This window comes from Desulfolithobacter dissulfuricans, from assembly GCF_025998535.1.
Classification (GTDB): Bacteria; Desulfobacterota; Desulfobulbia; order Desulfobulbales; family Desulfobulbaceae; genus Desulfolithobacter; species Desulfolithobacter dissulfuricans.
The window spans coordinates 2,391,371-2,449,041 of sequence record NZ_AP024233.1; the positions used below are offsets into that span (position 1 = coordinate 2,391,371).

General features: G+C 57.2%; 46 protein-coding genes and 2 pseudogenes (2 of these 48 running past the window's edge). 11 read left to right on the forward strand and 37 right to left on the reverse strand.

All coding sequences use genetic code 11. The features are described 5' to 3' along the window. On the forward strand, positions 1–618 hold the 3' portion of the coding sequence (locus GF1_RS10580) for a plasma-membrane proton-efflux P-type ATPase (protein ID WP_267926522.1). It extends 1,986 nt beyond the left edge of the window; only the last 618 of its 2,604 coding nucleotides appear in the window; its start codon lies beyond the left edge, outside the window; it ends in the stop codon at positions 616–618. Between the two features lie 108 nt (positions 619–726). Here the strand turns inward: GF1_RS10580 and GF1_RS10585 are convergent, their stop codons facing one another. The 26 genes from GF1_RS10585 to GF1_RS10710 form a co-directional block, all read right to left on the reverse strand. Continuing rightward, positions 727–1,602 carry an NAD-dependent epimerase/dehydratase family protein gene (locus tag GF1_RS10585; RefSeq protein WP_267926523.1) on the reverse strand — a complete coding sequence of 292 codons (876 nt, stop codon included), beginning with the start codon at positions 1,600–1,602 and terminating at the stop codon, positions 727–729. Next, positions 1,595–2,524 carry a glycosyltransferase family 2 protein gene (locus GF1_RS10590; protein WP_267926524.1) on the reverse strand — a complete coding sequence of 310 codons (930 nt, stop codon included), beginning with the start codon at positions 2,522–2,524 and terminating at the stop codon, positions 1,595–1,597. The genes GF1_RS10585 and GF1_RS10590 overlap by 8 nt, the downstream gene beginning before the upstream one ends. Next, positions 2,521–3,645 carry a glycosyltransferase family protein gene (locus tag GF1_RS10595; RefSeq protein ID WP_267926525.1) on the reverse strand — a complete coding sequence of 375 codons (1,125 nt, stop codon included), beginning with the start codon at positions 3,643–3,645 and terminating at the stop codon, positions 2,521–2,523. The genes GF1_RS10590 and GF1_RS10595 overlap by 4 nt, the downstream gene beginning before the upstream one ends. A gap of 4 nt (positions 3,646–3,649) precedes the next feature. Continuing rightward, entirely contained in the window at positions 3,650–4,750 is a 1,101-nt protein-coding gene (gene wecB / locus GF1_RS10600; RefSeq protein WP_267926526.1) for a non-hydrolyzing UDP-N-acetylglucosamine 2-epimerase, read from the reverse strand. After that, positions 4,747–5,628 (reverse strand): sulfotransferase family 2 domain-containing protein, encoded by an 882-nt coding sequence (locus GF1_RS10605; protein ID WP_267926527.1) that lies wholly within the window; start codon positions 5,626–5,628, stop codon positions 4,747–4,749. The genes wecB and GF1_RS10605 overlap by 4 nt, the downstream gene beginning before the upstream one ends. A gap of 27 nt (positions 5,629–5,655) precedes the next feature. Then, entirely contained in the window at positions 5,656–8,991 is a 3,336-nt protein-coding gene (locus GF1_RS10610; RefSeq protein WP_267926528.1) for a glycosyltransferase, read from the reverse strand. A gap of 1 nt (position 8,992) precedes the next feature. Continuing rightward, entirely contained in the window at positions 8,993–9,739 is a 747-nt protein-coding gene (locus tag GF1_RS10615) for an ABC transporter ATP-binding protein (RefSeq protein WP_267926529.1), read from the reverse strand. Beyond that, on the reverse strand, positions 9,739–10,503 hold the full coding sequence (locus GF1_RS10620; RefSeq protein WP_267926530.1) for an ABC transporter permease: 765 nt from the start codon (positions 10,501–10,503) through the stop codon (positions 9,739–9,741). Before GF1_RS10620 ends, GF1_RS10615 begins: the two co-directional genes overlap by 1 nt. Positions 10,504–11,203: 700 nt before the next feature. After that, the gene (locus tag GF1_RS10625) at positions 11,204–11,524 is read right to left on the reverse strand and encodes a hypothetical protein (RefSeq protein ID WP_267926531.1); all 321 of its coding nucleotides are present in this window, start codon (positions 11,522–11,524) and stop codon (positions 11,204–11,206) included. A gap of 159 nt (positions 11,525–11,683) precedes the next feature. Next, positions 11,684–12,337: a hypothetical protein gene (locus GF1_RS10630; RefSeq protein ID WP_267926532.1), complete on the reverse strand. Its 654-nt coding sequence runs from the start codon at positions 12,335–12,337 to the stop codon at positions 11,684–11,686. A 142-nt stretch (positions 12,338–12,479) separates the two neighbouring features. Continuing rightward, positions 12,480–14,168 carry a type II secretion system ATPase GspE gene (gene gspE, locus GF1_RS10635; protein WP_492226175.1) on the reverse strand — a complete coding sequence of 563 codons (1,689 nt, stop codon included), beginning with the start codon at positions 14,166–14,168 and terminating at the stop codon, positions 12,480–12,482. A gap of 318 nt (positions 14,169–14,486) precedes the next feature. Beyond that, on the reverse strand, positions 14,487–14,732 hold the full coding sequence (locus GF1_RS10640) for a HepT-like ribonuclease domain-containing protein (RefSeq protein ID WP_435051698.1): 246 nt from the start codon (positions 14,730–14,732) through the stop codon (positions 14,487–14,489). Positions 14,733–14,811: 79 nt separating this feature from the next. Beyond that, entirely contained in the window at positions 14,812–15,102 is a 291-nt protein-coding gene (locus GF1_RS10645) for a nucleotidyltransferase family protein (RefSeq protein WP_267926534.1), read from the reverse strand. A gap of 285 nt (positions 15,103–15,387) precedes the next feature. Further along, positions 15,388–17,571 (reverse strand): type II secretion system secretin GspD, encoded by a 2,184-nt coding sequence (gene gspD / locus GF1_RS10650; RefSeq protein WP_267926535.1) that lies wholly within the window; start codon positions 17,569–17,571, stop codon positions 15,388–15,390. Positions 17,572–17,789: 218 nt separating this feature from the next. Further along, positions 17,790–18,533, reverse strand: a complete 744-nt coding sequence (locus tag GF1_RS10655) for a type II secretion system protein N (protein ID WP_267926536.1) — start codon at positions 18,531–18,533, stop codon at positions 17,790–17,792. A 2-nt stretch (positions 18,534–18,535) separates the two neighbouring features. Continuing rightward, complete coding sequence (gene gspN / locus GF1_RS10660) at positions 18,536–19,465, reverse strand: type II secretion system protein GspN (RefSeq protein ID WP_267926537.1); 930 nt, start codon at positions 19,463–19,465, stop codon at positions 18,536–18,538. Positions 19,466–19,470: 5 nt separating this feature from the next. Beyond that, complete coding sequence (locus GF1_RS10665; RefSeq protein WP_267926538.1) at positions 19,471–20,007, reverse strand: type 4a pilus biogenesis protein PilO; 537 nt, start codon at positions 20,005–20,007, stop codon at positions 19,471–19,473. After that, the gene (gspL, locus tag GF1_RS10670) at positions 20,007–21,566 is read right to left on the reverse strand and encodes a type II secretion system protein GspL (RefSeq protein ID WP_267926539.1); all 1,560 of its coding nucleotides are present in this window, start codon (positions 21,564–21,566) and stop codon (positions 20,007–20,009) included. Before gspL ends, GF1_RS10665 begins: the two co-directional genes overlap by 1 nt. Positions 21,567–21,855: 289 nt before the next feature. Further along, the gene (gene gspK / locus GF1_RS10675; protein WP_267926540.1) at positions 21,856–22,818 is read right to left on the reverse strand and encodes a type II secretion system minor pseudopilin GspK; all 963 of its coding nucleotides are present in this window, start codon (positions 22,816–22,818) and stop codon (positions 21,856–21,858) included. Beyond that, complete coding sequence (locus GF1_RS10680; RefSeq protein ID WP_267926541.1) at positions 22,815–23,534, reverse strand: PulJ/GspJ family protein; 720 nt, start codon at positions 23,532–23,534, stop codon at positions 22,815–22,817. Before GF1_RS10680 ends, gspK begins: the two co-directional genes overlap by 4 nt. Next, a complete protein-coding gene (locus tag GF1_RS10685; protein WP_267926542.1) occupies positions 23,531–23,965 on the reverse strand; it encodes a type IV pilus modification PilV family protein in 435 nt (144 codons plus the stop codon). Before GF1_RS10685 ends, GF1_RS10680 begins: the two co-directional genes overlap by 4 nt. Before the next feature lie 23 nt (positions 23,966–23,988). Next, positions 23,989–24,510, reverse strand: coding sequence for a prepilin-type N-terminal cleavage/methylation domain-containing protein (locus GF1_RS10690; protein ID WP_267926543.1), 522 nt, complete (start codon positions 24,508–24,510; stop codon positions 23,989–23,991). Between the two features lie 76 nt (positions 24,511–24,586). Further along, positions 24,587–25,048, reverse strand: coding sequence for a type II secretion system major pseudopilin GspG (gene gspG / locus GF1_RS10695; protein WP_267926544.1), 462 nt, complete (start codon positions 25,046–25,048; stop codon positions 24,587–24,589). A 678-nt stretch (positions 25,049–25,726) separates the two neighbouring features. Then, entirely contained in the window at positions 25,727–26,782 is a 1,056-nt protein-coding gene (locus tag GF1_RS10700) for an IS110 family RNA-guided transposase (RefSeq protein WP_267926464.1), read from the reverse strand. 1,012 nt (positions 26,783–27,794) lie between these two features. Continuing rightward, positions 27,795–29,603 (reverse strand): delta-60 repeat domain-containing protein, encoded by a 1,809-nt coding sequence (locus GF1_RS10705; RefSeq protein ID WP_267926545.1) that lies wholly within the window; start codon positions 29,601–29,603, stop codon positions 27,795–27,797. Positions 29,604–29,623: 20 nt separating this feature from the next. After that, complete coding sequence (locus tag GF1_RS10710) at positions 29,624–30,655, reverse strand: molybdopterin-binding protein (protein ID WP_267926546.1); 1,032 nt, start codon at positions 30,653–30,655, stop codon at positions 29,624–29,626. Between the two features lie 370 nt (positions 30,656–31,025). Between GF1_RS10710 and GF1_RS10715 the strand changes: the two genes are divergently transcribed. The 4 genes and pseudogenes from GF1_RS10715 to GF1_RS16235 all read left to right on the forward strand — a co-directional run bounded on the left by GF1_RS10715 (position 31,026) and on the right by GF1_RS16235 (position 32,325). After that, a complete protein-coding gene (locus GF1_RS10715; RefSeq protein ID WP_267926547.1) occupies positions 31,026–31,220 on the forward strand; it encodes a Trm112 family protein in 195 nt (64 codons plus the stop codon). A 584-nt stretch (positions 31,221–31,804) separates the two neighbouring features. Further along, positions 31,805–31,939: pseudogene (locus GF1_RS16510) on the forward strand (mechanosensitive ion channel domain-containing protein); the annotation flags it as partial. A gap of 125 nt (positions 31,940–32,064) precedes the next feature. After that, positions 32,065–32,151, forward strand: a pseudogene (locus GF1_RS16515) (hypothetical protein); the annotation flags it as partial. Positions 32,152–32,202: 51 nt separating this feature from the next. Next, positions 32,203–32,325 (forward strand): hypothetical protein, encoded by a 123-nt coding sequence (locus GF1_RS16235; RefSeq protein ID WP_326491549.1) that lies wholly within the window; start codon positions 32,203–32,205, stop codon positions 32,323–32,325. A gap of 752 nt (positions 32,326–33,077) precedes the next feature. On the opposite strand, the gene ppsA is transcribed toward GF1_RS16235, so the two are convergent. Then, the gene (gene ppsA / locus GF1_RS10725; protein WP_267926548.1) at positions 33,078–35,528 is read right to left on the reverse strand and encodes a phosphoenolpyruvate synthase; all 2,451 of its coding nucleotides are present in this window, start codon (positions 35,526–35,528) and stop codon (positions 33,078–33,080) included. Between the two features lie 378 nt (positions 35,529–35,906). Between ppsA and GF1_RS10730 the strand changes: the two genes are divergently transcribed. The 6 genes from GF1_RS10730 (at position 35,907) to pilB (ending at position 45,249) form a co-directional block, all read left to right on the forward strand. After that, positions 35,907–37,679, forward strand: coding sequence for a phosphohexomutase domain-containing protein (locus GF1_RS10730; protein ID WP_267926549.1), 1,773 nt, complete (start codon positions 35,907–35,909; stop codon positions 37,677–37,679). A gap of 155 nt (positions 37,680–37,834) precedes the next feature. Beyond that, entirely contained in the window at positions 37,835–38,671 is an 837-nt protein-coding gene (gene nifU, locus GF1_RS10735; protein ID WP_267926550.1) for a Fe-S cluster assembly protein NifU, read from the forward strand. Further along, on the forward strand, positions 38,671–39,861 hold the full coding sequence (nifS, locus tag GF1_RS10740; RefSeq protein WP_267926551.1) for a cysteine desulfurase NifS: 1,191 nt from the start codon (positions 38,671–38,673) through the stop codon (positions 39,859–39,861). The genes nifU and nifS overlap by 1 nt, the downstream gene beginning before the upstream one ends. 74 nt (positions 39,862–39,935) lie before the next feature. Continuing rightward, positions 39,936–40,877 (forward strand): FAD-dependent thymidylate synthase, encoded by a 942-nt coding sequence (locus tag GF1_RS10745; RefSeq protein WP_267926552.1) that lies wholly within the window; start codon positions 39,936–39,938, stop codon positions 40,875–40,877. A 216-nt stretch (positions 40,878–41,093) separates the two neighbouring features. After that, the gene (locus tag GF1_RS10750; RefSeq protein WP_267926553.1) at positions 41,094–42,857 is read left to right on the forward strand and encodes a formate--tetrahydrofolate ligase; all 1,764 of its coding nucleotides are present in this window, start codon (positions 41,094–41,096) and stop codon (positions 42,855–42,857) included. Between the two features lie 154 nt (positions 42,858–43,011). Next, the gene (gene pilB, locus GF1_RS10755; protein ID WP_267926554.1) at positions 43,012–45,249 is read left to right on the forward strand and encodes a type IV-A pilus assembly ATPase PilB; all 2,238 of its coding nucleotides are present in this window, start codon (positions 43,012–43,014) and stop codon (positions 45,247–45,249) included. Positions 45,250–45,546: 297 nt separating this feature from the next. Here the strand turns inward: pilB and GF1_RS10760 are convergent, their stop codons facing one another. The 10 genes from GF1_RS10760 to GF1_RS10805 form a co-directional block, all read right to left on the reverse strand. Next, positions 45,547–46,692, reverse strand: a complete 1,146-nt coding sequence (locus GF1_RS10760) for a glycosyltransferase family 4 protein (protein WP_267926555.1) — start codon at positions 46,690–46,692, stop codon at positions 45,547–45,549. Next, on the reverse strand, positions 46,668–47,642 hold the full coding sequence (locus GF1_RS10765; protein WP_267926556.1) for a mitochondrial fission ELM1 family protein: 975 nt from the start codon (positions 47,640–47,642) through the stop codon (positions 46,668–46,670). The genes GF1_RS10760 and GF1_RS10765 overlap by 25 nt, the downstream gene beginning before the upstream one ends. Before the next feature lie 31 nt (positions 47,643–47,673). Then, on the reverse strand, positions 47,674–48,726 hold the full coding sequence (locus tag GF1_RS10770; RefSeq protein ID WP_267926557.1) for a glycosyltransferase: 1,053 nt from the start codon (positions 48,724–48,726) through the stop codon (positions 47,674–47,676). After that, positions 48,723–49,964, reverse strand: a complete 1,242-nt coding sequence (locus tag GF1_RS10775; RefSeq protein ID WP_267926558.1) for an O-antigen ligase family protein — start codon at positions 49,962–49,964, stop codon at positions 48,723–48,725. Before GF1_RS10775 ends, GF1_RS10770 begins: the two co-directional genes overlap by 4 nt. 257 nt (positions 49,965–50,221) lie before the next feature. Then, entirely contained in the window at positions 50,222–50,980 is a 759-nt protein-coding gene (locus GF1_RS10780) for a hypothetical protein (RefSeq protein ID WP_267926559.1), read from the reverse strand. 88 nt (positions 50,981–51,068) lie between these two features. Next, entirely contained in the window at positions 51,069–52,796 is a 1,728-nt protein-coding gene (gene msbA, locus GF1_RS10785) for a lipid A export permease/ATP-binding protein MsbA (protein ID WP_267926560.1), read from the reverse strand. 42 nt (positions 52,797–52,838) lie between these two features. Continuing rightward, positions 52,839–55,061 (reverse strand): peptidase U32 family protein, encoded by a 2,223-nt coding sequence (locus GF1_RS10790; RefSeq protein WP_267926561.1) that lies wholly within the window; start codon positions 55,059–55,061, stop codon positions 52,839–52,841. A gap of 32 nt (positions 55,062–55,093) precedes the next feature. Then, complete coding sequence (locus tag GF1_RS10795; protein ID WP_267926562.1) at positions 55,094–56,578, reverse strand: sensor histidine kinase; 1,485 nt, start codon at positions 56,576–56,578, stop codon at positions 55,094–55,096. Between the two features lie 9 nt (positions 56,579–56,587). Next, a complete protein-coding gene (pyrR, locus tag GF1_RS10800) occupies positions 56,588–57,124 on the reverse strand; it encodes a bifunctional pyr operon transcriptional regulator/uracil phosphoribosyltransferase PyrR (protein WP_267926563.1) in 537 nt (178 codons plus the stop codon). Further along, positions 57,121–57,671: the 3' portion of a formyltransferase family protein gene (locus GF1_RS10805; protein ID WP_267926564.1), read on the reverse strand. It continues 31 nt past the right edge of the window; the window shows 551 of its 582 coding nt (coding positions 32–582); its start codon lies off the right edge, out of view — the gene reads right to left on this strand; it ends in the stop codon at positions 57,121–57,123. The genes pyrR and GF1_RS10805 overlap by 4 nt, the downstream gene beginning before the upstream one ends.

Sequence of the window (57,671 nt, forward strand, 5' to 3'; positions counted from 1 at the left end):
CAGGCGAGAATCACCTTCGAACGGATGAAAAGCTATTCCATATTCCGTATAGCTGAAACCATCCGCATTATCCTGTTCATGACACTATCCATCGTAGTATTCAACTTTTATCCGATCACGGCCCTGATGATTATTATCCTGGCCCTGCTCAACGATATCCCTATCCTGGCCATTGCCTACGACAGAACCAAAGTGCAGAAGCAGCCGGTCAAATGGAACATGTCCGAGCTCCTCACCGTGGCCTCGACCCTTGGAGTCTCCGGAGTACTGTCATCGTTTCTCCTCTTTTTCATCCTGGTCGAACTGAAATTCAGTAACGAGATGATCCAGTCGCTGATGTTCGCCAAGCTGGTCATTGCCGGCCACGGAACTATTTACAACACACGGATCGATGACTGGTTCTGGAAAAAACCTTATCCGTCATGGCTGCTCTTCTGGGCCACCTTTTCAACCCGGATCCTGGGAACTATCATTGCGGTTTACGGTCTGTTCATCCCGGCCATCGGCTGGAAATACGCCATGTACCTGTGGGGATACGCCCTTGCCTGGTTTGTCTTTAACGACGGCATCAAGATGCTCACCTACAGGATCTTGCGCAGCCGGGGTTTGTACGAATAGATTCAATTTCGGCACACCGCTTGCGGTGCAGGAGACAGGAGCCCCTGGAACGGAGGGGCGTGGCACCGTGGAACCGTGTCACGAGGAAAGCACAGGGTCGCCTGTTATTCAGGATGGCAGGTCCTGCTCCGCAAGATGAAAGGTTTCTGGAGAAAAGGACAGATCTCTTGCCGCTTCGCTGTAATCAAAGACCATGTCCCGGTTCATCCTCTCGGCCATGCCGATGGAAATTTGCCGGAAACGGGGCAGGAGGCGGACCACGCCGATAACTATACGAAAGACAGGGCCAGGAACAACCAGGTAACGCGGTCGCCGGCCCAGGGCGGCAAAGACCCGGCCGACCATTTCATCATATGCCAGGGTTTCACCACCTCCAATATTATAGGCCCGGTCAGCCACCTGTTGCTGATGCAGAGCCTGAACACAGGCCGCGGCAACGTCCGTGGCGTGGATGGGTTGACGTAGACCTTTTGCCGGCCCGAGAAGGGGAAAAAAACCGAACCGGCGGATAAAGCGGGCAATGGTCGAAATATTTTTATCGCGGCCCAGGCCGTAGATCAGGGTGGGTCGGAGAATAATCCAGGCGATACCCTGTTGTTCAGCCCATTCGACCAATTGTTTTTCGCCTGCGGCCAGGCTGGCGGCAATCTCCCGTTCGGCAGGGTCGCATGAATCTGTTTTTGTGAAAAGGCTGGTGGAACTCAGTGCGACGATACGGCGGGCTCCAGCCTGCTCCAGCAGGGGAAAATAATCCGGCAGGACCCGGATCGGGGCGAGGCAGATCCATTTTTCGACCTGCGGGAGCTGTGGCAGACTCTTCTGCGCCAGGCGCACCCACGAGATCCGGCGATCCGGCCCCGGATCATCCTGCACCGGACGCCTGGAAAAGGCAACAACATCGCCCCGACCGGCCGGCCACCGGGCCAGCAGACAGTCTCCGACCAGGCTTGTCGCCCCGAGAACCCCTGTTTTCCGCTCAGCCACAGATCTTTCCGGGCAACCGGAACAGCTGGCGACTCCCGTGATAAGCCGCCAGCAGAGCAAATCGTGTCCAGACGCCGGCCACAACCAGCCACATCAGTACACCGGGATACTGGTTCCGGAAGAATTTCCAGTAAAAGCGAATCATGCCCCTGTGCTTGTGAAACTCGACGAACACGGGACGTTCGCGGCTGCAGGTTCCTGCGTAATGGGTCACCCTGGCGTCGGGAACAAACATGACCCGCCAGCCCGAGGCCCGGAAGCGCATGCAGAGGTCCAGGTCCTCGCAGTGGAGAAAATACTTCTCGTCAAAGCTGCCCACCTCCTGCTGAGCCTCCCGGGAGACCAGCATACAGGCCCCGGATATGGCCTCAACCTCGATCGGGTGTTCAGGCAGGGGCTGTTTATGCAGATTAAAATCGGCAAAGAACCGGGAAAAAGGGCCTGAGAAAACATGAAGCCTGAAAACACGCACCAGGCTGCGCCACGGGGTGGGAATCAACCGCCGGCTGCCTGCCTGTTCCTGACCGTTCTCCCCGACAAGGAGGGGACCGACCATCCCCACGTCGGAGTGGCCGTTCAGACAGGCAAGCATTCGCTCAACCGCATCTTCATGGACCTCGCAGTCCGGGTTCAGGTAGAGCAGATGATACCCCCTGGCGAGTTTTGCACCGATATTACAGGCAGTGGCAAAACCAAGGTTGAAACTGTTGCGGCGTATCTGCAGGCGGGGCTCGTCGACATAGCTGGCTTTCAGGATATCGATACTGTTATCCATGGAAGCATTGTCGACAACAATAACCTCTGAGCTTGGAACGGTATCGAAGACGGACCGAACCGCCCCCTTGAGCCTTTCTCCGGAATTGTAATTGACAATAATCGCCGAAAGCGGCGGCTTGCCTTTTTCTAAAGGTGATGTTTTCATATACTGGCAACCCAGTCCTTTACCTTTAAAAACCGTGTGCTCCAGTCACATGTCTTGCGAAATGACTCCATGGGACTGTCTGAAGAGAATTTCTGCAGCATGATCTCAATACACTGCTGCAGATTGTCCTCCTCGAAGAATGCGACCCCTCCTTCACTGGCATGTTCCGGCATGGTCCCGAAACGGGTTGAAAGAACCGGCTTGCCCATTGCCCGGTATTCATAATATTTGATCGGGTCCACGCTCATGGTCAGTTCATTGCGCCTGAAGGGAATCAGGCAGATATCGAACCCGGCGATATGCTCCACAGCCTTTGCGTGGGGACACGCCGGGTAGAGGGTTATGTTTGCAGGCAGGTCCGGGACCTTTACGAAACATGGGCCAGCTATCCGAATGTCATAACAGGGATCGACTGCCGCAAGACGGAGGACCTGGTCCCAGTCGAACCAGGCGCCGACAGTGCCGACGTAGCCAAAAACCGGTGTTCCCTGCCTGCCCGAAACCCTCTGCCTGACCACGGGAAAACTGTGTTTGTCATAGCCATTGGGGAGATGAACCATATCCGGATTCAGGCCGTGCAGTTTTTCTCCGATCAGGGGTGAAGAATACCATACCCGGTCGACCATTCCGGCAATTTTCCGTTCCGTTGCCGCCATCCTTGTTCTCGAGAAACCACTGTCACTGTAGAAGGCAGGAAAATCGTCCATGGCATCATAGAAGGAGGCCCGATGGGGAATCCTGCGCAAAGCCCACGCCGCAAGCGCATGGGGCCGGCCGGTTCCCACGATCAGCTCTCCCCTGCTCCGCGAACCATACTCTTTTATCCGCCTGCGCACACCTTTCCAGCACAGGGCGTGGTTAAGCCATGAACCGCCAGGCACAGGTTCCACCGGCAGGGCCGCGGGTTTCAGGATATGGAGTCCCGACAGCGAAAAAGGCGGGGGCAGACGGTCCGGTGTCCCCGGGCGATGGAAATCTTTCCATGACGGCAGCCTGGTTGGATATGAATCGACCCAGAGGACACTGTCAACAATCCTGTTCTGCAGCAGGTAGCGGACAAGATAGTGCGGCCTCTGGGGATAGCTGTGCCAGGAAACAGGTGAAAAATAGAGCAGATGCATCCGGTTACCGGGGACAGCTCCCTAGTATGGAAACAATACGTTCAGCGGCCTTGCCGTCACCATAGGGTGAAACGCCGCGTGCCATCTTCTTGTACGCCTTTTCATCGTGGAGTAGCCGTTCCGCCTCCCTGAGGATGGATTCTTTCCGGGTTCCGACCAGCTTGACCACCCCGGCCTCCACGGCCTCGGGGCGCTCGGTTTCATCGCGGAGGACCAGAACGGGTTTGCCCAGTGCCGGAGCCTCCTCCTGAATCCCGCCCGAGTCCGAGATAATCATGTGGGCCATCTTCATCACCTGGACAAACGGTGCGTAGTCCAATGGCTCGACCAGTTGTATCCTGGGATGCTCTCCGAGAATTTCATGGGCGGGCTTTGTTACATTGGGATTTGGATGAACGGGATAGAGCAGCCAGATGTCGTCATTTCGCTCGACCAGGGTCCGGATGGCGGAAAAAGCCTCCTTCATCGGCTCGCCGAAATTCTCGCGCCGATGGGAGGTCATGACAACCAGGCGGCGAGAGGTATCCATGTCCACACCGGGATCCCGGTCTTTCTCCGCGGTCAGCAACAGGGCATCGATGACCGTGTTGCCGGTGACGTGGATATCTCCTGCCGGGATATTTTCCCGGAGCAGATTTTCTCTGGCACTACGGGTGGGGGCGAAATGGAGCACGGCGAGCCGACTGGCAACCACCCGGTTCATCTCTTCCGGGAAGGGATTGACCAGGTCACCGGTACGCAATCCCGCTTCCACATGGGCAAACGGAATTTTCCGGTAAAAACAGGCAAGGGCCACGGTCATGACGGTAGTGGTGTCTCCCTGGGCCAGGACAACATGGGGACTAGCCTTTCCGAAGGCATCATCAAGGGCCAGAAGCAGCCTGGAGGTCAGTTCAGTCAGTCCCTGGTCCTGCTGCATGATATCGAGGTCATAATCCGGAACGATATCAAAAAGCGACAGGACCTGGTCGAGCATCTGGCGATGCTGCGCCGTGGCCAGGACCCGGACCTCGGCCCACGGGCACTTGCGAAGGGCCAGGACCACGGGAGCCATCTTTATGGCTTCCGGTCGGGTACCGATCACACATAAAATACGCTTTTTCATGCGGCCACCAGTCGTGCGCACCGATTGCGGAAATCCTGCAATTTCGCCTCCAGGTCGTCTACTTTATTAATTCTTTCTCTCAGCAGGGATTTGCCCAACTCGTAGAGGGCGATATCTTCCCTGTTCTTCTCCTGCAACTCCTGGAACAGTTCCTCCCCGAGTTCCTGCCTGAGAAGTTCTCTTCTTTCCCCGGCGGATTGCCGTTTCTGACCGACATTCTGCGGGATATAGGAGAGATCTATCTCGGGAATATATTCCCTGAGAAACTCCTCCATCAGGACCATGGATTCATCAAACCGCTCGACCAGGCCAAGCAAGGGGACACTGCGCAGAAAGGCACAGGCACGCTCGAATTCCTCCGCAGTAAAAGGCTTTTTCTTGAACTTTCTCGGAGGGAGACACCTGCTTATGTAAAAATTCCGTATGGTATTGCCGACATCGGGATTCATCCGCCACTGTACATATTCTTTCAGATCATGTTGCGTGGCAAACAGGGCCCCCGGGGTGGTTGCCTCGGTCTGTCTGCGCTCGAAGTTATACACAGAGGTCACCCGCTCTATGGGATCCCTGAGCATGACAATCTGGGGAAGCAGAACCTTATCAAGAGAAGGGAGCGGCAAGGTCAGGTGGTGGGTGGACACTGACCTGATCCACGGGTTTTCGGACAGGTACGGTCCCAGGTACGCGGCCCCTTTCCTCATATTATCATCATCACGATGATCGACGAACCCCTCGCCGAAATTCCTGCGCAGGGCAAAGTCGATGGTTGTGCCTGCATTCTTGAACAGGTGATTGTGAATGATTACGATTCGCTCGGGCCTCGGTTCCTTTTTTTTTGAAAAAAAACCAAAGGAGTAAAACCAGTTCAGGTTAAACATCGAATACCAGCCAAACAAAAAATTCTATCACTGACGATACGTATGGGGCTTCCATTTTCCCCATTTTTTCTCGAAAACAGCCTTGTTTTTCTCAAACAGCAGTTTTCGCTCCTGCTCCTTGAGCTTGTTGAAAGAGGCCGAGAGATGATGATGGACAAACACATCTTCGGCAATGGCCACCTTGAAGCCGGCCTTCCTGGCCCGGATGCAGTAATCGTCGTCCTCGAAAAAACCCCGGCCGAAATCTTCGTCAAGATACCCTATGGCATCGATTACATCACGGCGTATGGCGGCACAGAAAAAGGCGACCGTATCCACGTAGAGACGCTGGCGTGCATGACGGCAGGTGTATTCCCGTGCTGCCCGGGCCATCTCTTCCATGTCATTGTAGGCTATTTCTATTCGCGCCTCATTTCCTATGTTATTGGTGACCGGCCCGACGAGACCAAGCGACGGGTCCTGCTGAAAATGACGGACCAGGTCCCGCATCCAGCCTTTTGTCAGGTAGGTGTCATTGTTGAGCAGGATAATATACTCGCCGGTCGCCTGCCGCATCCCGACGTTGTTACCGGCGGCAAAGCCGAGGTTCTCTTTGTTGAGGACCAGGTGGACATGGGGATTTTCTTTCCCGTAATCGGCCAGAAACTCAGGGGTTCCATCCGTAGAGGCGTTGTCGACGATGATCAGTTCCCAGTCCGGATAACGGGTCTGTTTTTCCAGGCTGTACAGGCAGGCGCGGGTGTACTCGAGGTTGTTGTACGTCAGGACGACAACACTCACTTTCGGGTACTGGTTGGCGATGGCCTTTTCCAGGGCCTCCACGCGGTTTGTCCACTGGTTTTCCAGGGCGAACTTTCTCCGGGCCTCAATGGCGTCCCGATCGTTCCCGGAATCCATTGCTTTTCTGATATTTGCTATAAAATCATCCAGATCCTTTGACAGGTACACGTGTTCCCGAACCAGCCTCAGTTCAGGCATATCGGTGGCCACCACCGGCTTGCCGGCGGCAAGATATTCGTAGAGCTTGACCGGGTTGGTGCACTGGATCAGCTCGATCAGCTTAAAGGGAATCATGCACACATCAAAGGCGTAGAGATAGCCTTTCAGGGAAGTATAGGGGACCTCGCCGATAAAATGGATATTTTCTATCTCCTCTGCTTCCCGGGTATCGCACATGAACGTGCTGCCGACCAGGACGAAATCAAACTCCGGACAGGCCCTGGCAGCCCGAATCACCAGTTCCATGTCGAACCATTCGGAAATAGCCCCGAAATAGCCGACAACAGGACGCTTAGAGCTATAGAGCAGGGCCGGTGGCGGCTCGGAGAACCATAACGAATCCGCGGCATTACGAATCAGGATGTTTTCCCGAATCCGGCTTATTTTTTCCGAGAGCGGCGCCGAAGTGGTGACGACCAGGTCAGCCTCCCGGAGCAGCTGTTTTTCCGCCTGGAGTATTTCCTCGGAGTTGTTTGAAAAACCTCCGTGATCATCCATACAGTCATAGACAACCACGGCATCAGGCAGGGCCATGGCCACGGGGCGCCAGAAAGGATGATCGACCAGGGCCACAACCTGGCCCAGACCCACACTCCACATCAGACGGTCCATGGCATCCAGGAGCCAACGCTTCTGGTGCTCATTGGGGACCTGTTCATAGATTACGGGATGGGGCCCGGGAATGGTCAGCTGACAGAGATAGATCCGTTCACCGACCTGCTCCAGCAAGGTTGCCCCCGGCTCACCGTCGCCAAAGGTTGTGGACAGGTAGAAAACCCGGTGGCCCATGTCGGCCAGCCCCCTGGCAAGGTGCTGGGGTCTCTGGACTCTGAAATGGTAGTCGATGACCGGAAAGACCACCACATCACGGCCATCACCGTCACAGGCCGCCTGAAAAGAGCTGTCATGCCTTCCGGCAGCAACAGGGGTGGTTCCTGGCCCTGGCCAGGGAGGCACCTGCAGGGTGAACGTGCCGGGAAGGATTCTCTGCTTGATCCGCCTGATATTTGCCTGAAGTCCTGGGGGCATGCGCTGGAGAACACCGGCGCCGGAACGGTACAGGCGGCGGGCCACCGGTTTGAGGACCGTATACCTTTCCCGGTCCAGCATGTCCTTGAGGCCTGACTGGTAAGAGAGGAGCGAGTTGTAGTGGTGCTGAAGCTCTTCTATTTCCCGGGAAAGGCTCTCCACCTGCTGCTCCTTTTGTTCGAGCTGCTGGCGCACTGTTTCCAGTTCCTGGCGAAGATCGTCCTTTTCAAGACCCAGGCGCGTTGCCTGCTTTTCTTTTTCAGCGAGCTGCCCGCGCACTCTCTCGAGTTCCTGATGAAGATCGTCCTTTTCAAGGGCCAGGCTCGTTGCCAGCGTCTCTTTTTCAGCGAGCTGCCCACGGGCTGCTTCCAGTTCCTGACAAAGATCCTCTCGTTGTTTGTGATGGACTTGAGATAACTCGCCCAGTTCGGTCTCCCGCTCGTGTATCGTCCTGTCAAGAATATCCACATAGGACAGCAGGGAATAATAGTTCTGAAATTCCTTATAAAGGGGTGCCCAGTCCAGTTTGCTCTCATCTTTCGGCGCGATGGAAAACTCCAGCAAGCGGGAATAGAGATCCATGGCCAGCCCGAAACATCCGCCCCTGTCCCTCCAGAGCTGGTTGTCTTTTTCAGAGGCCTGCGAGTGGCGAAGCGATCTGCTCAGAAATTCTTTCGAAAACCCGTCAAGTTCCTGGCGCAGGCCTGAAGAAAACCTGATCCCGAGATGGTCTGCAATACCGGTGAGGCATTGCTGTGGCGAATCCAACAGCCTGTCATAATCGACGATCACCAGGGAGTTCGTATCCCTGGACTGGAGAATGTCGAACCAGTGACCAAGACAGAGAAGGACGGATTTTTCCTCCATGAAGCTGTTCCTGGCTGCCAGGGAACGGGCGATACTGATCGGGTTTCTGAGGGCGAAAACCAGGCGGGGCTCGATGTCCAGTTCGCGAAGAACCGGAATCCAGAAAGGAAGCAGACGGGAAATCCGAGGGTCCTTTACGCCCCACAGGGGGGTATCAGCGAAATGTTCCTGAACGATGTTTTTGGCTTCGGTTCGCAGGGAGGCCAGGGCCTCATCCTGAAGAACCTCGGCTGGAACAGGCCGCACGCTGTCCCAACGATGGCCGATCTCTCGAAAGATCTTCCGATTGAGGGCCTGTATGGCCAGATCCTCCCAGAACCCTTTCGGGTTATCCTCGGCGGGACCAGCCAGGTCATTTCCCAACTCCACGCCAAGGGCCATCAGGCCACGGGTGAGCGCACTTGTGCCGGAGCGGTGCATACCGACCACGAGAACGGCCGTCCTGTCTGCAGAAAATGTTGATGACATATTATGACTGACTGTCCGAAGTTGCTGTAACGGCTGGTTTGAGAGACTGGAGGTACGTGTTCAACACGCTCTTGACGTCACCAATTCCCTGGACAACTCCTTTTTCGATCCAGACGATACGATCACACAGCTCCCTGAGCATTGCAGGCTGGTGCGAAACGATAATGACAGATTTTTGTGACCGGATGAGATTTTTAATTGATTTTGTAGATTTATCACGAAAAATTGAGTCACCGACCCCAAGCACTTCATCAAGCAAAATGACATCGGGATTGACATGAATCGCAACAGCAAACCCGAGCCTGGCTCGCATCCCGGTTGAATACTCCCTGACCGGATGATCAAAGAACTCACCGATATCAGCATACTCACGAATGGCATCCATGCGTTCCAGGACCTCTCTTTTCGACATGCCCAGCAACATGCCGCTCAGCACAGCGTTTTCCCGGCCGGTCAGATGCGGGACAAAACCTACCTGCAGGGTGAGGAGAGAGGCCGTCACCCCATAATTTTTTATCTCACCTTTGTCGGGCGCAATGATGCCGGCAAGCAGACGAAGCAGAGTGCTCTTGCCAACCCCGTTTCTCCCGATCACCCCCAGGGTCTCGCCATGGTAGAGATCAAAAGATACATCTTTCAGGGCCCAGTACTTCTGCCTGCGAAAAAAACCAAAACGGCGTTCATAGGCCACAGCGACATTCCGCAGGCGGAGAGCCAGCCTTTTTTCTGTTTCCTTGTGTGCAGCCATCAGACCATTTTCGCGTAGACACGGTCATATCGCCGCAGAAGCATCCAGTCCAGAGCCAGCAGCATCAGTGAGAGAGTACAGACAGTGGCGAGGAAGAACCAGTCCGGCCAGGAAGCGTCAAGCAATACCTGACGGTAGGACTGGATGATCCCGACCATGGGGTTCAAAGAGAGCCAGGCCTTGAGCTTTGCCGGGGCCGAACTGACGTCAAAAAACACTCCGGACAGAAAAAAGAGCAGAATCATGCCATTGTCGACGATTAATTTCAAGTCAGGAAAAAAAGGGATGATTGCGGCCAGAAAGCTGCCAAGGGCAAGCATCAGCAACATCTGAACGAAAATCAGGAGAGGAAGTGACAGCCAGGAAACATCCGGAGATTTACCAGTAAGCATAAGAAAACCGACCAGCAAGAGGAAAACTATCAAAAACTTGATGGTGCTGGTCAAGAGCACTGTTCCCGGAAAAATGACCTTGGGCACATAGACCTGACGTATCAGGCCGATATTTGAGGAAATGCAGCCCGCACACTGGGGTATGGAAGTGACAAACCATTTCCATGCCACCATTCCTGTGAGCAGAAAGGCAACATTATCCTTACCGCCCCGGTTGAACAGAACGACAAAAATCAGATAGAACACGGACATATAGAGAACCGGCTCGATAACCCACCAGAGAATGCCGATATAGCCCCGTCGGGCTTCGGAAATCAGGTCGGCGGTAGATTTCTGTTTGATCAGTAACAGGCTGTTTGCAAGCGCCTTCATGCCCATGTGCGTCGGTGTTTTTTCATGTAATGGATCTGTAAGGGATTTCGGACGGGGCCCGGCCCCTGCCGTCTCAGTCAAACTTTCAGAATATAGATGCCCCGACCAAGAATGCCAACCGAAAAGGGTTCCCTGGTATCCGGCAGCAGGATCATGAGAGGAATCTCCTAATTATTACACGATCCATGAGTGGCTGGTCACATGAATTTTACTTTGGAAGACCATCGCGATCACTTGGCAGACGTGCTGGAGCGGCAAACGTTACTATGCATGGGAGGACAGAGGGAAATGAAACAGAAAAAAAATGGCAGTTGCCTGAAAATCATTTCAGGGGCCCTGCCAGATGAAACAGGCGAGAAATTCTGAACACTACAGGTAGCCGGGAAGGCGAAATACGGAGCCAGCCTGTCCAGTTGTTAAAACCACACAGCGTATTGCAACTGAAATTTTGAGGCCACAGATAACAGGCCGTTGAAAAACTACTGCACTTGATGATGCTGCGTCAAAATTCGGCTCAGGTAAGCGACCGAAGGGAGACTCCGAATGCTCATGTACTCCGTGTACACTGCGCTTTTTCGCGTCATTTTTCCTTGTCTCATCTTCGCTCGCTACGTTTTTCAACGGCCTGGTAGACGGCTATCCGTTTTCCTGCGCCCAGACTAAAAGTAATTTTGCAATAAGGACACGATTGGTACCAATATTATTTTTTGATCGAGATAATATCGATAATCGAACCCTGGACATCATCGGCAGCATGTACCCAGACCGTCTTGTCCAGGCTTGTAGCCGTGAGAAGAATGGCCAGGAGTTTATCGGACAGGATGGGTTTCAGCACAAAATACTGCTGTTCCCCATTTGCGATATTACCACAGTCAGCGCCGCTCACATTTTTCAGCCAGGTGCTGTTCTGACTGACCTGAACTATTTCCATTGCCGAACAGGTCCAGGCAAAACTTTTCTGGGAAACGAGTGTAACAGCCGCAGCAACAACAAACAGAACAATCAAATGTTTTTTTATCATTTTTTCCTCCTGAAGAAAATCATAGTAGGATTATCGTGTACCATATTGAACCCCATAACACTATAAAATATTACCATCACCCCAGAGAGAGGTCATGTCATATTACCCTACGTATTTGCAAAAAGATCGACCATGGCATTTTTTTATTATTACTTGCAATCACTTTATTTTTTTCATCTGTTCGACATGTAACTTCTTAAGATCCGCAGCTCGCAGACCAGTCTCGGGGTCGATAGCCTCCGGATCGTTTTCATACTCGTTCAGCTTCTCCATCTGCTCCGCCTGTAACTTCAGGAGAATGGCCATGGGCAGACCTGTAAGGGGATCAATGGCATCAGGATCTTCTCCCTGCCTGCGTAATTCCTCCAACTGTCGGGCATGCAATTTTTCAAGCTCTGCCTCTGGAATACCTGTCTCCGGATCTACCGGCCCAGGACTGTAGCTTTGTTGCGAGGAGACAACTACTTGTCTGTTTTTCGTTGGACTGCCTGTTCGGGAAGACAACTTGCCGCCGAAATCATGTACAACGATCTCTTTTCGACTCTCGTCAAAATCGATGGAGAAATTTTTGTCCCTGACCACCCGGCGCAGGAAAGAATCAATAGTTACATCGGAATAGATACCGTAAACCGGAATGGAGCTCCAATCCTCCGGTATTACGATTTTGTATCCCTCTTTTTCTGCCAGGAACGTAATAACATCTCTTAACGGCTGGCCCGTACCTTCAACATGAACGAGAAAGCCACCATCCTGCACCCCTGCCCCAACCGGTAAAGGAGCAAGATATGAAAAGGAGACCAGTACCAGCGACACGAACAGCAACCTGAGACACATAATGGACCGTCACTTTTTACCTGAAGGTTATCTTCCCAAAAAGCAGTTATGACACCCGCTAATTCTTATGAAAGCGACTGCCCTGCCGTATACTTGCAATTCTAATGCCTGTATCTATATGTTACGTCACCCGGAAGACCTCTTCAAGGGTGGTTATGCCCTCCAGGACCTTGCGGAGTCCATCCTGGCGCAGGGTATGCATACCGGTGGCCCGGGAGGCAATGGCCTGATTGCGGATCTGACCCGCATCGGACGTGGTCAGGATGAGACTTTTAAGAGTGTCGTCCAACACCATCAGTTCAAAGATGCCCACCCGACCCTGGTACCCGGTGTTGAAGCATTCAGGGCACCCCCGGCCACGGTAGAGGACCTGGTCTTTGAAGTTATCCGACGTCAGTCCGGCCCGATCCAGGTATTCGGGTGACGGACGATAGGCTTCTTTGCAGTTGGGGCAGATTTTACGGACCAGTCGCTGGGCCAGGATGGCATTGACCGAGGAGGAAACCAGGAAAGGCTCCAGTCCCATGTCAATCAGCCGGGTCACGGCGCTGGCGGCATCGTTGGTGTGCAGGGTGGAAAAGACCAGGTGCCCTGTAAGGGCTGCCTGGATGGCGATTTCAGCGGTCTCCAGATCGCGGATTTCACCGACCAGGATAATATCCGGATCCTGACGGACAATTGTACGCAGGCCGTTGGCAAAGGTCAAATCAATCTTGGGATTGACCTGCATCTGGCTTATCCCGTTGATCTGGTACTCGATGGGATCTTCTACCGTGATGATGTTGACATCCGGCCTGTTCAGTATGCTCAGGGCCGAGTAGAGGGTGGTTGTCTTGCCGCTGCCGGTGGGCCCTGTCACAAGGAGGATGCCATGCGGCGCTTTGATAAGCTCCATGAAGGTGTCCAGATCCCGTCTCGACATTCCAAGTTGTTCGAGCGAAAGCAGGACATTGGACTTATCCAGCAGCCGCATGACCACCCGCTCACCAAAGGCGGTGGGCAAGGTGGAGACACGGAGGTCAATGTTTCTGTCTGCAATTCGAATTTCAATTCTGCCATCCTGTGGTAATCGACGTTCGGCAATATCCATCCGGGCCATGATTTTGATGCGCGAGATCAGCTTGGCCTGGACATGTTTGGGCGGAGAAAACATATCATAGAGGATCCCGTCCACCCGTTTGCGGATCTTGACCCGGTCCTTGAACGGCTCGATATGGATGTCACTGGCATTGTCGCGAACCGCCTGGGAGAGCATGAGGTTGACCAGTTTGATAACCGGGGCATCGCTGGTGTCATCGAGCAGGTCAGCGGTTTCCTCGATTTCAGACAGGATGGCCTCGGGGTCCTCGGCGTCCATGTCCTGCATCACCTGGTCGGCGCTGTCCCGGCCCAGGTCATAAGCCCTGTTGATGGCAACGAAGATCTCCTCCTGGGGCGCCAGAAAGGTGGGCACCCCTTCCCAGTCCAGAATCCGCTGGAGATCGTCGAGTTGCTGAAAATAGAGCGGCTCGCCGATGGCAATAAAGGATTCCTCCCTGGTTGCCACCGGGATCATCTTGTACTTTTTCAGGAACTGGATCGGGATCCGGTCGACAAAGAAATGATCAAGGTCCTGCGGAAGGGAATGTTTGATTTCCAGGCCACTTTGGTGGCTTCGGGCCAGTAACAGATCGTGTTCACTAATCTTTTTATGCTGCACAAGAATCTCGCCGATCCTGCCACCCTTTTCCTGCTGTTGCTGCAGGGCCTGGTCTATGGCCTCAGGAGGCACATGGAACTCCTGTGTGAGAATTTCGCCAAGGGATTTCATTGAGAGCGGATTTTGTGCATCTGCCTCTTGGTTTGAGAGTACATCACGAGCACAGCGCCCGTGAAGGTAAACGTACTCGTTCACGAATCTTTTATTCTTTTCCGTTCACGTGTACGTTCACGAGCACGTGGACGTTAAACGTGATACCCGGGTCAGCTGCCAGGCCCCTGGATGGCCGTCAACCTGAAAAACCTCGTGACACCCGCTCCTGCGGGAGTGACGCCAGACCTTTGCTGGAACGATCCTCTCGTGTGACACGGGATCGCGGAGCGGAGAAACGAGGGTGGAGCAGGGATAGCCCTGCCCCTCGGGATCCCACTACGTCAATGCATCCTGAACAACCACTTTTAAGTCAGGCAAATTTTTTGTCACAGCCGCCCAAATGGTTTCTAAGTCTATCCCGAGATAATCATGCACCAGTATATTGCGCAACCCGGCAATTTTGTACCATTCAATGGCTGTATGGCGGGATTTAAAGTCATCTGATAGTCGCTGAGTCGATTCGGCAAGCACCTGTAAATTACGGAGCACAGCATCCTGGACAATCGTCTCTTTCAGAAACAAATCAAGATCGAGCCCGGCAATATAACTATCTATTTTATCGATACTTTCCAGAATATGAATGAGATAAGCCTGTCATCCTTCATAACGGCCGGGCCTCTTTCTTTATTTTGTCACGCAGGTACCAATGCAGGCCCTTTTCGGTCACGATATCAACTTTTCTACCCAGAAGTTTCTCAAGCTTGACCAAGGCACCTCCAAGGTCGAGCAACGAACACCCAGCTTCTAACTTGACCAGAAGATCAATGTCGCTCTGTGGGCTTTCATTACCACGAGCGACGGATCCGAACACACGAATATCAACAATTCCATACTGCCGGGCAATTGCCAGGATTTCGTTTTTTTTCTGCTGCAGTTTATAATATTCGTTCACAGACTGCTCTCTCACCTTCTTGTGGTACTCATGTACCAGAGTGCTCCCACAGCGCTCTGGACACTCGGCGGCTTAAAAGCCCTCCTTGCCAGGTATATTTGGGCACCGCGGGAGCGGTGCCATGGTTTTTGGATTCGTTCACCGCGGAGCAGAGGAACGAGGCCTTCTGCCTGTTCCGTCTCTCTTCAGCTCCGTAGCTCAAAAGCTATGGAATCCCGCAAAGGGAGCACATTGTCCGGCCTGGCTGGACCAATTTCAGATCTCGTCTGCCTGTTCCGGCATGCTCTATTTCTGCTGCAGCCGTTCGAGATTCTTCCTGGCCATTTCCCGGAATGGGTCCAGGGTTGCGGCCTTTTCCTTCTGCCCGGTGGTGTCGTCATCCTTTGAGGGTGGCGGGCTGTTCAGCACCTTTTCATACAGGGCTCTGGCCTGGTCCTTTTTTCCTTCATGTTCCAGAATAACCCCCAGATTCAACAGGGCAGAGGCATTTTCGGGATCGCTCTTCAGGGCCTGCTCAAAATACTGTTTCGCGGCGTCAAATTCTTTTTTCTGCAGCTTGGCAAAACCGATGTCTGCCAGGGCTGCGGCATGGGCCGGGTTAGGCTTGTTGTAGAAAAAGCTGTCCGGGATATCGCTGGAGCCGGGCTGAACCGACTCCATGACATCCCGTTTCCTGTAATAAAGGTCGGCCAGTTCGGCCGGGTTTTCGACGATATGTGGGGTGATAAAGATAAACAGGTTGGTCTTTTCCTGCGACTCTATGCTGGTTTTGAACAACCAGCCAAGGAGCGGAATGTCTCCGAGCAGGGGCACCTTGTATTCACCACTGGAGGTGTCCTGGCCGATTATGCCGCCAATGACCACGGTCTCCTCGTTGTGGACCACCACGGTGGTATTGGCGCTCCTGGTGTAGGTGGTGGGACGGCCATCATTGAGATTTTTCAGCTTGATAACCTCGACCCCGATATCGAGCCGCACCAGGTCGGACTGGTTGATCTGGGGGGTGATGGAGAGCGAGGTGGCCACGTCCTTGTACTCGTAATTGGTATAATCTTCCTGGGCGGTGGTGGTGTTTTTACTGACGATATAGGGCACGTTTTCACCCACCTTGATCTCGGCCTTCTTGTTGTCCGTGGTCAGGATCTGGGGCGTGGCGATGATGTTGATGTCCGAATCGTCCTTGTAGGCCCGCACCACCGCGCTTAAGTTGGGGAAATACATGTTGCCGATCCGCACGCCCTGCTTCATGATCCCGAAGCTGAAGCCCGATGGGAGGACGGCAGGATCCGCACTGATCCCGTTGAGCGCATCGTAGGGGGCATCCTGGCTGCCGGAAAAGCCGGAGAGGATTGTCCCGGAACCACTGCTGAAAGAAGCCTCCCCGCTCCACTGGACCCCCAGCTCAAAAGATTTACTGACCTGGACCTCCATGATGAGGGCCTCCATGTAAACCATGCGCCGCGGGATATCGAGTTTCTTGATCACATCCTCAAGGACCAGGTATTCGTCCCGGGGGGCCTGGATGATGAGCGAATTGGTCTCGGCATCGGCCATGATCTTGACATCGCGGGAAATCGGCGGTGCCTTGCCGGTGGATTTTCCGGCGCTCTTCGTATCTGGCAGGTTGGTCAGCACCTTGACCAGCTCCTCGGCATTGGCGTGCTGCAGGTAGTAGACCTGAATCTTGCCCTCGCCCCGGGGCACCTTGGAATCCAGCTGAACCAGGAGATTGCGTATTTTCCGGACATTGACCTTGGAGGCCAGGACGATGAGGGAGTTGGTCCGCTCGTAGGGGATCACCTTGACGATCTCTCTCCGGCTGCCCTTTTTAACCGAACGGATAAAAAGCTGGTTCAGGGTCTTGGCCACCGTGGTGGCGCTGGCGTTCTGCAGCGGCATAATGACGAGGTCCTCGCCGATGGAGGGTACGTCGATGGCCCGGATGATATTCTGCAGCCGGTGGATGTTGGAGAGCACATCGGTGATGATCAGTACCCCGGACTCGGTATGGGAGATAACCACGCTGGTCTTGGAGACCAAGGGCGCCAGGATCTTTTTCACATCATCGGGGTTGGCATGGGCCAGGGGGATGATCTGGGTCACCACCTTGTCTTCGGGATAGGTGGCGTTGCCCTTGAGGATGGTGGCGATGCTCTTGGTCCGGGCCTGGGCCGAGGGAATGATCTTGATGATGGAACCACTGGGCACGGTGGTGTAGCCGTTGACTTCCAGGACCGATTCAAAGACCCGGTAGGCATCGGACTCGGAGATCCTGGTCGGCGAAATGATAGTCACCTTGCCCCGGACCCCACGGTCCACCACGAAATTCTTGCCGGTCAGCTCGCTGATATACTTGATAAAGAGATTGATATCGACATCGTTGAAATCAAGGGCGATGAACCGGCCACTTTTTTCCGGCTTTGCCGGCTCGGCGCCATGGGACGTGGTTGCCGTAATGGATCCCAGCAAAATGACGCAAAGAAGCAGGACAGTCGGCCATACCGACCCTGTGACAGGACGTTGAAAAACGGCTGCGCGCGCTCCATTTTTCAACAGCCTGGCAATGCGCCGTTCTCTGTAGTCAGCCGACCAATGATTCGTAAAAAAAGCCAATCCAATACTCCTGTGTAGTTCGCCAGGCCCCGCCCTGCCGCGGGAGCCGGGTACCGGTGGGCAATCGTGACACCTCAGCGGGCTTCAATGATGACCGGTGCCATCTCCGGCTCCTCCAGGTCGTCCCCATCCATCGCGTCCCGGGGACTTTCCTCGTCCGCTCGAAACACCGTATCTGGTATCGGTTGCTCCACATCCTGCCTCGCCACCTGCCGGGGACGAAACGACCTGCTGCCTGCTGTTCTCGGAGTGGAAATCCTGGGCCGGGCCACCGGCCGAGTTATTGAAATCGGTGGCATGGGCCGGCCGAACATATCGGTCCGGTCCACAACGTTTTTGCTCTCCCGGTCCTTGAGCAGCAGGACCTCCCTGCGTTTCCCCACCCGCAGGATCACCTTGCCCCGCTCGATGGATTCGATGATCGCGCCCTGGACAGCATCACCAACATGGTAAATATCCTGCCGTTTTTCCTTTTCGTCAACAATTATCGCCCGGGCGTCCCGCTCATTGCCGGAAACAGTGCCCAGCAGTTCCAGTTTCAAAGAGGTGGCCTCCAGGGGCTCTTCCCTGTCTTTCTCCTTCTGCGGCAACGGTTCGTTCACCACGGCCTGAAAAATATTGCGCTGGACGATGAGCTGATAATCCAGGGCCTGAACAGGCCCCGCATCAGCAGCTACAATGGTGCCGGGCTGCTTTTTCCTCTGGTCCAGGGCCGCTTCCGGCACCTGCATTCGCTGCTCCAGGCGGGAATAGAAAAACAGCACCGCGCCGTAGAGCAAAGTGGTAATGAGCAGCAACCTGATAGCCACGCGGAACATGATCAGCGCTGTCCCTCCAGGGTCTTTGGTGGAAACGGGCTTGCGGGAAAACGAATTCCCGGCTCGAGCAGGGTACCCTTGACACCGAAGGGAAGCTTGCCCTGCTGCAGACGCTCCCGTATCGAAGCGGTGGCGGCATCGTCGCGGATTCCGCCCAGCAGCTCCGGCAACGGCGTGATCATGCCGTGCAACTTTAAAGACGATGCCGTCAGCTGTGGCTGGAGCTGAACCGTTCCGGAAAAGATCGCCTTCAGCAACCGGGACCGCACCTGTCCGTCCTTGACCACAAGCTCCCTGCCCCGCTGCTCCAGAGTGAGCTCTATCTTCTGAAACGGGAAAACCTTGTGCCCGAGCACCGGCTCACGCATGGTGACCTTGCCATCTTCCAGAAAAAAATAAAAATGTCCCTGGAGTTGACCCAGCCCCTTTTCTGTTGGCCCTATCTGACACTTGTACCGACCCGACAGAAGGCCGCTGACCTGGCGGCCAAGGAGCTGCTGGAATTGCGCTAGCCCGGCGACCTGCAGCCTGGCAAGCTTGCCGATACAGGCCAGCCTGCCGCTGCGGCCCAGGATGACCTCGCCCGTCATGGTACCCCCGAGGAGCTCGAGCCGGTAGAAAAAGACCGGTCGCTGGCGTCGCAAGGAGGCGACATAATCTGGCCGAACCTGTGCCCTTTCAACCCTGAGCCACTCTATCTTATCGTTTTCCCAATCTTTTACCCTGATATCCTGAACAACAGCCCTGTCGGGTAATTGCAGACGCACTGAGCCCACCTCCCAGGAGAGAGCCGGATAGGCCTCCTGCAGACGGTACTCGAGCCAGGTACGGGCGCTCTCGGCAGGAAAGAGCCACCAGAGCAGCAGCACAAGGACAACCACCCCATAGAGAAGATATCCGGCCATGGCAAGAATCCGGCGAACAAACCGCATCCCGGTCATCCTCCTGTCCCGGCAGCTCGCTCGACTGTGACCACCTGCATGATCACGTCCAGCATGCCCTGCTCTTTTTTGTTTTCCTGGATGGTGATCCGCTTGATGGCGACGATATTTTCCGGCGCCTCCACCATTTTGAGCAGGTCCACCAGCTGCTGCAGGGTGATACCCTGCAGTTTCATCTCGACCATGTTCTGCCTGAAGGGCCCGTCACCCTGGATGGTGGAGGGTTTCATATAGACGATGCTTTCCTTGACTCCGGTCATGGCCGCCATTTTTTCCAGGAAGGAAAAGAGGCTGAAATCCGGGGACCGTTTTTCCAACCGGGCATGGAGGCTGTTGGCCCGGGCATGGAGCTGCCGGTAGCGCTTCTGCATATCCCGCATCTCCTGCACCGCTTTTTCCCGAACCGCGATGCCGCGCTCAAGCCGCCTCTGCTTCTCGGCCAGCGGAAAGACGACAAACTGCAGGAGGACAAAGAGCCCCACGGCCAGCGCCCCGATCATCAGGGCTGTTCTGTCCCGTCTGCCAAGGGCCATCACTCAGCCCTCCCAGGGGTATTTCCCGGCAGCCCCAGGTTCACCGCCACGGATGGAGCGGGCGGAAAGGTGGACCTGAGGGTAAGGCGGATATCGAATCGGACCATGCCGCTGTCCTTTTCGACGGTGGCCGCCAGGATTTCCACCTGGTCGTAGAGAGGTGAGCTGCCAAGACGGTTCTTTATGGCGTCCACGTTGTTGAAGGCGTTGGTCACCCCCTTGATCCGCACGGTTTCCTGGTCGATCACCATCCGGGAGACATGGAAGGTGATGGTCTCCGGAATGCGACCGGAAATGTCGGCCAGGATCCGCAGCACCCGTTTCTCGGCAGAAAAGGCGGGAACCGTGGCCGGACTCTGGACCTCACGCAGTTTTACCTGCATCTGCAGGTAGGGGTCGACGATGCGGGTGTCTTCGGGAAAGGTCTGGTGATAGATGGCCCGCATTTCCCGGTCCAGCCGCTCATAGGTTGCCTGTAGTCTCCGGTACTCCGTCAGGTACATGAAACCAGCGACACCGGCCAGAGCAACCGCGACCAGCCCGGCCGCTATCTTCTGCAGTCGCGAACCAAGCAGTTGTCGCCTGGGGGCGAACTCCTGGCGGCGGAAATTGAGGGGATATTTTTTTCCGGCCCCGGCAAACAGGGCCAGGACGTGATCGTGGCAGCCGGGCCGCCAGCTGTCCTCCACATCTGCGCTCAACTCTGCCCCCATCAGAGCGGCGAGTTCGCACCGCTGGGCCGGCAGGGCAAAACAGGACGCAACCGCCTCGACCACGCAGTCCACGGCCGCCAGGCGACCGCTCAGCAGGATACGCCCGGGAGTGCAGGTTGCCTGGTTTTCCGTCCCGTACCAGGCCAGGCTGCGTTCGACCCCGGTACACATTTGCTCAACACAGGCCCGGACCTCCTGTTCATCCTCGACCGCAACCTCTGCGCCCTCGATGGCCATCACAGTGCCGGAGAACAGTTTGTTGCCAGAGGGAATATGACGGAGAAAGACGACCTGTCCGCCACAGCAGAGGACCAGGGTAGTGGAGTAAAGGCCCAGGTCCAGGAGAAGAAAATCCTCATCCAGGCCGGCCTGGCAGAGCTGGTGGGCCAGGGCAAAGCCGTGCAGGGTTACGGTGTGCGGATCAAGACCCTGGCCCTGGAGCGCTTCGAGGTGGGTCTGCAGGAACTGCTTTTCCAGCGCTGCAACCAGGAGTTCAGAGCCTGAATCTCGCCGGCCGGTCTGCAGAAAATCGATGACCTGACTCTCCGGCGGAAGAAGCAGGTGTTCTTCAAGTTCCAGGGGCAGCACCTGGGCGATCCTGTCCTGCTCCTGAAAGGGAAGAAAGAGATTGCGTAAACTGCAGCTGCCAGGTGATACAGCACTGACCACCGCGCACCGGGACCGGGCTTTTTCAAGACCAACCTGGGTCAGCGCACCGGCCAGATCCTCTCCCTGCAGCGGGACGGCCGCCGCCTGGAGGATCCGTATCTTCCCACCCCGTTGCTCCATGACGGCAACATGCACCATGTCATCATGGACATCGAGGCCAAGTACGCGCTTTGCCATTATCGTCTGGGTGCCAGCAGTAACATGATAATCCGTTCCCAAAGGGCATGGTTTACAAACATACCCGTACTCGTGAACGTGCTCGTCAACGTCAACGTGAACGAACACCATCTGATTATTTTCATAGTGATGCAGGACCCCCGCCCTCCGGGCGACAATCCCGGGGCTACGCAGCGCAGATGGTTGCAACGGACGTGTACGTTCACGAGCACGTTTACGTTTTATGACAAAGCCGTTCAACTGTGACCCTGCCCTGAGGACAGGGTCTTCTGACACAGAATAAAAAAAATCACTCGACTTTCCAGTACACCAGGCTCAGCTTCTCCTGCCGCTGCAGGATACCGGTGCCCTGGCGCTCGATCTCCCCGGAACGGGCCCGGATCCCGATCCGGAACCAGGAACTGCGGATGGTGATCAGGTTTTCCGGCAGGATGATACCCTCCATGCCCGGAACACCGGTGTACCAGGCCGGGTCTGCCAGCAGCTCACGGTTGTCCGGGTCCTGGCGGAATTCGAGCAACTCGGCCACGGTCTCTTCGTCCAGCTCTGGATGCAGGGCCCTTAAGACCAGGTCGGGAGCCGTATTAATATTGATTGTACCCTCCTGGCCGGTAATGGTCAAATACTCAATAATCCCGGAATGTTCTTTATTACCGTACAAAATCTCCGCTGTCATGCCCCGGACCAGGAGCAATTCTTCCGGGTATCGGACCGGTCCGTTGCGGCAGCCATAGGGCGGAGAAAGGCTGGCGTAGTAGCTGTTTTCCGCTCCCTGGTCACGGGTTTCACTGTCCGGATCCACCCAGTCAGCCAGGGCGTCCACCAGAGCGGTGGCCTCATCCACGGAGTCGATACCAAATTTCCCTGAACTGAGGAAACGGACCCAGATCTGGCGTTGGGCCTCGCTCTGGGCCAGGCTGTTCACCTGCAGGCGGCCGGAGAGGTCCTTGATCTTAAGCTCAAACATGTCGGCGGAGAACAGGGTGGTCAGCTCATCCTGATCCAGACTGGCCCACCCATCGTGGAGAGAGTCAAAATCGTTTTGCCTGAGATCGGCGAGCAGCGCGGCCCTGGCGATATTGAGCCCGCCCAGCAGCATGGTGTCGAGCCGGGTGGTCTCCTGGAAATGGACCGCGCCCTGGAGCTGAAAAGTCACGCTCCGGTTGAACTGCAGGGTCACGGCCACCAGGAAGGTGATGGCAAACAGGGCCAGCAGCAGGGCCATGCCCGAACGGTCCCGCAACCGCATCATCCTTCCCCTCCGCCGACCTGTTTGAACTGCAGCAGCCCGGCCGGCAGCAGGATACGGGTAGAAAAGGTCAGAAAACGTTCCTTTTCCTTGTCAAGCCACAGCTCCAGAACACAGTTCACCGCTGCCGGCAGCCCGGATGTCAGGTTCTCTGCGCCTGTCTCTTCACCGCCATCCCAGGAGTCGTGGACCCCGCCATCCCGGTCCAGATATTCAAATGTAAGCGTCCGCACCCGATCGCAGAGCCGGAAGCCGGGATCCGTTGCCTGATCCGCGTTGTCCGGCTCTCCGGGACGAAACAGGGTGTCCCGGCGGTAGAGGATAAAGCCGGTCCCATCAGTATCCGGGGCCAGGGTGTAGGTTATCCGCCCCAGTCCCGGAAGCTCATGCGCCGGGTCAAAGACAATATGGGCCATGGAACCAAAACGCAGAAGCCGGGCCGCCTCCCCGTCCCCTTCCCCGGCCGTGCCGACAAAATCGATATCATCACCCGGGAAAGCCGAACCGAGATCCTCGCTGATTCGCTCAAGCGTTATCTGGGCCCGGTAATAGAGTTCACCTTCGGTGCGGGTTTTTTCAATGGCATCGAGGCTGCCGGAAAGGGAGAGGGAGACCATGGCAACCACCATGGCCAGGACAGCCATGGCCAGGAGAATCTCCAGCAGGGTCATGCCACCGCTGGCTGACAGTAGACGCAGGCATTGGCGCCGGGCAGTCATTGGATGGCCCCGGCTGGCGGTTCCTGGAGCAGCACCGCTTTGGCCTGGTACACAACCCTGGCCGGGTCGCCCCGGGTTATCAGGAGATCCACGGCCTGCAGCATGTTATCCGGGTCTTCGAATCCGAGATTTCCCGCCTCCAGCCGTTGCACGTCCACCTGCCAGCCGTAGTCGGCAAAAGGCTCGTCAAAGCGGCCGGACTCTGCCCCCAGGTTCTCAGCATCGGCCAGGGCAAGTTCGGTAAGTTTTTCCCGGGCCAGCCGCGAGGCCGTCAGCGTGACCCGGGAGACACCGGCCAGGGACACGCTCTGGGACTGGGATCCGATCAGGGTTACCAGGGCAATGGAGATGATGGCGACCGCCACCATGACCTCGAGCAGGGTAAAGCCCGGTGAGAGATGGGGGCGCAAGGTGTGCTGCCTGTGCTTCATTTCATAGCCGTGTTCCGCAATCCTTACCGTACCTGTGCATCGTCCAGGTCAAGATAGTCGCCAAATATCCGGGTGACCGACAAAAAGGGGGAGAGCAGAACTGTCATTTCGTTTCCATCCTGGTCCTGCAGGTGGATGAGAGTTTTGTCCACGTAACCTTTACGGCTGAACCAGATTGTCGTGCTCCCCACGCTGCGCCGGCCTCCGTGCACCGAGACAACGTCCCGGATCCGCACCTGGGCGGGAAGCTGGAGCAGGGCAGCCTGGTCCCCGGGGATATTTTTGCGTTCTTTGTCCGCAGACGCCCAGACGCGCCCTTCTCCCAGGTCCAGGTGGAGATAATAACCCCGGGAGGAACGGACCGCCTGCTGGCTGGTTTCCGCCACCAGGCCGATCAGTCTGCGGGCCGTAGATTTCAGGGGATCGGTCAACAGGGCAGTGTACAACCTGGGAACGGCAAAGACGGTCATGATAGCGATGAGCACCATCACCACCAGCAGCTCGAGGAGGGTAAAGCCGTTATCAGGCCGTTGAAAAACTATCACATTTTTCAACAGCCTGTTATGAGCGCGGACAGATGGACGCATGGTCCCGGGACAGGCTCCCTGCCATATCAAAGGATTATTCCAGTTCCCAGTTATTGATATCAGCGTCCTTGCCTTCGCCACCCGGTTCGCCGTCCGCACCATAGGACATCAGGTCGAAATCGCCGTGCAGGCCAGGGCTTATGTAGATGAAATCATTACCCCACGGATCCTTGGGCACCCTGCCCTTGTCAAGGTAGCCGCCCTGGCGCCAGTTTTTGGCCAGGCGGCCAACTGCCGGCGGCTCCACCAGGGCCTGCAGTCCCTGCTCGGTGGTGGGATACTGGCCATTGTCGAGCTTGTAAAGCTTGAGAGCCTGCTCGATGGACTGAATCTGGATGGCAGCCTTGGTCCGACGGGCCTCCTCGGGCCGATCCATGATTCGCGGCACAATAAGGCCGGCCAGGATGCCGAGTATGACCATGACCACCATCAGCTCAATCAGGGTGAACCCCTGGGAAGACAGCAAAACGTTTCTGTGTTTTCTGAAAAAAAACATGATACCTCTTTGCGTTGTGCCCCTAAGCGGCAAGTCAATTCCCATTATCAGGTTACCCCCTATCTTACCACACCATAGAGGATTTGCAGATATTTTTACCGGGCTTGGGCGGGGGACCTCGCAATTCCGCCTCGCTCTTACTGGCATCCCTGGGAACGTGGCGTGACAAAAAAACGAGGGGTGTTATACCGCGGAGCGGTATGCCTGGCTCAGTGGCCTTGATCGGGCCTGGCAAAAGGTCGTTCACCGCGGAGCGGAGGAACGAGGAGATATCTTGGTTACTCTGGTTCCTCCGCTCCGCGGTGAACCAGCGCCTCGGACCAACCCTCCGGGAGGCAGACGATTCAGCACACCGCTTCCATGAGAAGGCTTGTCAAGAAAAGTTCGACGTGGCGAACCATTTTTTTTATAAATCCCTGTAACGTCAGGCTTCCATTCGCATTCATATAAAGAGCTCAGCCATAAGCTCGATGCATCGTACAATCCGTCGTGGAAGCTGCAACCTCCGCGGCGGTCTTTGAATATGTCACTGGCTGATGACGGACCGAGCGGTGTCACGCAGTCTTCCGGACGGGACGTTTTTTTGAGGGAGATATTAAAAACTCTCAACTGCCTTTGGAAACAGAAGGAAAAACATCCTTTTTTCCCTTTGTTCACTCTCTGGTTCAACCGGGTTTTCTACGCAGCCTTTGCCAGGGGGCGAGATTGCGGTTTGTAAAAAGGGTCATATATCTCACCGTGCTGCCAGAGGCGATGCATGAGTACCGCCAGTTTTCTGGCTACGGCAACCACGGCACGACGCTTTGCGTTTTTACCTCCCCTGGCTGCCAGGCGAAGACCAAATCTTCGTAAATTGCAATCCTCTCCAAAAGGTCCCAGGATGTACTGGGCCGAACCGACCAGTAACCTCCGCAGATAGGGGTTGCCCGCTTTGGTTATCCGAAGCTGCCTGTCGGTTTCTCCTGACTGGTCGCGGCGGGGAGTCAGGCCAAGAAAACATCCAACCTGTCTACTTTTGCCAAATCGTGCCGGGTCTTCCACGATTAATAGAAAGGCCAGGGCCGTCAGAGGACCAACTCCTTTTATGGCCCGCAATAATTCGGTCTCCGGGTATCGCTCCGCACTGATACGCTCTATTTCCCTGTCAAATTCTTTGATCTGGGACGTAATCTGGCCGATAATTGTCAATACAGGCTCCAGAGCGCCACGTAAGTCTTCAGGAAGATGTTCATCTGCCTGCCGGTGAAAACTGTCTGCGCTGCATCCCGGCAGGCGATATCCCAGCGCCTTGACACTGCCACGAACATGGTTGATCAGGCTGGAGCGGTTCCTCACCAGGACATCCCTGGCCTGCAATATCTCCAGATCAATCTGGGCCTGTTCGCCCCTGTGGTTGACCGGATAGAGCAGATCAGGATCCATCCGGGCTATGCGGGCCAGCATTTCAGCGTCTCTGGTATCTGATTTATCGTTGCTGTCCCAGATGGCGCGTAATTTACGAGGGTTGCCAACCAAAACATGGCAGCCCAGCCTGGATAACAGCCTGCTGATCCAGGCCGAATGGGTACCGGCTTCAAGGGCAACAGTTGCCCCTTTATGGGGTGAGAAAAACTCACTCAACGCCTCTCTGGTATTAGTAACCGTATCTCGACGCACGATTCGGCCTGCATGATCAACAATACAGATAACATGATTTTTATCGCCAAGGTCCATTCCGATTGTTACATTGTGCATGGCTGGTTCTCCCAGGTTGTGCAGCATTCGACTGCGGTTATTCTTGAGCGTGTTTATAACACAGCTCGCGGGGAATCAGCCTTCTCATTTTACCTCCGCGGTGTAAGAGACAGGTACCAATGGAACGACATGTCTCCACTGCCGTTTCCCAACCATGGCACTGTCTGGAGATCTGGAGCATGGCGTGACAATAAAACGTTGGGCGTTATACCGCGGAGCGGTATGCCCGGCTCAGTGGCTTTGATCGGGTTCGGGAGGGCGTACGTTCACCGCGGAGCGGAGGAACGAGGAGAATGGGCCACACCCTGGTTCCTCCGCTCTGCGGTGAACCACTGGTACGGAACGTCCCTCAGAGGAACTGGCTTGGCGCACCGCTCTGCGGTGCAGCAGACAGGTACCAATGAAACGACATGTCTCCACTGCCGTTTCCCAACCATGGTGCTGTCTGGAGATCTGGAGCATGGCGTGACAATGAAACGTTGGGCGTTATACCGCGGAGCGGTATGCCCGGCTCAGTGGCTTTGATCGGGCCTGGCAAAAGGTCGTTCACCGCGGAGCGGAGGAACGAGGAGATATCTTGGTTACTCTGGTTCCTCCGCTCCGCGGTGAACCAGCGCCTCGGACCAACCCTCCGGGAGGCAGACGATTCAGCACACCGCTCCGCGGTGTAAGAGACAGGTACCAATGGAACGACATGTCTCCACTGCCGTTTCCCAACCATGGTGCTGTCTGGAACTTGGAGCATGGCGGGACAATAAAACGTTGGGCGTTATACCGCGGAGCGGTATGCCCGGCTCAGTGGCCTTGATCGGGCCTGGGAAAAGGTCGTTCACCGCGGAGCGGAGGAACGAGGAGTAAAAACGAGGATATGATACTCTGGTGCCCTGGTTCCTCCGCTTTGCGGTGCAGGAGACAGGTGCCCCTGGAACGGTATGTCTTCTGCTGCCATCGTAACCATGGTGCTGTCTGGAGCTACGGAATATGGCGGGACAAAAAAACGAGGGGGTGGGAGTCACACGGCCTGGCGGCGGAAGGAACTGCGGATCAGCCAGGTGATGAGCAGGAGGAGAGAAACCGCAAAGGCTGGAATACCGAGGTGGATCAGCAGCCAGGCAAAGCCTACCAGGGGGAGGAGCAGGACGCAGGTGAGCTGGCGCAGGACGGAATTGCCGGCAATCAGCCGGGCCAGGGCGGGAGAATGGTGGTAGTAGGTCTGAACCAGCCAGCGTCCCGGGGCATGGGGCAGCAGGTACCTGTCGCGAAAGGTGCGCAGGATCGTCACGTACGGATGCCACAGGGAACCGTAGGCAGCGGTGGCGATGAAACAGGAATCCATGGAGGTGGAATCCTGGGCTGGTTCTTTGCCTCCTTCCGAGGTCTGGTTTTGCGGCCCTGCGGCCATGGCCTCATCCCGATCCGCAAGTTTCAGGGATGTGGGCGGTTGCTCGTAGCGGGCCAGGGCAAATTCCGCGTTCTGACCTGTTCCCATACCGCCGACAACAACCAGTTTGCCGTCCAGCTGCATGGCCACACCATAACTGATATCCTCGCCGTCCCCGAAAGAGGTAGTCGCGATCTGAAACAGTGTGCCCTCCTCGGGAGCGGCGGGAACAAAGGCAGGGGGAAGAGATTTCTGCACCACCAGTTCGCGTATCCGGAGCCATGAACGGTTTTTTTTGCCCTGTTGAGCGGTCTTTTTCGGCGGTATGGAAACAAGTTCTTCCAGCGTGGAAGTAAGCAGAAGAAAATCCCGTCCGGATCCGGCGGCCAGCCAGCCACTGGCGGCAAGCCTGTCACCGTCCACTGCCAGGTCGTAGAGCACATCGTCGTCACCAGAGGCCTGGATGACATGGACCCCGTCCCTGCCAAACGACGGATCGGGCCGGCCGTCAACGAGGAAATGGAACAGGGCCGCATCGCGCTTTCCAGGGCTGCCCGTGGAACCGGCTACCAGGATGGAACCGTCCCCGAGCAGGGCCGCCCCGTACCCTTCGAAAATCTCCCCATGGCGGGCAAACATGACCAGCCCCTGATCGCCGAAATCGGGATCTGGCTGACCACCAGGGAGAAAACCTGCCAGCAGAACGCCGGTCTGACTCCCGTCCCGGTACGAACCCACCACCAGCAGACGACCATCCTCCCGGACCAGCAGGTCCTGGGCCAGGGCCTCCTGCCCCACACCCGCGAGGATCATGCCCCGGGCACCGAATCCCGGGTCGAGCCGACCGTCAGGGCGATACCGTGCCAGCGCCACCACGTCACCTGCGGTTCCGGAAACTGTCCCGGCCACCAACACAGCGCCCTCCTGGTCCACGGCCAGGGCGCCGATTTCGTCGTCGCCATTGCCCACCGGGGTGATCTCCAACCCCTGGTTTCCGAACCGGCGATCCAGGCTGCCATCTGACCGCAAACGGATAAGGGCGAAATCCCGGTCCAGGCCGTTTTCCGCATAACCACCTGCAACGATGCTGCCATCGGCCTGCAGGGCAAGGGCCTGGATCGCACCGCCGCTGGCCACCGGCAGGAGCACCATGCCGTCGCGGTTAAATTCCAGATCAAGGGTCCCGTCCGGATTGAACCGGACCAGGGCGAAATCGCGCCGGGTGGCGTTGGCGGAAAAGCCACCGAGCAGGATTTTTCCATCCGGCTGGACCACCACCGCATGGGCCCTGGCGCCGTGCATCCCCAGTTGGACCGCGATTCGCCCGTCGGCTCCGAAGCTGGAATCGAGCCGAAAGCCTGGTCCGGCCCAAGTCGGAAGAACGGTGAGGACCAGCAGCACTATCAGTAGACAGAGGCAAAAAAAGTGGCCACGGAGCATCACGTTTTCCCGGGATATCCTCACTTACCGAAGGGACAGACCGGGTACTGGCATTTTTTACAGTTGCGGCAAAGCCCCCCGTGGCCCATGTCGGCCAGTTCCCGCCGGCCGATAGTTTCCCCGGCCAGGATACGCGGCAGGAGAAGATCGAGCACAGTGATACTGTGGAACATGCCACAGGCCGGCAGGCCAAGCACCGGTACCTGGCCTATGCGGGAGACCAGAAACATGGCCCCGGGCAGGACAGGCGAACCGTAGACCATGTCTTCCGCCCCGGCCTCACGAATGCCCAGCCGGGTCACATCATCGGGGTCAACGGACATGCCGCCGGAGGTGACGATCAACTCGGCACCACTGTCCAGGCAGGCCTGGATCTCGGCCGCAATCTGCTGCGGATCGTCCGGGGCAAAACGAACGATGCCGACCTCGGAGCCAAGTTTCGCAAGCTTGGTCCGCAGGACCTTCTCGAACTTGTCTTCGATTCGACCGTAAAACACTTCAGAGCCCGTGATCACCAGTCCGGCCCGGACCTTTTTCAGGGGCAGCACCCGGATGATTTTTTCTCCGCCGCCGGCAATCCGCACCGCCTGATCAACGAGTCTCCGCTCGCCTACCAGGGGGATGAGGCGGGTGGCTGCCACCTGCTCGCCTCTCTTGACCGGGGTGTTGTCGTGCAGGGTGGCACACATGACCTCACCCAGGAGGTTGAGTTCCAGGAGCGCTTCCCGGTTGATCTTGAGCAGCCCGTCGCAGGCTGCCTTGATAGTGATCTTGCCCTCCACCACGTCGTCGCTGTACTGTGTCCCCTCCCCTGCCAGGGCTTCAGCCAGCAGGGCCGCGGCTTCGTTTTCATGGATTTCGCCAGGGCCCAGTTCCAGGACGTAGATGTTTTCCTTGCCCAGTCGGCGCAGGTGTTCCACGTCCCGGGGCTGGATGATATGACCTTTTTTAAAGGCCCGGCCCTTGAATTCATCCTTGACTATTTCGGTGATATCGTGGGGCAGGACCATGCCCACGGCCTGATCTACAGGAATGGTTTTTTTGGTGATCATGAATGAGCCTTTCAATCGTTATCGGGCACCTTGAAAAATTGTATTTTCACCCAGCCGGACGACTCGATCGTTCTGCGATTTCTGCGTTATGCTCAAAATTTTATCGTCGAAATATCAGGTATATGCCTGCGGTAAAATTTTTCCCATGCCTTGATATTGAGTGAAAATCCTATTTTTTCAAAGTACCCTATCGTTGCAATTTGGAAGAAAACCAGCTTAATATGCAGTCTGCCGGGCGGCTGGCCGCAGCCGGGCAACACCGGGGGAGGCCCGGAGCAAAAGCGAAAAACATTGCCGAAAAACCGGCAGGCTATGCTGGTTTATACGACCTTTCAGGAAACCCGTCAACACAAGGAACTCTGGTATTGCCATGATAAAAAAAGAACTGCTCGATATCCTCGCCTGTCCCAAATGCAAGGGACCTGTCTCCCTGACCGAGAAACAAGATGGTCTGATCTGCAGCCAGTGCAGCCTGATCTATCCCATCCGTGATGACATCCCCATCATGCTCATCGACGAGGCCCGGCCCCTGAAGAGAAACGGTACCTCCACGGAAAGCTCCTGACTCGGATCTGTATGGATTTTTCAACCTTTGTTCAGGTTGCCTGGAACCAGGCCCTTTATTTTCTCAAGGAACTCAACCAGTATAACCTGCTCCAGCGGCTACTCGTCATCGGCATCTACCTGTTGCTTGCCAAGCTGGCCGATCTCTTCATCGACAAGTTGCTCAAACGGCTGGCCGCCTCCACACCCTTTGCCACCGATGACAAGATCATCTCCATTCTCCACAAACCTATCCAGGGCTCGATCATCCTCCTGGGCCTGATGCATGCCCTGACCCTGCCACCGGACCTGCCCTCGCCGTGGAGCACGGTGCTCCCCAACCTGATCAAGACCCTGACGCTTATTCTCTGGTGGGGCGCCTTTATCAAGGAGATCTACCACTTAAACGAGATCAACCTGGCGGAATGGCTGGAAAAGCGAAATATCGGCAAGGACATTTTCTACCTGGTCCGCAACATCTCCCTGGTGCTGGTGATCTTTGCCGGCATTCTCTGGGGCCTGCTCATCTGGGATGTCAACCTGACCCCGCTCTTTGCCTCGGCCGGTATCGCCGGTATCACCGTGGCCCTGGCGGCCAAGGACACCATGGCCAATTTCTTTGGCGGCATCTCGGTCTTTGCCGACCGGGCCTACAAGGTGGGCGATTATATTATTCTGGATGCCACCGAGCGTGGCGAGGTGATGGAGGTGGGCATCCGTTCCACCAAGATCAGGACCCGCGACGATGTGATGATCACCATCCCCAACGCCATCATGGCCAACTCAAAAATCGTCAACGAATCAGCCCCCAGCCCCGGTTCCGGATCAGGATCGATGTGGGAGTTGCCTATGACAGCGATCTGCGGATGGTTGAAAAGACCCTTCTGGAAGTGGCCTGGGCCAACACCGCACTGGCGGAAAAACCGGAACCGCGGGTGCGGGTGCGTTCCTTTGGTGAGTCATCGATCAATTTCCAGCTCCTGGTCTGGGTTCGGGACCCGTCCATGAAGGGGCTGGAAACTCACAACCTGCTCAAGATGATCCACTCCACCTTCAGGAACAAGGGCATCGAGATCCCCTTTCCGCAGCGGGATATTCATATCAAGGGGCAGGAAGGATCGTCGTAAGGCTTCACAGGCCCCCATCTTTGAGCGGTCGCGTCTGTCCGCATAGAGGGGGCTATCGGAGTCTCCCTCCGGTCGCTTACCTGCGGCCAGCCACGACTACTCAAATATGAGGCGCCTGAGAGGCCTTACATTTTTTTCCATGAAATATCAGTCTGGTGCGAACCCTGTGATGGGTTACGGATCGTCGGTGACGGAAACCCAATCACCCCCTGCTGACTGATATTGCCCGGGAGAGAGGATACTCCCGGTTCAACCCCGTGCCCGTGCTTGTTAACGTACACGTACACGAATTCCTCTCTGATTCGTTCACGAGCACGAGCACGGGCACGGATACGGAAATATTCTCGGTACACCGCGGAGCTGTGGAACCAGAACAGCAGAGTGCCCCCAACCCCTCGTTCCTCCGCTCCGCGGTGAACGTCCTTTTTCCCAAGCCAGATCAAAGCCACTGAGCCTGGAATACCGCTCCGCGGTATAACGCCCATCGTCTTTTTTCCCGCCTTAATCCGTTGCTCCAGACAGTATCCATGGTGACGAATGGCAGCAGAAGACATGTCGTTTCAGGGGCACCGGTCTCCTACACCGCAGAGCGGTGTGCTGAATCGTCTGCCTCCCGGAGGGCCGTTCCAAGGGGATGGTTCACCGCAGAGCGGAGGAACCAGGGTAACGGTAAACCTGAGCTGGCCGGCAGGTCAAAAAAAAGCGGGGCCAGAAGCCCCGCTTTTTTTATTGCTGCAATGTCGGCTACCCCTTTAGTTCGGAGCAATGCCCAGCTCTTTTTCCTTCTCTGCCACCAGCAGCCTGGTCTTGACAATGGTGTCGGAGATCAGGCTCATGGAGTCGATGCCACACTCAACCAGGAAGGTGGCGAAATCCGGGAAGTCCGACGGCGCCTGGCCGCAGATGCCGATTTTCCGGCCGCGGCGCTTGGCGGTGTCGATCACCATGCGGATCATGGTCTTGACCGCCTCGTTGCGCTCGTCGTAGATATGGGCCACCAGGTCGGAATCCCGATCCAGGCCGAGCGTCAGCTGGGTCAGGTCGTTGGAACCGATGGAGAAGCCGTCAAAGACATCGGCAAAGGCATCGGCGGAGATGACGTTGGAGGGAATCTCGCACATGACGTAGACCTCCAGGTCGTTCTCGCCCTGGACCAGGCCGAACTCACGCATTACCTCAATGACCTTCTTTCCTTCTTCCGGGGTCCGGCAGAACGGTACCATCAGCTTGATGTTGGTGAGCCCCATGTCGTTTCTGGCCTTGAGCAGGGCCATGCACTCCAGCTCAAAGGCCGGCTTGTACTTGTCGTCGTAATACCGGGAGGCACCGCGCCAGCCTATCATCGGGTTGGATTCCACCGGCTCGTAGAGCTGGCCGCCGATCAGGTTGGCGTACTCGTTGGACTTGAAGTCGGACAACCGGACGATGACGTCCTTGGGATAGAAACCGGCGCCGATCCGGCCCACGCCCTCGGCCAGCTTGTCGATAAAGAACTGCTTCTTGTCGTCCGGGTAGGCCGTGGTCCTGGCCTCGATCTGCTCGACGATGGTGGCGATCTCCGGATCCGAGGCGGCTCTGGCCTTGAGCTCCTCGAAGTTGTAGAGGGCCAGGGGATGGATGCCGATATGGGAGTTGATGATGAACTCCTCGCGGGCCAGGCCGACGCCGTCGTTGGGGATCTGGCCCTCGGTGAAGGCCTTTTCCGGGATACCGACGTTCATCATGATCTTGGTGCGGGTCTCGGGGATGTTGTCGAGATCGAGCCGCTCGACTTCGTACTTGAGCAGTCCCTCGTAGACATTGCCGGTCTCGCCCTCGGCGCAGCTGACCGTCACTTCCTGGCCGGTCTGGATGACCTTGGAGCCGTTCTCGGTGCCGATGACGCAGGGGATACCGAGCTCGCGGGAGATGATGGCCGCGTGACAGGTCCGGCCGCCGCGGTTGGTGACGATGGCGCCGGCGATCTTCATGATCGGTTCCCAGTCGGGATCGGTCATGTCGGTGACCAGGACCTCGCCGGCCTTGAAGTCATGGATATCGCTGACGTCCTCGAGAACCCGGGCCACACCCTGGCCGATCTTGGCGCCGACGGCCTGCCCCTGGACCAGGACCTTGCCGGTTTCCTTGAGGACATAGGTCTCCATCATGTTCTTGTTGGCCTGGGAGTGGACGGTCTCGGGCCGGGCCTGGACGATAAAGAGCTCGCCGGTGCCCACATTGACCCCGTCACCATCCTTGGCCCACTCGATGTCCATCCCCTTGCCGTAATGGTCTTCGATGATGCAGGCCCACCTGGCGAGTTGTATGATCTCGTCGTCGGTGATCACGTACATGCCGCGCTCTTCCGGGGTGGTCGGCACATTCTTGACCGGTTCGTCGGCACCCGGATCGTCGTTATAGACCATCTTGATTTCCTTTGTTCCCACCCGCTTGCCGACAATGGGCCGCTTGCCCTGCTTGAGGGTCGGCTTGAACACATAGTACTCGTCCGGGTTGACCGCACCCTGGACCACGTTTTCACCCAGGCCCCAGGCACCGGTGATGAAAACCGCATCCTCGAAGCCGGACTCGGTGTCGATGGAGAACATGACGCCGGAACTGGCCGCATCGGAGCGGGCCATCTTCTGGACCACGATGGAAAGATAGACATCGAACTGGCCAAAGCCCTTGTCATGCCGATAGGAGATGGCCCGGTTGGTGAAGAGGCTGGCAAAGCAGCGCTTGCAGGCGTCGATCAGGGCCTCGGGGCCGCGGATGTTGAGGTAGGTCTCCTGCTGGCCGGCAAAGGAGGCGTCGGGCAGGTCCTCGGCCGTGGCCGAGGAACGGACAGCCACATCGAGACCTTCGCCGTATTCCTCTTCCATCTTGCGGTAGGAATCGATAATGGCCTGGCGGAGATCATCGGGAAACTCGGCATTGCGAATGATATTCCGAACCTTTTCGCCACGCTCCTGCAGGTTGCGCAGATCGTGGGTATCAAGTCCTTCCAGTGCGTCCCTGATGGCCTGTTCCACACCGGCTTCCTTGAGCAGGTACTGGTACGCATAGGCGGTGATGGCGAACCCGTGGGGTACCTTGACGCCCTTTGAAGTGAGATGCTGGTACATCTCTCCCAAGGAGGCGTTCTTTCCGCCAACTATCGGCACATCCTCGATACCGATCTCTTCGAACCAGAGGATAAGTTTTTCGTTCGGTGCTCCCATGTGTTTCTCTCCCTCTCAGATTAAATACATAGATTGTGACTTCAAAAGGACGGCCGGAACGCCTGTCTTTTTTCTATATCCTTCCCTAATTATAAAATTTTTGCTTTTAGGTCAACCCAAACGTCATAAATCACGTGATTGCACAACCCTGAAAGACGGCCGGCAAATCGCGATTCTCCGCTCATTTATTTGCCATCCGGCAGGCAAAGGGCTATATTACCCAGCGCGACCAGCGGCCCGAACATGGAGCAGATACCAGACGTACCTTCCGCTGATCGCCTGCGTTCCAACGAAAAACCAGAGAACCAGGGCCAGATCGAAAGCCGGGACAACCCGCTTCCCGCACCAGTCACCAGCCTTCACAGCCGGGAGAAACAGATGGATATTTTGCAGACAATTGACCGGATCATTGCCACCCATGTCAAACCGGAGCACCGCGAAAGCGACTATTTTGGCGCCATCAGGGAGCTGGTGGCCGGACGCAACCGGGCAGAGGATACGGAGGAACGGGCCCGGTGGCAGGCAGCCATCGATCGCGTCTACGAGTTCCTGCGCGATGAGATCCTGACCAGCAGGGACAGACCACGCAACCCGGTCACCTTCGGCACCTCAGGCTGGCGGGGCATCCTGGGCAAGGACCTCAACATCCGTTCGGTGGCCTTTGTCACTGCCGCCATTCTGGAATTGTACCGGGAGGCTGAAAAAAACGTTGCCCTGCGCGAGGCCCTCGGGGTGGCTGACTTTACCGAGATGCAGGAGCGGGGCTGCGTGGTGGGGTTCGACAACCGGTTTGGCGGCGAACTGCTGGCCCTGGCGGCCATGAACGTACTGGCGGCCAACAACATCCGGATTCTGTATGCCGGCGAGGCCACCACCGGCATCCTTTCCGCCTCGGTCCTTGAGCGCCGGGCTGCCTTTTCCATCAACCTGACTCCGAGCCACAACCCCCTGGAGTATGGCGGTTTCAAGTACAACGGAGCCGATGCCGGCCCGGCCGCACCGATCCTGACCAACCGGATCACCGAGCAGGCCCGGCGTATCATCGAAACCGGAAAGAGCGAGTTCATCCCCGACGATCTGGACCTGCAGCGACCGCTGGATCAGCTGCCCGGGGTCGTCCGGGAAGATGCCCTGGCCAGCTGGCAGAACCTGGTCCGCAGGAACCGGGACCGCCACGGACTGGATTACGAAGCCATTCTCCACACCTTTGCCGAAAACCAGGAGGTGGCCGTGGTGGTCGATCCTGTCCACGGTGCAGCCCGCAACTATATCCGGCCGCTTCTGGGCAATCCCGACACCAGTGTGCCGAAGGCAGACGACCGACTCACGGTCCTGCGCGACACCCCCGACGTAACCTTTGGCGGCATCGCCCCGGAACCGTCGTCGGAAAACATGCAGCCCACCATGGAGCTCCTTGGCAGGCGGACAGAACCGTTCAAGGTGGGGGCGGTGATCGATCCGGATGGGGACCGGATCCGGTTCACCGACGGCGAGATCGAGATTTCCATGAACCAGTTCGGAGCCATGGCCTACCATTTTCTCCACGAGATCAAGGGCAAACAGGGTATGGTCGCCAAGACCGTTGCCACCAGCAACCTGGCCAATGCCCTGGCAAAGTCCTTTGGCGAGGAGGTTTTTGAGCCCCGGGTGGGTTTCAAGGAGTTCAAGCCGGTGATCGGCCGGGCCCTGGTGTTCTTTGAAGAGTCCGACGGTATTTCCATCATCGGTCACACCCCGGAAAAAGACGCCTTTATCGGCCTGCTCCTGGCCCTGGACATGGTGCAGACCAGGAAGCAGAGCCTGGGGGCCTATCTTAGGGAAATCGAAGCGCGGTTCGGCTCCTATTTTCCGGCCCGGGACGGAGTGGCGGTAACCCTGCAGGGCGAGGAACTGACCCGGGCCCTGGACCAGCTGAAAAAATATGATGTCGGCACAACCATCCGGGTGGGTGAGGAAGAAAAGAGAATCAGGGAAGTCATTACCATCGACGGACGCAAGATGATCTTTGAAGACAATGCCTGGATCATGATCCGACCTTCAGGTACGGAACCCAAGGTTCGTTTCTACGTGGAAGCCAGAAACAGGGCAGAAACGCCACTTCTTGTCGAAGCGGCAAAATCCATGCTTGCCGAAATCGGTCTGTTGTCATAGAGTCTCAACGTCTACCCGGTAGGGGCTCCCCTGTGGCCGCCGATGGCGACAAAGACAAAAACACACTGGCACAAAGTACCACTCGGTAGTATAGTATCAAGAACGATTATCAACTGGAACGCTAACAGCCAAACATTATAAACTGGACATGAATCATGTGGGAATACACAGATAAAGTACAGGAACATTTCATGAATCCCCGGAATGTCGGGGAAATAGAAGATGCGAACGGTGTCGGCGAGGTGGGCTCCCTGGCCTGTGGCGATGCCCTGAAACTGACCATCAAGGTGGATGACGATGGCCGGATCGTCGATGCAAAATTCAAGACCTTTGGCTGCGCTTCAGCCATTGCCTCCTCGTCGGCCCTGACCGAGATGATCAAGGGCATGACCGTGGAAGAGGCGGAAAAGATCACCAACGAAGATATCGCCGAGTTTTTAGGCGGCCTGCCCAAGGAAAAGATGCACTGCTCGGTCATGGGCCGGGAAGCGCTGGAGGCGGCCATTGCCAACTATCGCGGTGTCCTGCTGCCCATGGCCGAGGGCGAGGTGGTCTGCGAATGTTTCGGGGTCACGGATATTGAAATACGTAGGGCCATCCAGGAGTCGAACCTGCGCAGCGTGGAGGAGATCACCAACTTCACCAAGGCCGGCGGAGGCTGTGGCAAATGCGAGGACCGGCTGCGGGAAATCCTCGAGGAGACGGTCAAGGACCTGGCCCCCACCGAGGCCAGGCCCAAAAAAGAAAAGAAGATGACCACGCTGCAGAAGATCAAGAAGATCGAACAGGTGCTGGAACGGGAAATCAGGCCCACCCTGCGCAAGGATGGCGGTGACATCGAGCTGGTGGACGTGGATGGCGATTTTGTCACGGTCTCGCTGCGAGGCGCCTGTGCCGGCTGCCAGTCTTCCCGGACCACCCTGAAGGAATATGTCGAGAAAAAACTGCGTGAACAGGTCGTGGATACCCTGATCGTCGAGGAGGAGAAATAATGGATTGCGGCAGTGATAAAGTCATCTACATGGATAACAACGCCACCACCAAGATAGCTCCGGAGGTGGTGGATGCCATGATGCCGTTTCTCACCGACTGTTACGGCAACCCCTCGTCCATGCACACCTTTGGCGGCCAGGTCGGCCGCTACATCGAAGAGGCGCGCCAGTCGGTGGCCGACCTGATCGGAGCCGAGCCGGAAGAGATCGTCTTCACCAGCTGCGGCACGGAAAGCGACTCCACCGCCATTCTCTCGGCCCTGCAGACCTTTCCCGACAAACGGCACGTGGTGACCACCCGGGTGGAGCATCCGGCGGTGAAAAATCTCTGCGAGAACCTGGACAACCTCACCGGCCACAAACACCGGATCACCAGGCTGCCGGTGGAATCGGACGGTACCCTGGACCTGAAGCGCTACGAAGAGGCCTTGAGCGATGACACGGCCATTGTCTCTGTCATGTGGGCCAACAATGAAACCGGGGTCATCTTTCCGGTGGAGGAGATGGCGGCCATGGCCCGGGAACGGGGGATTCTCTTTCATACCGATGCGGTCCAGGCCGTGGGCAAGATCCCGATCAACATGACCACCAATGCGGTGGACTTCCTGTCCCTGTCCGGCCACAAACTGCACGCGCCCAAAGGCGTGGGGGTTCTCTACATCCGCAAAGGCACCCCGTTCATCCCCTTTCTCAATGGTGGCCACCAGGAGCGGGGCCGCCGGGGCGGCACCGAGAACGTAGCCTCCATCATCGGCCTTGGCCGGGCCTGCAGTCTGGCAGCGGAAAAGATGGACGAGGAGAACACCCGGGTCCGGGCCCTGCGTGACAAGCTGGAGAAAGGGTTACTGAGTTCCATCCCCAAATCCCTCCTGAACGGCCACCCGACCCTGCGGCTGCCCAACACCACCAACATCAGCTTCGAGTTCGTCGAGGGTGAGGCGATCCTCCTGCATATGAACCGTTATAACATCTGCGCCTCGTCCGGCTCTGCCTGTACCTCGGGCTCGCTGGAGCCGTCCCATGTGCTCCGGGCCATGGGCGTCCCGTTCACCGCGGCCCACGGATCCATCCGTTTCAGCCTCTCCATCTACAATACCGAGGAAGAAGTGGATTTTGTTCTGGACAAAATGCCGGGCATCATAGAAAACCTGCGGCAGATGTCGCCGTTCTGGAATAACGGTGAGGCGTGAACAGATACTGCTCGCCACAGATTGCGGATATCCCGACAGTATTCCGGTAAAAAACATAGAACTGGTACCAGCCCATGAAAGTTATCCCTCCCTCCTTTGAGGTCCTTGATCATCTGGACCGGGAAAGCCTGGCCGTACGCATCGAATTCTGCGGCCGGATCTGCTACAAGAGCGAAGACAGGATCGACCGGGACTCGGCCATTCCCTTTGTCTCGAAAATGGCCGAACATGGCCACAATTCGGTCCTGGAAATGGGGGTGGTCACCCTGGATGTACAGTGCTCCGACCAGGAACAGGTGGTGGAACTCTTTCTGACCCAGCCGCGGTACCTGCAGATCGACCGAGACGATACCCGGCTGCTGGTCACCGGCAGCGTCCGGGCCTTCCGGGAGATGCTCATGTTCCACCCCGACTGCAGGGTGGTCCGGGCCATGACCGCTTATCTTGCTAAACGGCATCCCTATTTTTTCAGCACCATTATCCCGGAAGACGGCCTGGAGGCAGTGCCGGGGATCACGGTGGCCAAGGTGGAACTGGAGAAGGTGGATCAGCTGGAGCCCGAGCGACTGGCCCGCCACCGGCACATCGCGGTCAAGTTCATCGTCAACCGGGCCGTGACCCATGAAATCGTCCGCCACCGGCCCTGCTCCTTTCTCCAGGAATCCCAGCGCTACTGCCGCTACGGGGACGCCAAGTTCGGCAACGAGGTGACCTTCATCGCCCCCATGTTCTATGAAGTCGGTACCACGGAATACAGCCTCTGGGAAAAGGGTATGCTGGAGACGGAACAACTCTATCTCAAGCTGCTGGAGACCTCCACCCCGCAGGCGGCCCGGACGGTGCTGCCCAATTCCTGCAAAACCGAGCTCATTGTCTATGCCAATCTTCAGGAGTGGCGCCACATTTTCAAACTACGGACAAGCAAGGCGGCCGAGCCCTCCATGCGCGAAGTCATGATCCCGCTGGCCGAGGATTTCCAGCATCGTTTTCCGGCGGTTTTTGCTCCCCGGGGCTAAATCATGATCCCGGTTGAAGGCGACAGCGCCCGGCCTTCAACCGGGATCACCCCTTCAGCGTGACACCTCCCCCCTGGCCCCAACCTTCCATCTATCATTGACACGAAATCACAAACCTGTTAAGTTTGCGTGATTATCCTGTTTTTGCACAGGCAGCATTCCGGTTGTCTGTGCCATCTTTTCTACCCACCCTAAATATGATTGAAGGAGGACCCTATGGTATTGGATCCCACCAAGCACGCTGACTGGGAAATCGCGGAAGAGGCGGAAAGCCGCATGAAAACCGTGTACCAGCTGGCGGAAGAGCTGGGCATGGAAAAAGAGGAACTGCTGCCCCATGGCCACTATGTCGCCAAGCTGGATTACCGGAAGATTCTCGACCGGCTCAAAGACAAACCGGACGGAAAGTATGTGGATGTGACCGCCATTTCACCGACACCACTTGGTGAGGGCAAATCCACCTGTGCCATGGGCCTGGTCCAGGGCCTGGGCAAACGCGGCAAATCCGTCATCGGTGCCATCCGCCAGCCTTCCGGCGGCCCGACCATGAACATCAAGGGCTCCGCTGCCGGCGGTGGCCTGGCCCAGTGCATTCCGCTGACTCCCTTCTCTCTGGGGTTGACCGGTGACATCAACGCCATCATGAACGCCCATAACCTGGGCATGGTGGCCCTCACCTCACGGATGCAGCACGAGGCCAATTACACCGATGAGATCCTGGCCAAGCGTGGTCTCAAGCGCCTCGATATCCATCCGAAAAAAGTGGAGTTCGGCTGGATCATCGACTTCTGCGCCCAGGCGCTGCGCAACATCACCATCGGTCTTGGCGGCAAGATGGACGGCTTCACCATGCAGTCCAAATTCGCCATTGCCGTTTCTTCCGAGATCATGGCCATCCTCTCCATTGCCACCGATCTCAAGGACATGCGGGAGCGGATCGGCAGGATCGTGGTCGCCTACGACAAGCAGGATCGGCCCATCACCACCGCTGACCTGGAAGTGGACGGCGCCATGACCGCCTGGATGGTGGATGCCATCAACCCCAACCTGATGCAGACCCTGGAGGGTCAGCCGGTGCTGGTCCATGCCGGTCCCTTTGCCAACATCGCCATTGGTCAGTCCTCTGTTATCGCCGACCGGGTCGGACTGAAGCTGGCTGACTACAATGTCACCGAATCCGGCTTCGGTGCCGATATCGGGTTCGAGAAGTTCTGGAACCTCAAGTGCCGCTATTCCGGCCTCAAGCCCAACTGTGCCGTGGTCGTGGCCACCATCCGGGCCCTCAAGTGCCATGGTGGCGCCCCGATTCCGGTCCCCGGCAAACCCATGCCCGAAGAGTACACCAAGGAAAATGTCGGCTGGGTTGAAGAAGGCTGCAAGAACCTCCTGCATCATATCGAGACCGTCAAGAAAGCCGGTATCAACCCTGTTGTCTGCATCAATGCCTTCTACACTGATACCGACAACGAGATCAAGGCTGTCCGCCGCCTGTGCGAGGCTGCCGGAGCCCGGGTCGCCCTGTCGCGGCACTGGGAGCACGGTGGCGAGGGTGCGCTGGAGTTTGCCGACGCCGTTGTCGATGCCTGCGAGGAACCCAACGACTTCAAGTTCCTCTACGATCTCGACACCCCGCTTTCCAAGCGGATCGAGCTGATCGTCAAGGAGGTTTACGGTGGTGACGGTGTTTCCTATTCGCCGGAAGCGGCTGCCAAGCTCAAGCGCATCGAGGCCGATCCGGACATGAAGGAGATGGGAACCTGCATGGTCAAGACCCACCTCTCCCTGTCCCACGATCCGAACCTCAAGGGTGTGCCCAAAGGCTGGACCCTGCCGATCCGCGACATCCTCACCTACAAGGGTGCGGGTTTTGTGGTTCCGGTGGCCGGTGCCATCAGCCTGATGCCGGGTACAGCATCCGATCCGGCCTACCGCCGCATCGATGTGGATGTGGACACCGGTAGAGTCAAGGGTCTGTTCTAGGGCTGCGGCTGAATAGAGATACCCTTTTTAAAAAAACGGGTCAAAAGAGCGGGTCTCTTTTGACCCGTTTTTGTTTTTGTTGTACCATCAGAGGTATTGAAAGCCTGCGAAAAATAATCAGAAAAATAATTTATACGTATTGTTAATCCTGCTCATGGCGCCGGAAAAAACAACCGCGACAAAAAAAACCTCGCTCAAGCGGACGGTCAAGGACCAGTCGGGCGCCGGAAAGCTGAAAATCGGTGAACTGCTCAGCAAGGCAGGCTACATCACCGCCACCCAGTTCGAGCAGGCCAAGGCCCAGCAGAAGAAAACCGGCAAACTCCTGAGCCGCATCCTCCTCGAATACGGCTATATCGAGGAAGACACGGTTGTCAACTTCCTCAGCCGACTGCATAACTATCCGGCGGTGGACATTTCCCGTGAACCGCCCTCGCCCGAAGTTATCGACCTCGTCCCCTACGAAACCGCCCGCCGGTTTATGGCCTTTCCCCTGCGCATGGCCGGCAACACCCTCCAGGTCACTATGGCTGAACCCACCGACACCTCGGCAGTGGAAGCCCTGCAGGACGCTGTGCATATGGGACTCAATGTCTGCGTTTCCACGGAACGGGACATCATCGAAGCCTACCGCAAGTATTACAAGATCAGTGACGAGGAATATCAGGAGCTTATCGGAGAGCAGGAAGAGGGGCAGGAAGAGGAGCAGGTCACTGAAATCGATGACTTCGGCGCCCTGGTTTCCGACGCGGCGGAAGACTTTGAAATAGAGAGCAGTCAGGAAGATGAGTCGGCCTTTGACCAGTTCTCCGCCTCGGACGCACCGATTATCAAACTGGTCAACGGTATCCTGGTCAAGGCGGTGCAGGAGGGTGTCAGCGATATCCATATCGAGCCGTTTGAAAAATCCATGCATGTCCGTTACCGCAAGGACGGCTCCCTGTTCAAGTCCATGAACCTGCCCCTGACCATCAAGAATGCCCTCATCGCCCGGATCAAGATTCTCGCCGACCTCAACATCACCGAACGAAGGGTACCCCAGGACGGCCGGATCAAAATGCGCATGGGGCGCAACAAGGCAGTGGATTTCCGGGTTTCAACCCTGCCGCTCCTCCATGGCGAGGGTATTGTCCTGCGTATCCTGGATAAGAGTTCCCTCAATGTGGACCTGACCCAGCTCGGCTTTGAGCAGGAGACCTTTGATGCCCTAAAACGATGTCTGAACCGACCCCAGGGACTCCTGCTGGTCACCGGGCCGACCGGTTCCGGCAAGACGGTTACCCTCTACTCGGCCCTCAACTCTCTGAACCGGGAAGATATCAAGATACTGACCGCTGAGGATCCGGTGGAATTCAACTTCAAGGGCATCAACCAGGTCAATGTGAACGCCGAGGTGGGCATGACCTTTGCCGCCGCACTCAAGGCCTTTCTGCGCCAGGATCCCGACATCATCATGGTGGGTGAGATCCGGGACCTCGAGACCGCGGAAATCGCCATGAAGGCCGCCATGACCGGTCACCTGGTGTTTTCCACCCTCCATACCAACGATTCACCGGCCACGGTCGGCCGGATGGTGGACATCGGTATTCCGCCCTACCTGCTGGCCTCGTCGCTGACCATGGTCCTCTCCCAGCGGCTCGCCAGACGGTTGTGCAGTAACTGCAAGGTCCGGGTCGAACACGACAGGAAAGAGCTGCTCAGCGCCGGCTTCCGGGAAGAGGAACTGGATGATCTGGTCCTTTACGGTCCCAAGGGTTGCCCGGAATGCAACGGCCTGGGCTACAAGGGCCGGGTGGGTCTTTTCGAGCTCATGGAGGTGACCGACGAGGTGGCCAAGGCCATCAATGCCGAGGTGCCGGAAGAGCAGCTGCGCAAAATCGCCATCCAGGAGGGTATGGTGCCCCTGCGCGAGGCTGGCCTCCAAAAGGTACGGGAGGGGGTGACCAGCCTCCACGAAGTTCTGCGGCGGACCGTGGTCCACGAGGAGAGCCTGCCGGCCTACCTGGTCAATCCGGATGTGGAAGAGTACGAAGACGGTGATGTCATCATCCAGGAGGGCAACCAGGACAAGGATTTTTTCAAGCTGGTCCGGGGCAAGGTGGCGGTACTGCGCGGAGGCAAGAAGATTGCTGAAATCACCGAGCCGGGAGAATACTTCGGCGAGATGTCCGCCATCTCGGGCGAACCCCGTTTTGCCACCATTGTCGCCGCCGGCCGCTGCGTCATCAAGCGCTATCCCGGCGACAAGCTCCAGGAGCTTATTGAAAAATATCCCGAGGTGGCCCGCCATCTCTTCAAAACTATTGTCAACCGATTGCAGAAAACCGACCGGATCGTGGTCAAACTCGCTGGCGGCGACCGCCAGCGCCCTCAGGTCATACGCCGGGCCTGAGCGGGAGGTGACCGCAGGACAGCGGATGACGCGGCTGGGCGTTGCAGGGGAAAGTTGGTTTGGACACCGCGAAGCGGTGGAACCAGGGCAAGTCGTCACAGATACCCCATCTTTGCACGGTCGCGCCTATCCGCATAGAGGGGCTATCGGAGTCTCCCTCCGGTCGCTTACCTGCGGACAGCCACGACTGCACAAATCTGAGGCACCTGTGACAACTTGCATTCTTTCCCTTGAAATATCGGCCTGGTGCTTACCCTGTGATCAGTAACGAACCAGGAACAGGTAGTTCGCGAAAGATCAGCGGCCCTTTTGTGCCAGCAGGGACTCGTACAGGGCAAGGGTCTGGCTGCACATCCGCTCTACTGTAAAGTTCTTCAGGACCTGCTCCCGGCCGGCCCGGCCCAGCTGCTGCCTGAGGGTGCGGTCAGCAAGCAGGGTATGCAGACCCCTGGCCAGGGAGGTGGCGTCCCCGGGCTGGACCAGCAGGCCTGTTTCTCCCGGTTCAACGGTTTCCATACTGCCGCCGTGGGCAGTGGCAATCACCGGTCGCTCCATGGCCTGGGCCTCGACTACAGTTCGGCCGAAGGACTCAGGCTCCCGGGAAGCCGAGACCACGATATCGGCCAGCAGCAGGGCTGCGGCCATATCCTGGCAATGATCCACCAACCGAATCCGGCCTGACAGACCAAGCTCGCGCAGCTGCTTGCGCAAAGCCACGACATGGTGGGAACTCTCATCGATCGTCCCCACGCACACCGCCTGCCAGTCCTGGTCCCGGAGCATGGCCAGAGCGCTGAAAAACACATCGTGTCCTTTAAGCCGGGTCACCCGGGCCGGCAGCAAGATGACCGGACCAGCGTCCGGCCTGATATCCCAGGCAGAGCGCAGCTCGGCAACCCGTTTTTCTCCCACCTTTCCGGGATCGAACTCGTCGATGTCCACGCCCCGGTGGATGACGACGATTCGCTCCTCTTCCACGTCATAGGCCGCCCGGATATGCTCGCCGATGGTGCGGGAAACAGCGATCACCTTTTCTCCCCGGGTCATCACCGCGCTGTAACTGTTGACCGAATAAAAACCATGGAAGGTGGTCACCAGGACCGGCCGTTTCTTTGCCGGCAGTGATTTCCAGGCCAGGTATCCCACCCAGGCCGGAAGCCGGGAGCGCAGGTGGAGGATATCCACCCGGTGACGGAGAAGGTCCCGGCGCAGCCGCAGGATGGACGGCAGGGCCCTGGGGCTTTTCTCGCCCACAAAAGGATATCGCAGATGGATGCTTCCCTGGGTCTCCAGCTGCTCCACCAGTCGTCCGCCCTGGGAGATGACCAGAGAACGGTGCCCCGCCTGGACCAGAAACCGACCCAGTTCCAGGGTACCCCGTTCCACACCGCCGCCTTCGAGCTCCGGCAGCATCTGCACTATGGTAAGCGGTCTGGCCACCATCGCCGCAGGATCTCCTTTGCACATCGCGATGCTTCGTCAAGATGGCTGCTCCGGGCGACCATCTCCCTGTCTGTCAGAATGTCCTCATAGGTCTGTACCAGCCGCTCGGCAACCAGGTAGTCGATGGAGTTTCTGAACTTGGACTGCTGCTTCTTCCAACGCACCGGCAGGATCCCCACCCGGCAGCTGGCGGAAAGGGCCTCATAGACCATGGACATGGAATCGGCCGTGACCCACACGGTTCCATGCTGCTGATACGCCTCCTCGATCCAGCCGGCCGGGGTTTCCTCGACCCGGTAAAAAACCACATTGTCATGATTCTCGGCAATCCGGGCCAGAAAATCCACGGTCTGTGGGTCGGTCCGTGGGGATGAGGAGATGGTCCAGGAAAAAGAACGGTATCTCTGAATGATGGTTTCCACCATCTGGATGATATCGAAACTGTCCCAGTAGTGGCTCTTCTCGTCCACCCCGCCGATGAGGATCAGTCCACGATGGTGATCGTGGTGGTCACCGGCAGTGGCAGTACCGGGCGGACCTGTGGTCAGGAATATGTTTGCATCCCCGGCCAGGCCGTCATGGCGGGGCACGAAACAGAGATCCATGCCCCGGCGCAACAAAAAATCAGGTGCCATACAGGTCACCGCCCGGGCCCCGGATCGTCTTTTCAAAAGGAGCATGGGGATGTGGGTGGCCGAACCGGTGCCGATGACCAGATCACACCCCTGGCCGGCAGACCGGTAGGGATCTGGCAAGGGAACATGCAGCAGCCGCAGCCAGTTGCCAATTTCGCGGCCAACCCCTCGACACCCCACAGGTACATACTCCACCGCCACGTCGGTGCACCGCGCCAGGGCGTTGACGATGCCCCTGGTCTGTTTCTCGTGGCCCGGGCGACCATCGACAAAGGCGGTGATTCGCAGGGGATTGTTCTTTGTTTTTTGTGTCATACTGTGGCCATTATCCACTAGGCAGACGGATTCAGTCATGGAGTACGACCCGGTCGAGGCTTCGGGCCAGGATGGAACGCAACCGCTCTTGACTGAAATATGTTTCATAGAGTTGCCTGGTTCTGTGACCTCTCTCGCACAGCTGATGCGGATTCTGGAGCCATCTGCGAACCGTTGCCGCCAGCCCCTGGTGATCACCGGCCTCCACCCAGCCGATCTCTTCCGCGCCACCAATGGTCCCGTCGTAGGCCGCCGACGTCCTGGTGATCACCGGCCTGGAGATGGCCATGGACTGAAACACCTTGTTGGGGATCACCCGGGCGGCCTGGGGGGTATCTCCAAAAATTCCCAGCAGGATATGGGCCCTGGCCATCCGTTTCGGGAGCTCTGCATAGGGTATCCATGGTTCGAAAGAGACATTGGCAAGCCCGGCCGCCTGCTGGAGCAGCCCGGACCGCAGATCGCCATCGCCAAGAATGGTCCACCGGGCCGGGAGATCCCGACACAGGGCTGCGGCCTGGATAATGGTCTCGATACCATGAAGACGCAGAAAACTGCCATAAAACAGGATATCGATGCTTTCCTGGTCTTCGGGCCACTCCATGGGATAAAATAGCTCCTCTTCCGCGCCCACGGGCAGCACCGAAGTCTTCTCCGGCCGCACCCCCAGCTGCTGGACAAAAAAATCCGCATGGCACCGGGTGTCGGCAAAGACAAGATCCGCCCGCTCAAGAAGGGCGGCCTCCCGTTGGCGCAATTTTTCCGCTGCACTGGAACCGGTCGGATATTTTTTCCGCTCCAGGACCGCCTTGGCAAAGGAGGAGATAAAAGGATCGACGACCAGGGGAACCTGCCATTTCCGTGCCCAGAACGAGGCGGAACCGATATCGTCATGTCGGAAACAGGGTACCCATATCAGGTCCGGACGTTCGGGCCTGGTCCATAGGGAATGCAGCAGACCGAGCTGGCTGGAAAATGGCCGGAAAAAACGGACCTGCCAGCCCAGCTCGGTGAAAAGCCGGACCACGATCCGGTTGCGGGAATAGCCCGGATCTCCCCTTCCCCAGATGAGAACAGTCTTCATGCCATCTGCCGTTCCTGAACGGGCAGGCCGATCAGAACGATAAAAAAGGCCAGCACCGCCTGGTAGGAGGAACCGTAGATATTGAACCCGGTCAGGCCGGAAATAAGCAGAACCACCGGCCAGGTCAGCAGACCGGCCCGCCACCAGTGGTAATCTTTTAAGATACTCCGGATACACGAACTGAACAGCCAGAAAAAGGCCAGGTACCCGGCCAGACCGGTGGCGGCCAGAAGCATCAGGACCAGGTTGTGGGCATGGGTGGCCTCGCTGGCGACAAGCCGGCCAAGGAACCTGTGGTCGGCCAGAACCCCGCTGGCAGCCGCCACCTCGGTGTATGTTTCCTGGAAACCGGATATCCCGCTTCCCAGAACAGGATACCGGTGCCATACCTGGATGCATACTTTCCATATATCGAACCGGTGGTAGAGGGAACTGAGCTTTTGGCCCAGTTGCGGGTCATTGCCCAGCAGGAACTGGAGCAGGAAGACAAACACCATCCCACCCAAGGCCAGGAGCATGGTCAGCACCGGGGTGCGGCGACGGAACGCGTAAAGCATCGCGGCATAGAGCGCCCCCAGTGTGGCTCCGAGCGCCGTTCTCATTCCCACTTCCCACAGCATCCAGCAGCCGGCAGACACCAGCAGCAGGAGCATGAGCCGGTTCTTCCAGGACAGGGTCCGGTCGAGCAGCGACCAGCAGAAAAAAAACGGGACAATATACTGCAGAAGCGCCGCCGTCCTATAGCCTTCCTTGAGTTTATGTGCATACCGGGGCCAGTCATTGCCCAGCAGGTCGTGGCCGAGATACCGGGCCATGGACAGGTTCAGGAGAATGAGCAGAACACATCCGCCAAGCCCGTACAGAAGCGGCCGGGCAATATCTCTTCGTCCGGAAACATCAAGCATGGCCAGAGCGAAGAACGGAAAACGTATCATACCGATGTCATGTGCCCACCCCTTGCCGCCGGGACCGTTCCAGGCAAGACTGACAACGATCACTCCATACCAGACGAACCAGGGAAGCACCAGTGAACGGCAACCATCCGTCAACTGCGGCAGTGTGCGTTCCGCAGACATGCGCCCGAGCCAGAGCAGCCCCACAATGACCAGCAGGGGCTCGAACACGGCCGAACCCAGAAAAACAGCCGCAGGCAGCAAAGTACCAAGGAAAAGGCAGGCCGTGTCGATTCGGCCGGCAAGGGATGTTCTGCTGAGGCGATGCGCTGTTGATCCTTCCATATCTGATCCTGGGCTGACAAATACAAATGTGATTACCATCACTGTTCAGCTTTGAAACCGGTATCGGGCCTGGCTTGTTGCACGGTACGCCATAAACCCGTCCCTGGGGGCTTGACTGTGGCCATCCAAGCCACAGACACCCGTGCAACAAGCAAACCCCGACACCTTCATCCATCGAAGGCTGCATTTCAGTGGTAATCAGAAATACATATTATTCCCGCCACTCCGCTTCGCGGTGAACCCGGGTTCCGCGCGGGTCACTTCCAGTAGTCAGCTATCCACCTGGTTGGTTTGACGGTTTTATAGAATTTCTTGTACCAGGGCACATACTGCTGGCCCCAGACCCCCTGGATGGCATCCGGCGGGTTCGGACTGCCATGGAAGACAATGATCTTCGCGCCCTCCGGTATTTTTGTCGGGGTCATGAAACTGTTCAGGATCCCGCCGGGCATGCAGTGCATTTTGAAGCTGCGGCACCAGGGATCGGGGAAATAGTCGAAATTACCCTTGCCCAGCTCTCTTGTGATATAGAACTGCTCGGTCACATTGTTTTCCAGGACCTCGTGTTGCGCTGTCCGGTATTTTTCCAGCAGGTGATGATATTTGCCCTGTTCAAAACAGAAAACCGAGGCCTGCCCAATCAGCCTGCCGGGCTGGGACCAGTTTTCGATGATGGCAAGCTTGTCGGAATAGCTGAAAAAACAGTCGATATTGTCGACAATGACCACGTCGAGATCAAGGAACAGAATCTTGCCCCGGATATCATGAAGATCCCTGTCAAACACGGCGATCTTGCGCCAGGCCAGGCAGGTTTTCAGGTACTTTGGTTCCGGTTCCTTGAAGTCGGGCAGGGGAAAGATCTCCACCCCCTCCTCAATACCCTCGGGTCTGTCGGTGAAACAGATGAAGCGGTACGGCAGGGTGATATTCCGCTGCACCATATGATGGAGGATATTGACGTATTCGGGGCCATACTTGGTTCCCCACTTCATGCAGACAATATTGACGCTGTTCATCGGTTACCGTCACTTATATTCTGTATACCTTTGCTAAAGACGCTCTACTTCCCTGGTTTTGCAATCGTCATTTCAGGACAGGACTCGCTCACTTGTACTGCATCCGGTGGAGCAGCTCATACTCTCCCCGGAGTTCCAGCAGGTCTTCATGACTGCCCTCCTCGACGATCCGGCCATCCTTGATGACAATGATACGGTCGGCATTGACAATGGTCGAGAGGCGATGGGCAATGACCACCGTGGTCCGGTTCTTCATCAGGTTTTCCAGGGCCCGCTGAACATCGCGCTCCGATTCCGTGTCCAGAGCCGAGGTGGCCTCGTCCAGAATGAGGATGGGGGCATTCTTCAAAATGGCCCGGGCAATGGAGATGCGCTGACGCTCGCCGCCGGAGAGCCGCATGCCGCTCTCGCCGATCACGGTATCAAACCCGTCGGGAAAATTTTCGATGAATTCCAGGGCATGGGCGGCCCGGGCCGCCTCCCGGATCTCCTCCTCACTCCGGTCCAGATCACCATAGGCAATGTTGTTGCGAATGGTATCGTTAAACAGGATGGTCTGCTGGGTGACCATGGATATCTGGTTTCGGAGCGACTGGAGGGTCACGTCACGGATATCAAGCCCGTCGATGAGAATTCTTCCCTCCGTAACCTCGAAGAAGCGGGGAATCAGGTTGGTAAGCGTGGTTTTGCCGCTGCCGCTGGGGCCGACAATGGCCAGCACCTCGCCTTTTTTTATCTCCAGGTGGATATCGTGGAGGACCTTGTTTTCCGAGTCATATTCAAAAGAGACATGATCAAATGTAATGGCCCTGCGAAACTCCGGCAGCACCGTCGCCCCCGTTCTGTCGGCGATTTCCGGCCTGACATCCAGAAGCGAAAACACCCGGGAGGCGGCCGCCATGCCCTGCTGGATGGTGGAGTTGATCTTGCTCACACCCTTGACCGGATCATAGGCCATGATCAGGGCAGTGAGAAAGGAAAAAAAGGCCCCGGGGGTGGCATTGCCGCTGATCACCTCGCTTCCGCCAAACCAGATGATAAGCGCAATGGCGATGCCGCCGATGAACTCCATGAGCGGGTGCTGCAGGCTGCGCAGCTTGGCGTCCTGGATAATGACATTGAACAGACGGTACACCTGGTCGCGGAACCGTTTCCCCTCATACTCCTCCATACCGAAGGCCTTGACAATCCGGTTGCCGGTGATGGTCTCATGGAGGATATTGGACATTCTGGCGGTCTCTTCCTGGGAACGTATGGAAAGGCGCCGGAAAAGGCGGCCGAAGAAGACCACCGAGGAAAAGGCCAGCGGCAGGATCAGCAGGGAAAAAAGCGCCAGTTTCCAGTTCATGTAAAAGATGACCCCAAGCAGGATAATCACCTGAAAGAAATCCCGCAGGATACTGACCATGGCGTTGGACACCGCGCCCTGCATCAGATTGACATCCGAGATGACCCGGGAAATCAGGGTGCCGGTGGGCATGGACTGGAAAAAGGAGAGGGGCTGGGTGTGGACGTGTTCAAAGATCCTTATCCGCAGATCGCGGATTATGGACTGTCCCACCTGCTCCAGGAGAAAATTGTAGAGATAGTAAAACCCTCCTTTGAGAAAAAAAATCGCGACCACGGCAAAGGGGAGCAGATCCAGGTAGACCTGATTGCGTTCAATGAAGATCTTGTCCAGCAGGTCGCGCACGAGGTAGGCCTGAGAGCCGGTGAAGACCGCCACCAGGATCATGGCGATCATGGCGACAACAAGCTTGTTTTTATAGGGCTTGATAACGTCGTAGAGACGTCTGAGAATTTCTTTGTTTGTCATTTTTTGAACATTACACGTAAAACCTTATGCAGGGGGGCGCACCTACAGTAAATGGCCGGTGAAATTGCCGCTCAGGGTCGGCTCCATTCGTCCGGTGCCCCGCAGCAGGGTGGCAAAACGGGTTATTTCCCGGTTGATGGCGCCGCCTGACAGGTCGGCCAGCAGGTAGTCCACCCCCGCTTCCCGCAGCTCGCCCAGCCAGGGCAGCAGGGAAAAGGGCTGAACCGAACGGGTCACGGTGAGGCCGTCCTGCTGTTCAACCCGGAACCGCTCGTCCATGGGACTTATGCATTGCTGGCCATAGCGAAAATGATCACCATCCAGCCGGGCGGTGAAAAGCGGAGGCCGGCCATACACTTCCATACCGATACGGACGTTGCCGGGCCCGCTTTTCCTCGCCGCCAGGGCCCGACGAAAATGGACCAGGGCCGCGGCCATGTTGGCATGATCGGTTTCCAGGGAAAACAGAATGTTCCGCAATCCCAGCTCGGCCATGGCCTGGAGCGCGGCCGAGTTGAGCATGTTAAGCGTATAGGAACCCGAGAATTTGAGCTGCTCACGGATCTCCTCCGGAAACAGACCCAACTGGGCCACGTGACCAAGCTGAAAACGGGTAAACCCCTCCCGCAGCAGATGCTGGACACTCTCCCCATACCACGCCAGTGCATCTTCCATGATGACGGGCGGCAACTCCCAGACAAGCCGACTCTGCGGCTTGCGCAACCGGGCAGTTTTTTTCAGAAAGTCGATATTTTCCCTGGTCAGGGGTACCAGGATCCGGACCGGCCGGACCGGAAATCGCTGACCCGCATCCCGCAGATGGGCCACCCGGATCCACCAGACCTGACCTTTTTTCATACTCTTTTTCCGCCGCTTTTCCCGGTGCTCCCGGGTGCGGGCCCCTTGAGCCGGTTTTTTGTTTTTCTCCACAGCCCACTGAAGCACCTCCACTATCTCCTCAACCGCAGGTCGGTCCGGTTTTGGCACCGCACCTCCGGCCAGCCGGTACCTGCCCGCGGATCCGGAGGAGCGCAACCGTCGTTCCACATCCACCCGGAAGAGGCTGCCCCGGAAACCGCTGTCACTCTTCATTCCCAGGTCCTGGTCGAGAACAAAACGAACCAGCTGGCCCGAACCGGCCCGGCGAACGGTTTTCTGGCCCAGACGCATGGTCCGGACCGTGAAGCTCTTGCGTTCCCCGGACTGTTCGTGGTGCAGCCGCAGCCGTTCACCGGCTCGAACCGGTTCCAGGAGCCGGGCCGTCAGAATGGTGCCCTGGCGACCGGGGCGCAGCGCTTCCAGGCGCTGAACCCTGGCGACCAGTTTGCCGGTATTGCCAGACAGGGCCGGGGTCACAGCCTGCTTCGGTTTGGCGGCAAGAAAAAATCCGGGCGAGCGACGCCGGCCCATGGCCTCGTCGAGCAGCCCATGGGCCTCTTTGAGCACCCGCTGCCGCTCGGATTCGGCCTGGTCCAGGCTGTCGATGACCAGGCGATAGGCCCGCACGGTCTTGCGCACGTATTCGGCCGATTTCATCCGCCCCTCGATTTTCAGGCTGGCCACGCCGGCCCGGCGCATCTGCGGCAGCAGATCGATACCACAGAGATCGTTCATGGAAAAGAGATAACCGCCCCCTTTTTTCTTCTTGCGTCCCTCCTGCCAGCCGTAGCGCCGACGGCAGGGCTGGACGCACTGACCGCGCAGGCTGGATTTTCCGCCATGGAGGCTGGAAAAAAGACAGAGCCCGGAAAAGGAAAAACACATGGCCCCGTGGATAAAGATTTCAAGCTCTGCTCCGCTCACCCGGCCGATCCGCCTGATCTCGTCCAGGGTAAGCTCCCGGGCCAGGACCACCCGGGAAAAGCCGAGATCGCGCAGGTAGGCGGCGGTCATGGAGTTATGCACCGACATGAGGGTCGAGGCATGCAGGGGTATCTGCGGAAAAAACCGCTGGGCCAACCAGGCAAGGCCGAGATCCTGGACGATGAGCGCATCCGGACGCAGCTGGGCGAAAAGCGACAGGGCCTCCACCGCCTCCTGCAGTTCATCCTCTCGGACCAGGCTGTTCATGGCAATATGTACATGGCGTCCCCGGTCATGGGCGGCCTGTATCATACCGCCGACCTCGGCAAAGGAAAAATCCTTTGCCAGGGCCCGGGCATTTAAACCAGGCGCGCCGATATAGACCGCGTCAGCGCCCTCTTCCAGGGCGGCCTCAAAGCTGGCAATACTGCCGGCCGGAGCCAGCAGCTCTATTTTTTTCAATGGTGTTTGACTCACTGATTATAGTTGGGAAATCAACGGACAGCGTCAACCAGGTCCGTTGGCGGTATGGTGGATGGGACAGGCAGGATAAAATAAAAATTATTTCCCTCGGGAGTGGGTTCATATCCCACGGTGCCGCCATGCAGCTCGATGACATGACGGATAAAGGAGAGTCCGTGTCCGGTACCGGGAATACCCTTGCTGTCCCGACCGCGCATGCCATCCTGGAACAGTCTCTTTTGCTCGTCCTCGGGCAGGTGGGGACCGGTGGTAAAAACATTGAATTTGATGCCCTTCTTGCCCGGTTCGGGAAAATCATCGACCAGTTCCCGCCCATAGGCCATGGCCTTCCTGGGGTGTCCCTCGTGGTTCACCACCTCCCGGGTATACTTTGCCGCATTGGAAAACAGATTGGCATAGACCTGGGCCAGCAGCCCCACATCCACCAGGACCTGAAATTCCTCCTCAAGCATGTTGCGTGGTTTTTCCACCGTCACCCTGGCCGCCCTCAACCGGGAAGCATAATGCTCCAGCTGCGGACCGATGATCTCCTTTTCCACGAAACAGCGCCGGGGCCGCAGGACCAGGTGCCCCCGTTCAAAATGCTCCCGACGGAACAGACTCTCAAGGAACAGGCTGATGTTGGCGTGGTGCTTTACCAGCTCCTGCTGACAGGCAAGAAAATCACGTTTCACCCGGTCACAGTGCGCAAGCCACCGCTCACAGGCCTCCTCGTCCACCGCTTTGCTGCCGGTCCCGTCGCAGGCCAGCCGGCGGCCCTCGTCCTTGAGATCATCCAGTTCACCGATCCTCTTGCGCAGCTGGTTGAACAGGTGGCGGAAATACATGTTGGGCACAATGACATTGTGCTCGATATCCATGACCAGAGTGTTGATGAACTTAAGATGATCGATATTCTGCAGAGCGATCAGCCGGTTATGAAGATTGAACCCGATCCTGTTGGTGTATTTCTGAAAAAAAAACCGGTCAGACTCGTCCATGCGTGCCAGTGGTTTCACCTCGTACATGCCGAGAATCCGGCTCCAGCCGCCAGCCCCGCCCGAATCACCCCAGAGCGAAGTCTGGCGTTGACCATTGCCGCCATTGACGTCCAGGACATCTTCCGAGCGGCCCAACGGCACCTTGGCATAGATTGGGATCAGGTAAGAATCACTGGTCTCGTACGGGATGGATGAGAGATGGATCGGCTCCCGGGCCGGTTCGGGCGGTTTGAGGACACCGCGCCGGGAATCGCAGACCAGTTCCAGGCGGGAACTGGAGTCACTTATCAGGTACAACCGGCTGACAAACCCGGTCATCTTCAGCGGAACCGCGACGCAGATCCGGTAAAAGTCATCCAGAGAATCGAATTCCTGGGCCAGGTCGAAAAAGGCCTTGAGAAAGTCGTTATAACGGCTGCTGAAGTTGTACCTGTCGTAGCTGGCGGATTTTTCCTCTACTCGGCGACAGATACGCTCGAACTCACGCAGGGAGGATGATTTCTTTCCGGCAGCCACAAATATATCTCACACTCCGTGCACAACCACTTCGTCGCGATCCGCTTTTTCCCTGAGCAGCACATCCACCCGCTCGCCCGGTTCCACCCGAACCTCCATGCCCACGTAATCGGGCTGGATGGGCAGCTCCCGTCCTCCGCGATCCACGAGCACGGCCAGCTGGATCGTATCCGGCCGACCATAGTCCATGATCGCGTCCATGGCCGCGCGGATGGTCCGGCCGGTGAAAATAACATCGTCAACCAGAATAACCCGACGGTTATCCACCAGAAAACCGATGTCGGTCTTGCGGACAATGGGATTTTGCGAGATCAGGCTCCAGTCATCCCGGTACAGGGTGATGTCCAGGCTGCCCAGTGGCAGATCCCCCTCTTCCATGGCGGTGATCTTTTCATGGATTCTCCGGGCCAGAAACACGCCTCCGGTGTGGATGCCGATGATCGCCAGCTGCTCCAGACCGTGGTTGCGTTCCAGGAGTTCCATGGAAATCCGGTCCAGGCTCCGGTCGATATCCCGAGCCGTCATGATGGAGCGTGTGCCGTTCATGCCTTCACCCTGTTCCAGAAATAATCCACCCCTTTTTCGTCCACCAGATTGATGGCCTCGGGAAAGGCCTCGCATTCCCTGGCAAACACCTTGGCCGCGATATCGTCCGGGGTGTCGTCGTCATCAAGCGATACGCATTTCTGCACGACGATAGGGCCCTCGTCGTAGACCTCGTTGGCAAAATGCACAGTGCAGCCACTGACCTTGCATCCCCGGGCCTTGACCGCCTCGTGGACGTGATGGCCGTAATAGCCGTCGCCACAGAATGAGGGAATGAGCGAGGGATGGATATTGAGCACGTTTTTCCTGAGATGGTCCGGCGGGATATAGAGTTTCAAGTACCCGGCCAGGGCGATCAGGTCGATATCATAGCGGGCCAGAATTTCGTTGATCGCCTCGTTGTCCGGAGCGTGAAAGGCTGGGTAGCCATACTTCCTGGCCTTTTCCAGGCCAAGCGCATCTGCCACATTGGAGACAACCACCTGGATTTCGGCCCGCAGAGTCCCATCCTGAATCCGCTCATGGAAATTATCCAGGGTCCTGCCGC

Excerpts from the sequence above, each read along its gene's own strand:
- GF1_RS10590 (WP_267926524.1), bottom strand. The coding sequence starts at position 2,524 with ATGAAAACATCACCTTTAGAAAAAGGCAAGCCGCCGCTTTCGGCGATT.
- GF1_RS10595 (WP_267926525.1), bottom strand. The coding sequence starts at position 3,645 with ATGCATCTGCTCTATTTTTCACCTGTTTCCTGGCACAGCTATCCCCAG.
- wecB (WP_267926526.1), bottom strand. The coding sequence starts at position 4,750 with ATGAAAAAGCGTATTTTATGTGTGATCGGTACCCGACCGGAAGCCATA.
- GF1_RS10605 (WP_267926527.1), bottom strand. The coding sequence starts at position 5,628 with ATGTTTAACCTGAACTGGTTTTACTCCTTTGGTTTTTTTTCAAAAAAA.
- GF1_RS10610 (WP_267926528.1), bottom strand. The coding sequence starts at position 8,991 with ATGTCATCAACATTTTCTGCAGACAGGACGGCCGTTCTCGTGGTCGGT.
- GF1_RS10615 (WP_267926529.1), bottom strand. The coding sequence starts at position 9,739 with ATGGCTGCACACAAGGAAACAGAAAAAAGGCTGGCTCTCCGCCTGCGG.
- GF1_RS10620 (WP_267926530.1), bottom strand. The coding sequence starts at position 10,503 with ATGAAGGCGCTTGCAAACAGCCTGTTACTGATCAAACAGAAATCTACC.
- GF1_RS10625 (WP_267926531.1), bottom strand. The coding sequence starts at position 11,524 with ATGATAAAAAAACATTTGATTGTTCTGTTTGTTGTTGCTGCGGCTGTT.
- gspE (WP_492226175.1), bottom strand. The coding sequence starts at position 14,168 with ATGAAATCCCTTGGCGAAATTCTCACACAGGAGTTCCATGTGCCTCCT.
- GF1_RS10655 (WP_267926536.1), bottom strand. The coding sequence starts at position 18,533 with ATGTTCCGCGTGGCTATCAGGTTGCTGCTCATTACCACTTTGCTCTAC.
- gspN (WP_267926537.1), bottom strand. The coding sequence starts at position 19,465 with ATGCGGTTTGTTCGCCGGATTCTTGCCATGGCCGGATATCTTCTCTAT.
- GF1_RS10665 (WP_267926538.1), bottom strand. The coding sequence starts at position 20,007 with ATGGCCCTTGGCAGACGGGACAGAACAGCCCTGATGATCGGGGCGCTG.
- gspL (WP_267926539.1), bottom strand. The coding sequence starts at position 21,566 with ATGGCAAAGCGCGTACTTGGCCTCGATGTCCATGATGACATGGTGCAT.
- gspK (WP_267926540.1), bottom strand. The coding sequence starts at position 22,818 with ATGATGCGGTTGCGGGACCGTTCGGGCATGGCCCTGCTGCTGGCCCTG.
- GF1_RS10680 (WP_267926541.1), bottom strand. The coding sequence starts at position 23,534 with ATGACTGCCCGGCGCCAATGCCTGCGTCTACTGTCAGCCAGCGGTGGC.
- GF1_RS10685 (WP_267926542.1), bottom strand. The coding sequence starts at position 23,965 with ATGAAGCACAGGCAGCACACCTTGCGCCCCCATCTCTCACCGGGCTTT.
- gspG (WP_267926544.1), bottom strand. The coding sequence starts at position 25,048 with ATGTTTTTTTTCAGAAAACACAGAAACGTTTTGCTGTCTTCCCAGGGG.
- GF1_RS10700 (WP_267926464.1), bottom strand. The coding sequence starts at position 26,782 with ATGCACAATGTAACAATCGGAATGGACCTTGGCGATAAAAATCATGTT.
- GF1_RS10705 (WP_267926545.1), bottom strand. The coding sequence starts at position 29,603 with ATGCTCCGTGGCCACTTTTTTTGCCTCTGTCTACTGATAGTGCTGCTG.
- GF1_RS10710 (WP_267926546.1), bottom strand. The coding sequence starts at position 30,655 with ATGATCACCAAAAAAACCATTCCTGTAGATCAGGCCGTGGGCATGGTC.
- GF1_RS10715 (WP_267926547.1), top strand. The coding sequence starts at position 31,026 with ATGATAAAAAAAGAACTGCTCGATATCCTCGCCTGTCCCAAATGCAAG.
- GF1_RS16235 (WP_326491549.1), top strand. The coding sequence starts at position 32,203 with ATGAAGGGGCTGGAAACTCACAACCTGCTCAAGATGATCCACTCCACC.
- ppsA (WP_267926548.1), bottom strand. The coding sequence starts at position 35,528 with ATGGGAGCACCGAACGAAAAACTTATCCTCTGGTTCGAAGAGATCGGT.
- GF1_RS10730 (WP_267926549.1), top strand. The coding sequence starts at position 35,907 with ATGGATATTTTGCAGACAATTGACCGGATCATTGCCACCCATGTCAAA.
- nifU (WP_267926550.1), top strand. The coding sequence starts at position 37,835 with ATGTGGGAATACACAGATAAAGTACAGGAACATTTCATGAATCCCCGG.
- nifS (WP_267926551.1), top strand. The coding sequence starts at position 38,671 with ATGGATTGCGGCAGTGATAAAGTCATCTACATGGATAACAACGCCACC.
- GF1_RS10745 (WP_267926552.1), top strand. The coding sequence starts at position 39,936 with ATGAAAGTTATCCCTCCCTCCTTTGAGGTCCTTGATCATCTGGACCGG.
- GF1_RS10750 (WP_267926553.1), top strand. The coding sequence starts at position 41,094 with ATGGTATTGGATCCCACCAAGCACGCTGACTGGGAAATCGCGGAAGAG.
- pilB (WP_267926554.1), top strand. The coding sequence starts at position 43,012 with ATGGCGCCGGAAAAAACAACCGCGACAAAAAAAACCTCGCTCAAGCGG.
- GF1_RS10760 (WP_267926555.1), bottom strand. The coding sequence starts at position 46,692 with ATGGTGGCCAGACCGCTTACCATAGTGCAGATGCTGCCGGAGCTCGAA.
- GF1_RS10765 (WP_267926556.1), bottom strand. The coding sequence starts at position 47,642 with ATGACACAAAAAACAAAGAACAATCCCCTGCGAATCACCGCCTTTGTC.
- GF1_RS10770 (WP_267926557.1), bottom strand. The coding sequence starts at position 48,726 with ATGAAGACTGTTCTCATCTGGGGAAGGGGAGATCCGGGCTATTCCCGC.
- GF1_RS10775 (WP_267926558.1), bottom strand. The coding sequence starts at position 49,964 with ATGGAAGGATCAACAGCGCATCGCCTCAGCAGAACATCCCTTGCCGGC.
- GF1_RS10780 (WP_267926559.1), bottom strand. The coding sequence starts at position 50,980 with ATGAACAGCGTCAATATTGTCTGCATGAAGTGGGGAACCAAGTATGGC.
- msbA (WP_267926560.1), bottom strand. The coding sequence starts at position 52,796 with ATGACAAACAAAGAAATTCTCAGACGTCTCTACGACGTTATCAAGCCC.
- pyrR (WP_267926563.1), bottom strand. The coding sequence starts at position 57,124 with ATGAACGGCACACGCTCCATCATGACGGCTCGGGATATCGACCGGAGC.